This window comes from Cupriavidus necator (assembly GCF_040578825.1).
GTDB lineage: Bacteria > Pseudomonadota > Gammaproteobacteria > Burkholderiales > Burkholderiaceae > Cupriavidus > Cupriavidus necator_E.
On record NZ_JBEFLI010000034.1, the window covers coordinates 1 to 56579 of the forward strand.

A 56579-nucleotide genomic window follows, 5' to 3' on the forward strand; every position below is an offset into this window, starting at 1 on the left:
ACAATCCGAGAGAGCTTACAAGCCCACCCGCTATGTCATTGACCGTAAACGACTTTCTGCGGAGCGCCAGCCACCAGGAGTTGTGTGTAATGAGGTGCCCTGTACCAGGTCGATATATTTCTGATTAAACCCGGGAAAACCACCGCCCGGAACTGGCGGATTAAGATAGTGCTTGGGCTTGTACTCCGATGGCCGCATCCATATCAGCATCCGCGGGCAGGTCGAGTATTTCTGGTTCCATATCAGGGACGCGTGGATAAAATCCTTGTGAACCGGAACCAGACCGCTGTTTTCTCCGCATACCGCAGGACCTGCGGCAGGGCAATCGGCCGCCTGGGCAGAGCCGGCGGGCGCCGTCATCAGCCAGGCAGAACAGGCTCCTGTCACCGCCAGAGACAGGGCTCTTCCATGAAGACTTTTCATACGACCTCCTTTGAGGCCATTCAATCAAGCACATCGATGCTGGAGGTGGGCCACTGACCGGCTCCCCTCCTACCGAAAAAGCTGTTTCAGCCAGGACACAAAACCGCCTCCTCCTCTTTCATTTGATGACGCATGCATTGCCGTGGCCTGGGTGCCTCTGCCTGGCGCACGAGTTACGGGGCATGTGAAACCGTCGCAGAAAGCGAGTAAATCGTCGCCGTCCGCATGTTGGAAACACTGAATCGGGCAATATCCTCCGTTATTTGCAGGTAGTGTTTGCTTGCGCCCGGAATAATTAATTAGCTGATTACTCCGAAGCCCCACCGGATTATTCGCATACCGCGAAATCACTTCGGGCAACCGAGCGAGAACGATGCCAGGCGCGCTATCTACCTGATTCTTCGGGAAAATACTGTGCGGGAGCGCACCAGCGCAAAACCGAAACGGGAGAGGTGGTTACAGAGTTGAAGCAGCACCAGCCCGGCTGGGTCGCGTCGCTGCCCGCGGGACAGGGCCGCGCCCGGCAGGCGCGGCCCGCCACTCGATGGATGGATGGATGGATGGCTGGACAGGAACCGTCACGGCTCCTGCATCGTCACCCCATAGCCCGCAAAGATCCGCTGCAGCTCGCCCTTCTGGCGCAGGGCGTTCAATGCCTCCTCCAGCGATTGCGCCAGGTCCTTTTCGCCAGCCTTGATCGCCATGCCGACGGCCCAGCCGCGCGGCGGCAGCAACGGCGAGCTGATATCGGCGGTGGCAAAGCGGGCGGCGGACTGGCCGGCGGCCTTGAGCGCGCTCTCGTACTGCGCGCGCGTCACCATCGCGGCGGCGATGTCGCCCGAGAACAGCGCGCGCAGCGCGTCGTCGGCCTCGGGGTAGATCTTCACCTTGTCGCGCAGGGCGCCGCCGGCGCCGGCCAGCAGCGCGTTGGCGCCGGCCGAGCCGGCGGCCGCGCCGGTGGGCTGTCCGGCCAGGTCTTCCAGGCTGCGCAGCGCCGGCAGGCGCTCGCGGTCCAGCACCAGCACGAAGGTCTCGCGGTAATAGGGCGCGAAGATCAGGGCCTTGTCGTTCTCGCGCATAAAGGCGCGGTCGACCGGCACGTGCAGCATCACGTCGGCCGGGCCGTAGCCCAGGTAGTGGCCGCGCCAGACCATGGCGCGCAGGTCGTCGGACATGTTTTCATCGGCATCGAAGGGCATCAGCGATACCGCCAACCCGAGCTCCTTGCCCAGCGCCCTGGCCAGCGCCACGTCGATGCCCCCGTACTCGCTGCCCGCGGCCGCCGAGAACGGCGGCAAGCCTTTGTAGACCGCAACCTTGAGCGTGCCGCTCTGGCGGATCCTGGCAAGATCGGCCTGCGCCGGCTGCGTGCCGAGCAGCGCGATGGCGGCCAGCAAGGAAACTATGGAAAGCCTCGGGCCGCGGGCGGGGCTGGCAGGCATGGAATCTCTCCTCGGAACGGGAAGCAAGCCCGGCTACTGGAGCCGGGGCTGGACGATGAAGGGGATGCCGACAGGCCATCCCTTACTCGCGCCGCGACTCCAGGTAGGTCTTGATCGCCCACACCGCTTCCTGGCTCAGCACGCCATCGAAGGGGGGCATGTAGACGCGGCCGTCGCGGGTGCGGCCCTTGCGCACGGTGGTGGTGTAGAACTGCGAGATCTCGCTCATGCAGGCCTGCTTCTTCTTGGCATCGGCCAGCGACACGCAGTCGCTGTCGAGCTTGCGCAGGTCAGGCGCGATCCCGCCCGACACGGCTTCCAGGCCATGGCAGCGCGCGCAGTTCTGGTTGTAGGCCGAGCTGCCGATGCGCATGGCTTCCTTGTGCGCGTCGCCGCTGCGGTAGGGATTGTCGGGGCGCCAGTCGTCGCCCAGTTGCGGCAGTGCCTTGGTATCGACGGCCTGGGGCGTCACGTCGCCGTGGGCGAGCACTGAGCCGGCCGGGACGGCGGCGAGGGTTGCGCAGAGCGAGAGCAAGGCAAGCAGGCGGCGCTGGGTTTTCATCGGATGTCTCCTACAGTGAATGGGTTTTGATGTGTTTGCCGCCATTTCCGCAAGAGCCATACCAGCGGGTTCAGCCGTGCGCGCAAGCGCCTCCAGGCAGGTTTCACGGGGCCATGGCCGGCGTGTGCAGCGCAGCATCGGCTGGCCGGTGTCCCGGAATGCCACACTTGGCAAGTGTTTTGCTTCATGACGCAACAGTGTCGAACCAGCGCCCGGCGATGGCGCCGACAGCGACCCGCGCAAAAGATCGCGGGCGACTTTCCACAGGAGACAGAGAGATGACCTTCCAAGCGGAACCCGTCCGCCGTGACCCGGCACAGCCTGAAAGCGCCGACCTGATTGCCCAGGCTCACCAGCGTTCCGCGTCCTACGGCCTGCGCCCCTATGAGTCCCCGGACTTCTGCCCGGTATTGCAGAGCGAGCTGAAGACGCGGATCGAGCGCAGCCAGTCCTTGTTCACCTATGCGCTGCCGGTGATGGAGACGCTCTACGACCAGATCGTCAACACGCAGAGCATGGTGATCCTGACGGACGCGGATGGCCTGATCCTGCACTCGCTGGGCGACGACGACTTCCTCGCCCGGGCCGACAAGGTCGCGCTGCGCCCCGGCGCGGAATGGTCGGAGGAGCGCCGCGGCACCAACGCCATCGGCACGGCCCTGGCCGAGAACCGCGCCACGCTGGTCCACGGCGCCGACCACTTCCTGGAGGCCAACCAGTTCCTGACCTGCTCGTGCATGACCATCCTCGACCCTTACGGCAAGACCGTCGGCGCGCTGGATGTGACCGGCGACCGGCGCGGCTTCCACAAGCACACCATGGCGCTGGTGCGGATGTCGGCGCAGATGATCGAGAACCAGCTCTTCGGCAACGCCTTCCGCGACATGGTCTGCATCCGCTTCCACTCGCGCGCGGAGTTCCTGGGCACGCTGGTGGAGGGCATCGTCTCGTTCACGCCCGGCGGGCGCTTCCTGTCGGCCAACCGCAGCGGACAATTCCAGCTTGGGCTGTCCATCGGCGCACTGCAGGCGCACACGTTCTCGTCGCTGTTCGGGCTGTCGATGTCCCAGCTCTTCGATGCGGTGCGCGAGGCGCACGCGGGCATCGTCCAGTTGCAGTTGCCGAGCGGGGTCAAGGTCAGCGCCCGCGCGGAGTGGAAGTCCTCGGCCACGTCAGTGCCGGGCGGCGGCGCGGATGCCGTGCGCGCGGGCGCACGCGACACGATGCCCATGGCCCACGCTGCCCCCCCTGCTCTCACGCCGCGCAGCCTCTCAGGCGAGCTGCCCCGGCCCGCGGGGCTGGACGACCTCGACACCGGCGACGCCCAGATCCACGCGGTGATCGGCAAGCTGCGCAAGGTCATCGGCAAGGACATCCCGGTGATGGTGCTGGGCGAGACCGGCACCGGCAAGGAGCTGATGGCGCGCGCCATCCATGCCGACAGCCCGCGCCACTCGGGGCCCTTTATCGCCGTCAACTGCGCTTCGATCCCCGAGAACCTGATCGAGTCGGAGCTGTTCGGCTACGAGGAAGGGGCCTTCACCGGCGCGCGCAAGAAGGGCGGCATCGGCAAGATGCTGCTGGCCAACGGCGGCACGCTGTTCCTGGACGAGATCGGCGACATGCCGCTGCACCTGCAGGGCCGGCTGCTGCGCGCGCTGCAGGAGCGCGCGGTCTCGCCGCTGGGCAGCAGCAAGGTGATCCATATCGATGTTTCGCTGGTCTGCGCCACCAACCGCAACCTGCGCGAACTGGTCGCCAACGGCGAGTTCCGCGAGGACCTGTACTACCGCCTCAACGGCCTGGTGGTGCGGCTGCCGGCCCTGCGCGAGCGCAGCGACCTGGACGTGGTGGCCGGCAAGCTGCTGCGCCAGGGCCAGGCGGAGGGCGCACCGGGTGAGCCGCCCCGCATCAGCGATGCGGTGATGGCGATGTTCCGCAGCTACCACTGGCCCGGCAATATCCGTCAGCTCTGCAACCTGTTGCGTACCGCGCGGCTGATGGCCGAAGGCGAGGCGGAGATCGCCGGGGACCACCTGCCCGACGATTTCCTGGATGACCTGCGCGAGCGGCAAGGGCAAGCGGCGGTGCCGGTGGCCCACTTGCTGCCCGGTGCGCAGCCTGGCGCCCTGTCTGGCGCACAACCTGGCATGCCGCCCACGCGGCTGGCCGACGTCGAGGCGCTGACCATCGTCGCCACGGTCAAGGCGCACCAGGGCAATATCTCGGCGGCAGCCAAGGCGCTGGGCATCTCGCGCAATACGGTCTACCGGAAGATGGAAGAGGCGCGCGCACTGCCCCGGCAGACGAGCTGAAGCGCACCATGCATGGGGCAGCCGCCGCTCAGGCGAGTGGCTCGCCCCGCATCCAGCGGTCTTCCAGCTCGCGCCAGGCGCGCTGCACGTTGAGCGGATGGCGCGTGGCGAAATTCCGCCAGTGCCGGAACGGCTGCGCCGCTACCGCATCCTGGGCGCACGACGCATCGCTGCCTGCCTCCAGCGCGGCGGCGATGCCTCCCGCCAGCGCATCGAAGTAGGCCAGCGTGGGCAGCAGCGTCTGGGCCGGCGTTCCCGGCGCGGTGCCGACCACGGTGCGCGCCGGCAAGGCCGACAGCCGCCGCAGTGCCTGGCGCCAGCCCTGCAGCGATGCCTCCTGCATCTCCGGTACCCGCTCGCGGTAAGCGAGGCCGCCCGCACAAAGCAGGCCGAGGTGCGGTGCGTACAGCGACGTATCCGAGGCGCTGTGCGCGTTCGGGTGGACCATTACCTGCCATGCGGTGGCGCCGGTGTGCAGCCAGCCGTCGGGCTCCAGGGCGGGCCGCGGCAGCACGATGGCGGTGTCGCGCATGGCGGCGCGCCCCAGCAGCGCCTCCATGCGGGCCATGCAGGCGCTGCAGCGTTGTTGCATCAGCCGGGCGTTGGCGGCGGAGGCGAGGAAGACGGGGCGAGGTCGCAGGCGGGCGAAGGCGGCGTTGGCCAGCACGTTCTCCGGGTGCGCGTGGGTGTTGACGACCCAGCGCACGGGCTCGGGCGTCAGCGCGCGGATGGCGGCGAGCAGCGCGCTGCCCCACCCCGGCTGCGGACCCGGATCAACCACGAGCACGCCGGCCCCGGATACGTGGACCAGGCTCGGCACCACTTCGCCGGCATTGGCGCGCGCGGCCTCGGCGTTGGCGGCGCGGGCCACGTAGATGCCGGGCTGCAACCTGTCGAGCGCCACCCTGGACACCCTGGACGCGGCTGCCGCGGCCCGTGCTCCATCCATCGCCAAAGCCAGCGTGGCGCCAAGGAAGCCGCGCCGCGTCAGCGGCGTCACCGCTGCCATGCCGCCGCGCGGATGGCCGCGGCCAGCGCATCGCGCATGGCGCCGGTTGCAAGGTGTCCGCCGGCGACCCAGTTCAGGTGCGCCTGCGGCATCGCGGCCTGCAGCCGCAGCGCATTGGCGGGTCGGCACACCGCATCGGCACGGCCATGCAGCAACCTCACCGGCACGCCATGCGCAGCGATTTCCCGCGCCGCCTTGAGCAGGGCGGGCTTGCCGAGCCCGGCCCGGTTGCGCAGGTAGTGCGCCTGGATGCGGTACTTGTTCATCGTGGCCACCTGCTCGCGCACGGGCTGGCGGCGTGCGCGCAAGCGTGGGGAAAGCCCGAGCAGCGCCTGTTCGCCGGCGCGCCATGCCGCGGCTGTGTCCCGTTTTTGAGCAGTCGTACCACTTTGGAACAGTTGTGACACAGTGTTCAGTCGCGCGCGCGCATCGGGCAGCCGTTCGCCGCGCGGCGTGACGCATTGCAGCATGCGGCGGCCCGCACGACGCGGCGCGAACAGCCCCAGCACATCGTCGCGACCGGTCAGGAACGCGCCGCGCAAGACCAGCGCCGCCACAGCGTCCGGATATCGCGCCGCGTAGGCCAGCGCCAGCGCCGCGCCCCACGATCCGCCCACCACGCCCCAGCGCGCGATGCCCAGCGCCTGGCGCAGTTGTTCGAGATCGGCCAGCAGCGCGCCCACGTTATTGCGGCGCACGGAACCCGCCGGCGTGGACCGGCCGGCGCCGCGCTGGTCCGGCATCACCACGCGATGCCGTTGCGGGTCGAACCAGCCCGCCATCGATGCCGAGCAGCCGCTGCCGGGGCCACCGTGCAGCACCAGCCACGGCTCGCCATCCGGCGGGCCGCTCACCCGCACATGCACGCGGTGAGCGTCCGGCGTACGCAGGTAGAAACACACGGAGGGCGTGGAAACGTCGGGCATGGATGTTGCCTTGAGAGCGATGCGGCAGCCACGCTGCCGTAACACGACGATATTCACTAAACATGCCACCCAAGGAGAGAGACATGACCTGGACCACGCCTGCCTATACCGAGCTGAGGCTTGGCTTTGAAATCACGATGTATATCGCCAACCGCTGAAGGTGCGATCGTGCCTGCGACCGGATGTTGCCGCCGCTTGCGCATGCGCCGGGCACGCCGGCAGATCGCAAGCGCACTGAATGCGCGCGTGCGCAGGGCCCGCTTTGCCTGGCCTTGCGCATGCCGACGCAGCCCGGCTCCATGAAGCCATGACCCATAACAAAGCGCTCGCGCCATGACAACCATCCGGGTACTGGGGTCGGCCGCCGGCGGCGGCTTTCCGCAGTGGAACTGCAACTGCCACAACTGCGATGGCGTGCGCCGGGGCACTGTGCGCGCGACGCCGCGCACGCAGTCGTCGATCGCGCTGCACGGCGAAGGACCGGACGCGATCCTGGTCAACGCCTCGCCCGACATCCTACAGCAACTGCGGCAGGCGCCCGCGCTGCAGCCGGCGCGCGCGCCGCGCGATACCGCGATCGCGGCGGTCGTGTTGATGGACGCCCAGATCGACCACGTCACCGGCCTGCTGATGCTGCGCGAACACCGCCAGGCCCTGCCGCTCTATGCCACGGCAGCCGTGCTCGATGACCTCGGCACAGCCTTCCCGCTGACGCGGATCCTGTCGCATTACTGCGGCCTGCAGACGCACACGTTGCCGTGCGACGGCACGCCATTCTCCGTTCCGCCGCTCGACGGCGTGACGCTCACGGCGGTTCCGCTGGACAGCAAGCCGCCGCCCTATTCGCCCGGCCGCCAGGCGCCACGCCGGGGCGACAATATCGGCCTGCGCATCGAAGACCGCCGCAGCGGCCGCCGGGCGTTCTATGCGCCGGGACTCGGCCACGTCGACGACCATGTCTTCGTCGAGCTGTACAACGCCGACATCGTGCTGGTCGACGGCACCTTCTGGCGCCATGACGAGATGCAGGCGCACGGCTTCTCCGGCAAGAGCGCCGCGGACATGGGGCACCTGCCCTTGTCCGGCCCCGGCGGCATGATCGAAATCCTCGACCGCCTGCCCGCCGGCCGCAAGATCCTTATCCACATCAACAATACCAACCCGGTGCTGGTGGAAGACTCGCCGGAACGCGCCGAGCTGACGCGGCACGGCATCGAGCTGGCGTACGACGGCATGGAAATCACCCTATGACGAATCAGATCGCATGGACCCCGGCGGAGTTCGAGGCGCGCCTGCGCGCCATGGAAAGCGGCTACCACATCCACCATCCGTTCAACCGGCGCATGGCCGCGGGCCAGTGCTCGCCGGCGCAGATCCGCGCGTGGGTGGCCAACCGCTTCTACTACCAGGCCAATATCCCGCTGAAGGATGCCGCCATCCTGTCGAACTGCCCTGACCGCGACACCCGCCGCGAGTGGGTGGTGCGCATTCTTGACCACGATGGCACGCCCGGCGCCACTGAAAGCCAGCCCGGCGGCATCGAGGCCTGGCTGCGGCTGGGCCAGGCGGTGGGGCTGGAACGCGACGCATTGCTGGCTCAGCAGCACGTGCTGCCCGGCGTGCGCTTTGCCGTTGACGCGTATGTCAACTTCGCGCGCCGCGCGCCGTGGCAGGAAGCGGTGTGCTCGTCGCTGACGGAGATGTTCGCGCCAGAGATCCACAAGCAGCGCCTGGCCGGCTGGCCCACGCAATACCCATGGATCGAAGCCGCCGGACTGGACTATTTCCGCTCGCGCATTCCGCTCGCGCAGCGCGACGTGAACCATGGCCTGCGCGTGACACTGGACTACTTCCGTACCGCGGAGCAACAGCAACGCGCCCTCGACATCCTGCAGTTCAAGCTCGACGTGCTCTGGTCGATGCTCGACGCCATCCAGCAAGCCCACCCATGACAGCCAGCCTCCCAGACCTCGCCAGACCGATCCTGCACCGGACCTTCCGCCTGCAATGGGAAGAGGCCCAGCAAAGCTGGGTGCTGCTGTATCCGGAAGGCATGGTCACCCTCAACGACAGTGCCGCCGCGATCCTGCAGCGCTGCGACGGCGACCACACGCTCGACATGCTGATCGATGAAATGCAGGCCGCCTTCGGCGTGCAGGGCATCGCCCCGGAGGTACATGCCTTTGTCAAACATGCAACCGAACGCGGCTGGCTGGTCTGAGCCGGCCAACCCCTCAGCGCTGCCCGGCCCGCCACTGTGGCTGCTGGCCGAGCTGACCTACCGCTGCCCGCTGCACTGTGCCTTCTGCTCCAACCCGGTGGACTATGCCCGGCACACGGCTGAGCTCGATACCGCGCAGTGGTGCGAAGTCTTCAGCCAGGCGCGGGCGCTGGGCGCGGTGCAGCTCGGCCTGTCCGGCGGCGAGCCGTTGCTGCGCAAGGATCTTGAACAGCTGGTGCGGCACGCGCACGGGCTTGGCTTCTACACCAACCTCATCACCTCCGGCGTGGGACTGACGGACGCGCGTCTGGGCGCCCTGCGCGAAGCGGGCCTGGACCATATCCAGCTGTCGTTCCAGGATTCGACCCGCGAGCTCAACGACTTTCTCTCCAGCACCCGCACCTTCGACCTGAAGCAGCGCGTGGCGCGGATGATCAAGGCGCATGGCTATCCGATGGTGATGAACTGCGTGCTGCACCGGCACAACCTGCCGCATGTCGGCACCATGATCGAGATGGCGCTGCAGATGGGCGCGGAATACCTCGAGCTGGCCAATACGCAGTACTACGGCTGGGCGTGGGAGAACCGTCTGGCGCTGATGCCCACGCAGGCACAGTTGCGCGAGGCCGAGGCGGTGGTGCAGCAGTATCGCGCGCGCATCGGCAAGCAATGCCAGATCCTGTTCGTGGTGCCGGATTACTTCGAGGCGCGGCCCAAAAAATGCATGAACGGGTGGGGCACGACGTTCCTTGGCGTCGCGCCGGACGGCACCGCGCTGCCGTGCCATGCGGCGCGCATGCTGCCGGACCTGGTGTTGCCCAACGTGACCACGCAGGGGCTGCGGGAGATCTGGCACGACAGTGAGGCCTTCCGGCGCTTCCGGGGTACGAAGTGGATGCAGGAGCCGTGCCGCTCGTGCGATCACCGTGAGGAAGATTACGGCGGCTGCCGGTGCCAGGCTTTCCTCGTTACCGGCGATGCCGCCGCGACGGATCCGGTCTGCGAGCACTCCGCCGAGCGCGGCAAGATCAGCGAGATCGTGCTGCAGGGCAGGCTGGCCGCGACGCAGGCGCGGGAGGTTCCGATGGTGTTTCGCAGCGATGGGAATTCGCTGCGGCTGAGTGGTGGGCGAGGTTAAGAAACTTCTCGGACCGTTGCCATCGACGCTTGTTTGCTCCCCTCTCCCGCAAGCGGGAGAGGGCGTACACAATCAGCGATTGAACCTGAAGCAGCAAGCGCCAGGACGCGAGCTTACCGCCCCCCCTACCCCACCTTCAACACCCACTCCGCCAGCCGCTTCGCATCGCGCTCGCCAAGATTCCCGTGCGGCGGCATCGGCACCGGTCCCCAGGCGCCCTTGCCGCCTTCGCGGATCTTCTTTGCCAGGCGTTCAGCCGCCTGGTTGTCGCCCTTGTACTTGGCGGCCACCTCCGCAAACCCCGGCCCCACCAGCTTCGACTGCATGCCATGGCAAGCGAAGCAGCCGTTCTTGTCAGCCAGGGCCTGCATGTCCGCAGCGGTGCCGGCCAGTGCCGCGCCCGGCAGCATCACCAAAGCCGCCGCCAGCGCCATCCATTCTTTCTTCATACCTGTTTCCTACAGTTCTTTCATTACATCGGCGTCCCCGCGGCACGCTGAAACCTGTACGCAATACCAGCGTGCCCGGGACCATGTCAGCGATCCCCCGCAGGGGTCAGCTCTTATGCAGCTTGAACACCCACACCGAGCCGCCCTGCTCCAGGAAATTCACCCGCTTGGCCACCTCGCCGCCCCACAGCGGCACCGCGCCGCCCCAGCCGGACACCACGGCTACGTACTGCTCGCCGTTGTCCTCCCAGGTGACCGGCGGCGCTACTACGCCGCTGCCGGTCTGGAACTGCCACAGCTCCTTGCCGGTCTTGGCGTCGGCGGCCTTCAGGTAGCCTTCCGGCGTGCCCCAGAACACCAGTCCGCCGGCCGTGGTCATCGCGCCGCCCCACAGCGGCGCACCGTTCTTGACCTCCCATACGATCTTGCCGGTCTTGGGATTGATGGCGCGCAGCGTGCCGATGTAGTCGTCGTTGAGCGGCTGGATGGTGAAGCCCGCGCCAAGGAAGGCCGCGCCCTTCTTGTAGCTGACCGGCTCGTTCCAGATATCCATGCCCCACTCGTTGGCCGGCACGTAGAACAGACCCGTCTGCGGGCTGTAGGCCATCGGCTGCTGGTTCTTGCCGCCGAGGAAGCCCGGCGCGGCGAAGACAGACTTGCCCTTCTTCGGGTCGGTGCCCGCGGCAGGATCGCCGGGACGGCCTTCGTTGATAAAGTTCGGGCGGCCCGTCTTCAGGTCGATGCCGGTGGCCCAGGTGATCTTCTTGACGAAGGGGAAGGCGTTGACCAGCTTGCCGCTGGCCGCGTCGTTGACGTAGAAGAAGCCGTTGCGGTCGGCCTTGCCGCCCATGCGCTTGCCGTCGAGGTCGAAGGTCACGAACTCATTGACGCCGTCGAAGTCCCAGCCGTCGTTCGGGGTGTTCTGGTAGTGCCACACGATCTTGCCCGTGGCGGGATCCAGCGCCACCGTCGAGGCCGAGTAGAGGTTGTCGCCCTTGCGGATATGGCTGTTCCACGGCCCCGGGTTGCCGGTACCGAAATAGACCAGCCCGGTCGCCGGATCATAGGTGCCGCCCAGCCAGGTGGCCGCGCCGCCGGTCTTCCAGGTCTCGCCCGGCCAGCTCGCGTTCTGCGCGCCGGTCACGCCGTTCTCGGTCTTGTTGCCCTCCTTGTCGTACTTGTAGCCCATATGGCCTTCGACCACGGGCCGCGACCACACCAGATTGCCCGTTTTGGCATCGCGCGCATCGACGCGGCCCACCACGCCGAATTCGCCGCCGGAGATGCCGGTCAGCACCATGCCTTTGACGATCAGCGGCGCCGCCGTGTACGAATAGCCGGCGGCATAGTCCTCCAGCTTCTCCTTCCACACCACCTTGCCGGTCTTCTGGTCCAGCGCCACGAGCTGCGCGTCGAGCGTGCCGAAGATCACCAGGTTGTCGTAGAGCGCCGCGCCGCGGTTGACCACATCGCAGCACGGCATGATGCCTTCGGGCAGGCGATGCTCGTACTTCCACAGCTTGCGCCCCGTCTTCAGGTCGAGCGCGTAGATGCGCGAATACGAGGCCGTCACGAACATCTTGCCGTCGTGGATCACCGGCTGCGACTCCTGCCCGCGCTGCTTTTCGCCGCCGAACGAGAAAGACCACGCCGGCACCAGGTTGCCGACGTTCCTGGTATTGATCCGCGACAGCGTGGAATAACGCTGCCCTTGCGGCCCCATGCCCCACGACAACACGTCGCCGGTCGACTTCGCGTCGTTCTCGATCATGGCGTCGGTCACCGCCGCCTGCGCGGCCATACTCGCCGCGGCGGCCGCGAGCACCATCATCACTCGTAACGTCCTCATTGCCATCTCCTCTGTAGTTTTGAATTCCCCAGGTGCGCCACTGCGCCACACACCGGACATGCACTTGGCAATTCCCATGCCATTCGCATACCCGTGCACCAGCGCCGGTTGCAGCCGTATTCCGCGGTGACGGCCGTGCCACCGCGCAACACTGCGCTGGCAGTTGCTCCAGAATTGAACAGGGGGCCGGCTTGAGGATTCAGCGCTTCAGCGCTGCTTCCTCATGCGCCGGATAGAGATGGGTGATGTTGCGCAGATACTCGGCGGGCATGGCGCCCCATTGCGCGTAGGACGCAGGCACCGGCATCGCCAGCACCTCGGCAAGATCGCGGCCCTGCGTGGCGGCTTCGCGCAGCCGCGCATCGAGCCATTGCAGGTAACCGCGCGTCTGCGCGATGGCCTCCGCGCCGCCCAGTGCCGGCCCATGGCTGGGGATCAGCAAGCGTGCGCCGCTCTCGTCGAGCAACGCCTGGAGGCGGTCGAGGCTGGCGAGCCAGCGGCGGATGTCAGCGTGCGGCGTGGTGGGGATGCGCTGGCGGAACACCAGCCCGCCGGCAAAGACGATGCCCGCGCTGCGGTCCACCACCACCAGGTCGTCGCCGGTATGGCCGTCCAGCCGCACCAGCTCGAGCGTATGGCGGCCGATCGTCAGGCGCCCCGGCGCCAGCGCATGCGCCGGTGGCACGGGCTCGGTGCCGCGCATCCAGTCGCCGCACAGGCGATAGAGGTTGTCGGCATAGGCAGCGCCCTCGCGCCGCGCGCCGTCGATGGTGCCGGCCAGTGCGCTGGCGCCCACGTCGGCATAGGCCTGGTTGCCGAAGAAATAATCCGGGTGCAGGTTCAGGTTCAGCACCAGCCGCACCGGTGCGGCCGTGACCGTTGCAATGGCCTTGCGTTGCTGCTCGCCGTACAGGCGCGAGGGACCGGTGTTGATCACCACCACGCCGTCGCCGGTATCGATGAAGGCGGTGTTGATGATGTTGCAGCCGTTTCCGGGCGCGAAGTCGGCATTGGCGCCTTCGAGCAGCCACACGCCGCTGGCAATCTCGCGCGGCGCGAGGCGGTAGTCCGGTGGCTGCAACACACCCGGCTGCGCAGCGGCGATCGGCACCGGCTGCGCCAGCCACAGCGCGCACAGCAACAGCCATCGCTTCATGGCGACACCCTGGCCGCGATGCGATTGCCGTTGTTGTCGCGGCCGGCCACGGTCATGCCCGGTGCCACGGCATCGCGCAGGTCGAAGGAGAAGATGGGATTCTCCGCGACCGGTTCATGCAACGTCAGGCGCAGCAGCGGCTGCCGCGCGGCGTCGGCAAGGACCAGGGTCTCGATGAAGAACGCGGGTATGCCCGCCGCCAGTCCGGTGTCCATCGGATGCATCACGCGCAGGCGCACCCGCGCCCCCGCACCGTTAAAGCCGGGGAACACGCGCGACTCGACACGGTTGAGCGTGCGGCTCCAGCTGCCATCGCGGCGCGTGGCGCCGGGCATGGTGCAGCCTCCGCCGCCGGCGTCGACCAGCACGCTGCCGACATGCCAGGTGCCGTCGCGCGTGCGCGCCGCCACGCGCACCGGCGAAGCCTGTTCCAGCTTGAAGCGGAACGACAGCGACGGCCGCGCCTGCATCGGCTCGAACACCAGCACTTCGCGGATGGGGTTGCGGTCCACCGCCACCACGATGCGATCGACCTCGCCCAGCGCCGAGGCGTCGAAGGCGATCGGCACGCGCATCGGATCTTCGGCGAACGCCGGCCCGGTCACCTTGACGCGGCTGTCGAACACCACCGGCGCCATCTGCAGCAGCTCCTTGTGGATCCACGCCCACTGGGGCGACTGCAGCGGATCGCCGTGCGCGATGGCGGCGTCAGTGGCCCGGGCATGGCGCAGGCCTGCGCCGGCCATGCCCAGCGCGGCCACCGCCCGCAGCACCATGCGCCTGGTGCGTGCGCTCATGCCTGCTGTCCACGGCGAGCCATGCCGCGCTGCGGGTCGTACCCGTACAGCGCCAGCGCAAAGAACACCACCGTGCAACACGCCACCACCGCCAGGCTCACCGGCGCCAGCTGTCCGTACAGGGCAAAGCGAATCGCCTCGACCGCGTGGGTGAAGGGATTGAAGCGCGCCAGCTGGTACACCACCTCCGCGCCCGACTCCTGCAGCTTCCACAGCGGGTAGAGCGCCGAGCTGACAAAGAACATCGGGAAAATCACGAAGTTCATGGTGCCGGCAAAGTTCTCCAACTGCTTTACATGGACCGACAGCAGCAGCCCCAGCGCACCCAGCATCAGTGCCGACAGTGCCATCGCCCCGCTAGCGGCCAGCAGGTCGAGGGGCTCGAAGCGGATGCCGAAGACCATCGCCACCAGCAGGAAAGCGGCCATCTGCAGCAGCGACAGCACCGTGCCCGCCGCCAGCTTGCAGCCCAGCAGCCAGCCGCGCGGCAGGGGGGCGGTCAGCAGCAGGCGCATCACGCCCATCTCGCGGTCGTACACCATCGCCAGCGACGACTGCATGCCGTTGAACAGCGCGATCATGCCGAGCAGGCCAGGCGCAACGTAGACCTTGTATTCGATATAGGTGTCGTACGGCGGCGCGATCGCAACGCCCAGCGCGTTCTGGAAGCCGGCCGCAAAGACCAGCAGCCACAGCAGCGGCCGCACCAGCGACGACAGCAGCCGTCCCGGTTGGCGGAAATACTTGCGCAGCTCGCGCCCGCAGACCGCGCGCAGCGCGCGCCAGCGATGGATCAGGATGGAGGCCATGGGCGGCAGGTGTTATGAGGACGTGGCCCGGCACGCCGTGTCGGCCTCATCGGCGCCGAGCGTGTCGAGGTTGTTCTTCGGATGCAGCACGCCTTCGACCGGCGCCACGCCGACCACGCCGTCCGGGTGGGCCAGCATCACCGGCTGGCGCAACTGGCGGTCCCAGCGGCGGAACGACAGCGGCGGGCCCTTGAAGCCGTCGACCACCACGTTGCCCGCGGCAAGCGCTTGCGCCTGCGCGGCGAAACCGGCCTTGGGCTGCCGCGCCACGCTTTCGGCAATCGCCTTGACCGCGACCCAGGCGGCCCAGTCGTAGCCGGTCATCGGACGGCCCGCGGCCTTGATAAAGCGCCGGTTGAGCTGCGGCCCGCCATTGCGCTCCCAGGCCCAGTGCCACGCCTGCGCGCCCAGGCCGCTGGCGCCCACCACCGGGCGCGGCAATTGCGTGGCGTAGGGCACGCCGCGCGCGAACTCGCCGTCGGCGTCGGCTACCACCACCACGTCATAATCCACGCCGGTGGTCAGCAGGTTGAGGTTGGCCTGGTCGCGCTCGCGCGGATCGTTGGACAGCTTGAAGGGGCGCTGCGCCGCCCAGGCAATGCCGAAGCGCCGCGCGGATTTCGCCAGCGCCTCGCGCTGCGCCGCATCGGCTGCCGACGGTCCGCTCAGCAGCAGCGCCCGGCGCCATTTGCGCGATGCCAGGTATTGCATCAGCGCATCCGAGCGCATGCGCAGGCTGGGCAGCGTATGCAGCAGCACCGGCGAGCAACCCGCGCCGCGCAGCTCGTCGTCGTCGGCCGAGACGTTGAACAGCAAGGCCTCGCCCGGCTTCACGGATGCCGTAGCCGCCTTGACCGACGCCGACGGCAGGTCGAGCAGGATAAAGCGCGTGCCCTGCCGCGCCAGCGTGGCCACCATCGGCCCGACATCGGCTTCGCTGCGCGCTTCCTGCGCCTCGAGCTTGAGCGACTGGCCGGCGGCCTCGAGCGCAAAGCGCGCTTCCGCCGCCGCCACCTGCGCGCCGTCGAGTGCGCGGCCTTGCGGCTGGCCGGGATAGCGCTGCGCGAGGCGCCGGGCGTCATAGCGCGGATCGCCGGCCAGCGACACCACCGCCACGCGCACCCCGGCAGCCTGCGCGATGGCTGGCAAAAGAATTGGAAGCACTGGCAGGCCCAGCGCTGCGGCGGCCAGCCCCCGAGCGCAGCAGCGCCGACGTTCAGTCATCGATCGCCACCGAATGCGGCACCCGGCCCGCCTTGAGCGTGGCCACCGCCTTGCGGCTGGCGGTGTCCACCACGCTGACATCGTCGGACAGTCCATTGGCGACGTAGAGCCGGGCGTTGTCGCGGCTCAGCGCCAGCCCCCATGCGCGCCGGCCTACCAGCACATAGTCCTGCACCCGGCGCGACGCCGCCTCGACCACCGCGACATGATTGGCGCGGCCCAGCCCGATATAGGCGCGCGTGCCGTCGCTGCTGGCCGCCATGCCCACCGGTGTCACGTCCTCGGCGCGGAAGCCGCGCGGCGCGAACGCAATGGTGTGGACCACCTCGAAGGTATCGGTACGGATCACGCTGACGCTGGCGGACAGTTCGTTCGACACCCACAGCTCCTTGCCGCCCTGCATCAGCAGCAGACGGCGCGGCCGGTTGCCGACCTGGATATTGCGGACCACCTTGCGCGACGCCACGTCGATCACATGGACCAGGTTGGCGACTTCCGAGGTCACGTACACGTGCCGGCCGTCCGCGCTGACCTTGACGCCCTCCGGCTCCTCGCCGACCTTGACCTCGAACACGCGCTTGCCCGATGCGGTGTCATAGGCCGACAGCAGCCCGTCCTCCTCGTTCGAGACATAGAGCGTGCGGCCGTCCTGGCTCAGGTCGAACAGTTCCGGGTCATCGCCGACCGGCAGCGACGCCAGGGTCTTGCGGCTCGCCACGTCCACCACATCCACGCGGTGGTCGTCGCTGCAGGCCACATACAGGCGCGCGCGATCCGGCGAGAGCTGCAGGTGGCGCGGCCGCTTGCACTGGCGCCACACCGCGATGAGCTGGCGGTTGCGCCCATTGAAGACCGCGAGCGCATCGTCCTTCTCGCTCGAGACGAAGACCTGGTCGCTGGGGGTACGTGCCGGGCCCGGCGGCGCCGCGGCTTGCGCGCCTTCAGCCAGCCCGGCCATCACCAGCAGTGTCGTAAGCAGCAGCAGCGTGACCGCAAACCCGCGCGGCGATGGCATTTCGTTCATGCTGGCACTCTCCTGTCGGCAGTATTGGTTGACGGCGGCGTCATGGCGAGGAAAGCGCTCTCCAGGCTGTCGGCCGCGGCGGCTCCGCGCAGCGCCGCCGGCGTGCCGTCAAAGCGTACCGTGCCGCGATCCAGCACGATCACGCGGTCGGCGTGCTCGACTTCCTGCACCAGGTGGGTGGCCCACAGCACGCCGGCCCGCGCCTGTGCCGTGAGCCGCCTGGCATCGGCCACCAGTTGCGCGCGTGACGCCGGGTCGAGCCCCACGGTGGGCTCATCCAGCAGCAGCACATCAGGCTCGTGCAACAACGCGCGCGCCAGCTCCACCTTGCGCCGGTTGCCGCCCGACAGCTCGCGCACGGGGGCGCGCGCACGCGCCGCCAGGCCAAAGTCTTCCAGCAGCCGGGCGATGCGCTGCGTGGCAACATTGCGCGCCAGCCCGTGCAGGTCCGCATGAAAGCGCAGGTTGGCCAGCACCGGCAGGTCAAGGTCGATGGCAGGCTGCTGGAACACGATGCCGAGCCGCGCCAGCGCGCGCACCGGATCGCGGCGCATGTCGCTGCCCATCACCGTGACGCGCCCGGAATCGGCCACGAACAGGCCGCTGAGGATCTGGAACAGCGTGGTCTTGCCCGCGCCATTGGGCCCGAGCAGCGCCACGAATTCGCCGCGCCGCACGTTGAGCGAAACCCCGTCCAGCGCGACGCGGCCGCCGAACGACTTGCGCACGGCGTCGCAGCACAGCGCGAGCGGCACTTGCGCGGCGGCGGTCATAGCTGGCCCCTCGGGCGTGCGGTGCCCACGCGCTCGGCAAAGATCCGCTCGGTCTCCCACGCCTGGCGCAGGAAGGTTTCGTACTGCGCGGTATTCAGGTAGCTCAGCTGCTGGTCGTACTTGGCCAGCTCGGCCAGGTGGCGCGGCTGCTGCATCGCGGCGTGGAAGGCGTCGTGCAGCCGGCTGACGATCGCCGGATCGGTGCCGCGCGGTACGCCGATGCCGTAGGGCGAGTCATGGACCGCATTGGCAAAGCCCAGCTCGCTGACGGTCGGCACGTCGGGCCAGCGCGCCGAGCGCTGCGCACTGAAGACCGCCAGCAGCCGCAGCTTGCCGCTTTCGATATAGGGCGCGAAGCCGGTGGAGTTCACGCCCGCCATCAGCGAGCCGTTGGCCACTGCCAGCATCTGGTCGGCCGTGCCGTGGTAAGGCACATGGATATAGCGCACGCCGCTGCGCCCGAGCACGTCTTCCATCGCGAGATGGGCCGTGGTGCCGATGCCGGTGGAGCCGACCGTCAGCGCGTCGGGATGCGCGCGGCCCCAAGCGATCAGGTCGCGCAGCGAGCGGAACGGGCTGTCGGCTGGCACGACGATGCCGAAGGTATAGCCCGAGATCATCAGCACCGGCTGGATGTCGCGCAGCGGCTGCCAGGCGGTCTTCTGCTGGTGCGGGAAGCGATAGACCGTCAGTGGCAGCTGGCCGATGGTGTAGCCATCGGGCCGCGCGGCGGCCAGCACGCCGCCTACCAGCGTGCCGCCGGCGCCGGGCCGGTTCTCCACCACGATGGGCTGGCCCAGTTCGCGCCCGGCCAGTTCCGCCAGGATGCGCATGGAGATGTCGGTGGCGCCGCCCGCCGGCCACGGCACCACCAGCGTGATCGGCCGCGACGGATACGCCGGCGCGCCCTCGGCCCGGGCACCGCTCCCCTGGGCGAGGCCGAGGCACAGCAACAGCAGGCAGGCGAGTCGACCGAACATGATTGGGGACGAGGCAGAAGGTGGAGGTGGTGGAATACAGCAAGGCCGATACCATGTGCGGTGCAGCATGCGCGCGGCTTCCGTGCCGGCGGTTGTCCGGCTGCGCCTGGCAGCGCTTCCGATCGGCTTTACGACGGCGCGCGTTGTGCACTGCGCTGCGGGGCACTGTCTCGTCATGGAACACATCGGCCCATCGCTGCTCCGTTTTGTGACAGTGCCTCAGCCGAAGCCATGCTCGACCGCGTAGCGGTGCATCTCGACGCGGTTGGCCAGCCCCATCTTCTTGCGGATCAGCGTCTGGTAGTTGGCCACGGTCTTGGTGCTCAGGCAGAACCTGGCCGCCACGTCCTCGATCGCGATGCCGCGCGCGAACTGCCGGAACAGGTCGAACTCACGCGGCGACAGCGCCAGGTGAGGCGGCGGCGCGCCGGTATCGACCAGCCCCGCCACATCGTCGGACAGCACCTGCTGCCCCTGTGCCACCTTGCGCACCGCATCGACCAGCGCCTCCGGCGCGCTGCTCTTGGTCAGGTAGCCGGCGGCGCCGGCGCGCATGGCCTGCAGCACGATCGCCGCGCTGTCGTGCATGCTGAACACCAGCGTGCGCAGCGCGGGAACGCGCGCGCCCAGCCGCAGCAGCATCTCCAGCCCGCCGCGCCCGGGCATCGACAGGTCCAGCACCAGCACATCGGCCGGATGCCCGGTGAGCCAGGCATAGGCCGCGTCGCCGTCCCCAAACTCGGCTACCACCCGCATGCCGTCTTCCAGTTCGAGCAGGCGCCGATAGCCCGTGCGCACCACCGCGTGGTCGTCGGCAATCACAACGTCGATCGTTGTCATGCTGGTTGTCCCCCTTCGACAAGTGCCGTAGCGTCCTGCGCCGGCGTTGACAGCGGAAAGCTCGCGCTCAGCCGGCATCCCGGCGATCCGCCCGCTTCCCGCGCCGGCCCGATGCCGAGCGTCGCGCAGTGCGCCCAGGCGCGCTCCTGCATGCCGCGCAGACCATGGCTGCGCTGCAGCGCGGCATTGATATCGTCGATGCCGCGGCCATCGTCTTCCACGGCCCACCGGACCGTACCGTCGCCCGCCTCGCCGGCGTCGCCAGTGATGGCGATGCGGATGGCGGCGCTGCGCGCGCCGGCGTGGCGCATCACATTGGTCAGTGCCTCCTGTGTCATCCGGTACAGCGCCAGCGTCAGGTCCGGACCGAGCGCGGCGCCGCCGAGGTCGACCTCGCAGTCGAGCCGCACGGACTGCCCCGGCTGTTCGCGCCAGCTCCGCACCAGGTCCTGCAGCAACCGCTCCAGCGAAGCGAGCCGCCCGTCCGGCTGCCCTCCGTGCGGACGCAGGCGGTGCAGCAGGTGGCGGACTTCATCCTGGATTCGCGCGCAATGCCCGGCCAGGTCGTTCGCCACGATCTGCAGCATCGGCGCGTGGGCACTCTTGCGCACCAGGTAGGCGGCGTCCGCGCGCATCGCGGTCAGCACCTGGCCGAACTCATCGTGCAGCTCGCGCGCCAGCCGCGCGCGCTCGCATTCCTGCGCGGTCAGCAAGCGGCGGCTCAGCGCCCGGCGTTCGGCCTGGTGCTGGGCCAGCGCGCCGGCAAGGTGGTTCAGCGCCCGGCGGATCTGGTCCAGCTCACGGATGCGCATGGCAGGCAGGCGCACGCCGTAGTCCTTCTGCTCGTAGTGGCCGATGGCATCGAGGATCTGCTGCAGCGGCGCGAAGGCGCGCCGCGCGGTCCACAGCACACAGCCCAGCAGCAGCGCGCCATAGACGGTGAGCATGGCCAGGTTGGCGGCCATGTCGGCGGCGGCTTCACGGATCTCGCTGGCCGGATCCCAGCGCAGCGCGGCGCGATAGACGGTGCCGTCGTGGGCGCCGATCTGCCAGGTGCTTTCCACGCGCGCGCTGTTGTCCGGACCGGCCCGCAGCAAGGCGAGCAAGCCGCTGGGAGCGGCCGCCTCCCCGGGCTGCGCCGCATCCACCAGCACCCGGCCGGCGCCGTCTTCCACATGCAGCCGCAGGTGCCGCATCTGCCCCGACGCATTGATCGCGCGCAGCGCCGCGAGGTGCGCCGCGCGCTCCGCCGGCGCGGCGGCCTGCAGCGCCGACAGCCGCGGAATCAGCTCGGCCATCGCGGCCGCGCCGCTGCGTTCCTCGCCGATCGCGACTCGCGCCAGCCACAGCGCCGCCAGCAAGGCGCAGCACAGGCAGGCGGCGGACAGCCCGATGGCACGGCTGGCCAGGTAGTGCGACATCGTCATGGCATTGCTCCTCCGGAAGATCGCCGACACCAGATCGGGAGTTTTTCCCGATGGCGGAGGTACGGAAACTGCTCCCGCTCTCCATCAGCCTGATTCCCAGTCAGCGCTGCCCAACGCAGGCAGCGCGCCAGTATTCCGGAGGAGATGCAAGATGCCAGCCAACCCATCCCCTGCACCGCGGCGACCGGTGCCGTGCCGCGCCGCCGCCCGCCGCGGCAGCGCCGGGCGTTGCGCCGCCACCGCGATTGCGGTGGCCGTCGCCGTGCTGATCCAGCGGCCCGCTGTTGCACAAGGTGACACCCCTGTTCAAAAGCAGGACAGTATGGTCCTGCCCGAAGTCATGGTGGTGGCGGCCGCGCCGCTGCCCGGCATCGGCGTCGACAGCGACCTGGTGCCCTACCCCGTGCAGACCGTGCGCGGCGATGCCCTGAACGGCGCAAACGCCGGCAACCTGACCGACTACCTGGCGCGCAACCTGGCCGGCGTCAACGTCAACGACATCCAGGGCAGCCCGTTCCAGACCGACCTCACTTACCGGGGCTTCCGTGCCTCGTCGATTCCGGGCGTGCCGCAAGGGCTGTCGGTCTACCTGGACGGCATCCGCGTCAACGAACCCTTCGGCGATGTGATCAGCTGGGACATGATCCCCGAGGCGGCGCTGGCGAGCGTGTCGATGATCTCCAGCGCCAACCCGGCCTACGGCCTCAATACGCTGGGCGGCGCGCTGGCCATGACCACCCGCTCGGGCCTGGACTCGCCAGGCCTGACCGCCGATGTGTCCTACGGCAGCGGCAGCCGCAAGCGCGCCAATCTGTCGGGCGGCGTGAAAAGCGCCGGCGGCTGGCACGCCTTCGCCGCCGGCACGCTGTTCCAGGAGCATGGCTGGCGCGACCATTCGGACGGGCGCCTGGGCAACATCTTTGCCAAGGCCGGATATGAGGGCGAGACCAACAGCTGGGACGTGTCCGTGCTGCACGGGCGCAGCACGCTGACCGGCAATGGCCTGGTGCCGGCCTACCGCGCCAGCGGCGACACCACCGAGCCGGACCTCTACCAGGCCAATCGCCGCGCCGTATACACCTATCCGGACAAGACCCGCAACCAGGTGACCCAGGTCGCCGTCAACGGCCGCCACTGGTTCGACGACAAGACCAGCGCCGCGGCCCTCGCCTATGTGCGCAACAGCCGCCGCGACACCCTCAACGGCGATGTCAACCCGGACTACGAGTCCTATGCCGAGGACTGCGAGGATGGCTTTGGCGCCGACGGCAGCCCGCTCGGCGAAGACTGCGGCATGACGCGGGCCGAAGGCGCGGCCTTGCATCCCGCCGTGATCAACACCACGCATATGCGGCAGCAGACTGTCGGCATGGCGCTCAGCCTGGCCAAGGAAACCACGCACCATGTGATCAACGCCGGCCTGACCTTCGACCGCAGCCGCCTGACGTATTCGCAGTACGCGCAGCCCGGCACCTTCACCGACGACCGCGGCGCGGTGGCCGACCCGGACGCACCGAACGAACTGTTCTCAGGCGTCAGCGGCACCTCGCGCATGTTCGGCGTGTACCTGTCCGATACGTGGTCGCTGACGCCCAGCACCTTCCTGACCGCGTCCGCACGATGGAATCACGTCATGGTCAGCAATACGCTGCGCAACAGCGACGGCAGCGAGCAGCCGCGCGAGAGCTTTACCTACCGCCGCCTCAACCCCGCGCTGGGCCTGACGCAGAAGCTCGGCGGCGGCGTCACCGTGTTCGGCGGCTACGCCCAGAACAACCGCGTACCCACGGTGCTGGAACTGGGCTGCGCCGACCCCACGCGGCCATGCCGGCTGCCGGCCGGGCTGCAGGCCGACCCGTACCTGAAGCAGGTCGTGTCCCACTCTTACGAGGCCGGCGTGCGCTGGCGCCCCGGCAAGGACACCGACGTCACCGCCGCGGTGTATCGCATCGACAACCACAACGACATCCTGTTCCTGCGCGCGCCAAATACCCAGCTCGGGTATTTCGCCAACTTCGACCGCACCCGCAACCAGGGCCTGGACTTCACCGCGCGCCAGCGCCTGGGCGATATCACGCTGCGGCTCGGCTACAGCTACCTGCAGGCCACTTACCAGGCCGCCGGCCAGCTGGCCGCGGGCGAGCGCACCATCGACATCCGCCCCGGCATGCGCATGGCCGGCCTGCCGCGCCACACGCTCAAGCTCGGCGTCGACTGGCAGGCGCTGGCAGGGCTGTCGCTCGGCGCCGATCTCGTCGCCGTGTCAAGCACCGTCTCCAGCGGTAACGAAGACGGCCTGCGCAGCGACCCGGAACCCGGCACGGCGGGGAGGACCGCCGACTGGCGCGTGCCCGGCTACGCCACCGTGAACCTGCGTGCTTCGTACAAAGTGAACAAGCACTTCGAGGTCTACGGCCGCGTGGGCAACCTGTTCAACCGCCGCTACGAGAGCTATGGGCAGATCGCCAACAATGTCTTTCCCGACGGGAGCCTGGTGCGGCCGCACGTGGCGCCGGGAGATGGCGCGAGCGCGCTGTTCGTGGCGCCGGGGGCGCCGCGGAGTTTCTGGGTGGGTGTGATATATCGGATGTAGGGATGATGCCGGCCCGGCGGTGGCACGGGCCGGCACCGGCTTTGCGTCCTCTGCGCTTTTTCGCGCTGGTCGCGCAGATCGGGCAGTTGAATGGCTTCCACCCGGCGCTGTGCACCTGGGTCGTGACAGGCGCTGTGCGGCGCCACGCCCATGCCCGCCGTCATGCAAAGCGTGAGGAATGCCGCGACGCCCGCGGTCGGCCAGGGACGCAGTGGATTCGCGCTTTTTTCCGTCGCGTGTCTGACCCTCATATCCTGCCAACTACCCGTGCTGCGCTATCGGACCTATCTGCCTCCGATCTCGCGTGGGGCTGGCGACATCCTGGCCAGGTAGCGGGCCACCGCGACGCGACCGGCACCACCCCGGCCGACGCCAGCGGGGCTGGCCACGACGGCCTGCTGCAGGGAGACGCCATATGGACCGGCGGTCGTTCAGACACCGCGGTCTCGCTCAATGGCCGGAATTGGATGAGTTCCGTATCTATCGCGGGGCCATGAGCGCGGCACAGGTAGCGGGGCTTGTTGTCGGCTGATAGGCGGGCAAGCATCCCATCAATACCGCCCATGCCGAACGCCGCGACGATGGCGATACGCTGGTGGTGTGCTTCTGCGCCGATCCCTCGACGCTGGACGGTAATGACCGCGAGGCAGTACAGCGGGCGCTGCGCGACTTTATTCCGGGCATCGAAGTGGTGGACACCGTCTGCCAGGATTGGGCGAACGACCCGTTTTCCAAAGGCGGATGGATGCATCACCGCCCCGGCAATCTGACGCAGGCAGCTCCCTTGATGCGACAGCCCCACCGCCGCATCCATTTCGCGGGAGCGGACATAGCGCCGATCGGGGTGGGCGGCATCGACGGTGCCATCGAGACCGGCACCAGGGCTGCCGCTGACGTCGCCCGCGCCCTGGATGGCGCCCATCATCCCTGATCCGGTGCTACGCGCGCGCCGCCCGCCCGCCAGGCTTCTGCTCGCCTGGCACGGGCGCAACCAGCACCGCCAGGGCATCGATCAGCGCTCGCATTCGTTTTGGCGTGAATCGCTTGGGCTCGATGGGGTACATCATCATCCACCCGTCGCCCATGGCAACGAGCTGGTCGGTGAGGATGTCCGCCGAAATATCGTTGCGGACCGTCCCCCGTTCCTGCGCGTCCTTGACAATGGCGGCGAGCAAGCGGCGATAACGCGCGTAGCGCCTGGCGATGACTTCCGCAAACGCTGGCTCGTGTCGCCCCTGCGCCAGCAACTCCGATGTCGCCGGCCAGAACCTCGTGCTGCGGTCCGTCAGCCTTATCCAGCTTTCGAACGGCGCGAGGACGTCACCGCTTTCCCGGGCGGACTCCAGCATTGCGTCGAAACGGTCGAATGCGCTTTCCATCAGCGCCACGACCAGCTCTTCCTTGTTCGCGAAGTAATAGGTCACCGCACCAGTGGTGTAGCCCGCATGCCTGGCAACCTTGCGCAGCGATGCGTTGGCATATCCCTCCTGGGCAATCACGGTTGATGCCGCGCGCAGCAACTCCTTGCGTTTCGCTTCGCGGTCGCCGACCGGACGACCCCGGGTTGAGACCTGCTCGATATCGTCGTCGCTGTCCATTGTTCTGTTCTGTCTCTTGAGGATTTCGATAACTGGATGCCAACTGGTTAGCCGCCAGAAGCAACGCTGGACTACTACTACTACCAGGCGTTCCGGTCCTCGACCTTGCCAGCGCTAAGGCCTGCCGGCAATCCGAGGCCGCTGATGTTCATCGCCGACTATCGCCTCTCCAAGCGTACGGACCTGTACCTCACCACCGCTTACGCAAAGAATGCCGGCCTGTGCCTGGACACCGCGTCCATTGCGTTCAACAACGGCTATCAGCCTGGTGGTGGCAAGAACAGCATGTTCGGCGCCGCACTGGGTATCCGTCACAACTTCTGAGCGCGACGGATATCGTCAAACCATTGCCGATGCATACCCGATGCGATGTTGCTTCAGCGATCCGCATCGGGACATGGCGCGAGGGCCACCACCGAGGTGGCCCTCAGCGTATGTCATCCCATCCGGTAGACGCCGTCTTCGTTCACCTCAACGCGCCCGTCGGCCAGCAGCTCCGCCAGATGCTGAGAAATCGTACGGGTCTCGGCGTTGACCACCCACAAGCCTTCATAGCCCGGCGGATACAGCAGCCGCAGGTCGACCAGCTGCGCCAGTGTCTTTGGGGATTCGCGCAGCAAGGCCATCAGGCGCTGGTCGCGCTCGTCCAGCTTGGCCGCATAGGCAGCGAGATCACGCAGGAAGTGCTCGCGATCGGTGTAGACGCCCCGGTGATGGGACGTGACCCAAACCTTGGCCGGAATCTCAGGCAGCCGTGCCAGGCTGCGACGGAAGTCCGCGAGGCTCGACCCCGCGTCGCCATAATAAGGCCCGAATCCAGTCAGGTCGATGTCGCCCGTGAAAGCCACGCCCTCCGGTTCGACCAGAAGAACGGTGTGGCCCGCGGTGTGCCCTGGCAGGTGAAAAGCGCGAATGCCGGTCTGCCCCAGATCCCAGCGCGCGCCGTCTACGTAGCCCTGCGCATCGGGCCGCGGCACATAAAAGAATTCGCGCTGGAACTTGAGCAGCGTCTCCGATGCGTGCTCCGCATTGCCGGAAGCGGCCATCATGCCTTCCCAGCTCCTTGCCGCTGGTAAATCCCGTTCGTGGACATATACGGATGCATAAGGAAGACGATGCAACCCCGCCATATGGTCTTCATGCACATGGCCCATCACCACCAGCTCGGTCGCGTCAAACTCGGGGCCGATGTAGTTCGCGACAAGCGGCGTGTCGAACGCCGCGCGAGTCTCGGCGCCTCGTATCAATACCTGATTTCCGTCGGGGTATTTGCCGCTCTTCTCGCCGAAGAAGACCGAAACGCGCCCGAAATCCACGCGCTGGATGTGTCGCTTCCTGTCGGAATGGCTGAAAGCTGTGCTCATGTCGATCATCCTCCCTGGCAGTCCGTTGCGATCGCCCCGCACGCCGAGGCGTTCCGGGAGCGATCAGGTCAGGCTGCGCAGCTCTGTGCTCAGTTCTATTTATAATAACATCAGTCATCAAAATAAAAGATACCTGCAAGCGCAGGCCCTATAGAACTTTGGGATGCCGTTATAGAGCGTCTACCGGTCCTGGTTGTATATCACGAGCGAAATTCCAGGGCCCATCACGGATCGATCGAGGCGCGGTCGGACCAGACAGAGACCACGTTTGAGGTGCGTCTGCCGCGTCGCGCGCAGCGGGCGACTTGAGCTTTGATTTTTCGGAAAACGCAGTCTGACGAATTCCGATTGCTGACAGTTTCCGCGCGGGGACGATGTATCGGATGTTCATGACGCCGGCCCGGCGGCTGCACGGGCCGGCACCGGGCACTAGCCCAGCCAATGCCTGATCGTATCGGCCATCACGTTGGTCGAGATGCCGTAGCGATCATGCAGCGTGGGCAGCGCTCCGGCATCCAGGAACGCGTCCGGCAAGCCGACCTGCCTGAACGGCACCGATACGCCCGCGCCCATCAACGTCGTCGCGACCGCCTCGCCCAACCCGCCGATGACGGTATGGTTCTCCGCCACCACGACCAGGCGCCCGGAGCGCCGCGCTTCGCGCAGGATGGTATCGGTGTCCAGAGGCTTGATGGTCGGCACATGCAGCACGGCCACGCCGATCCGGTCGGCTTCGAGCGCCTTCGCCACTTCCAGCGCGCGCATGGTCATGATGCCGGACGAGATCACCAGCACCTCGGCGCCATCGCGCAACAGCTTCGCCTTGCCAAGCTCGAACTGGTAGTCGTACTCGTCCAGCACCACCGGCACATGGCCGCGCAGCAGGCGCGCATAGACCGGGCCGTTGTGCGCGGCGATGGCCGGCACCATCTGCTCGATGTCGATGGCATCGCACGGATCGATGACAGTCATGTTGGGCATCGCCCGCATCAGTGCCAGATCCTCGGCGGCCTGGTGGCTGGGGCCATACCCGGTGGTCAGCCCGGGCAGCGCGCAGACGATCTTCACGTCGAGGTTGTCCTCGGCGATGGTCTGGTGCATGAAGTCGTAGGCGCGCCGCGTCGCGAAGACCGCGTAGGTGGTGACAAACGGCTGCGCTCCCTCATGCGCGAAGCCCGCCGCCGCGCCCATCAGCAGCTGCTCCGCCATGCCCATCTGGTAGTAACGCTCGGGAAAGGCCTGCGCGAAGATATGCAGGTCGGTGTACTTGCCCAGGTCGGCGGTCATGCCGATGACGTTGGACTTTTGCTGGCCGAGCGCCACCAGCGCGTGGCCGAAGGGCGCCGAACGCGTGGCCTGCCCTTCGCCGGCAATGGAGGCGATCATTGCCGATGTCTTCAGCTTCGGCTTGCTGCTGTGGGTGCTGCTCATGCTGTCCTCCCGGATTCCAGTGCCTGCAGCGCGAGTTGCCATTCGTGGGCATCCACGCGGATAAAGTGGTTCTTTTCGCGCTGCTCGAGGAACGGTACCCCGCAGCCCATGCGCGTATCGCAGACGATCATGCGCGGCTGCGCTCCCGGATGCGCGCGGGCCGCGCGGAAGGCGGCAGCCACGGCATCGATATCATTGCCATCCACCCGCTGCGTGAACCAGCCGAAGGCCTCGAGCTTCGGCACCAGCGGCTCGAACGCCATGATCTGCGTCGAAGGCCCGTCGGCTTGCTGGTTGTTGACGTCGACGATGGCGATCAGGTTGTCGAGCTTCCAATGGCTGGCCGACAGGATGCCCTCCCAGATCGCGCCCTCGTCGAGTTCGCCGTCGGAGAACAGCGTGTAGACGAAGGCATCGGAGCCCTTGCGCTTCAGGCCCAGGCAACGGCCCACGGCGATGGTCAGCCCCTGCCCCAGCGAACCGCCGGACATCTCCATGCCAGGCGTATAGCTGGCCATGCCCGACATCGGCAGCCGGCTGTCGTCGCTGCCATACGTCTCCAGCTCAGCGGCGGGCAGGATGCCGGCTTCGAGCAGCGCCGCGTACAGCGCGATCGCGTAGTGGCCGTTAGACAGCAGGAAGCGGTCGCGCCCTTCCCAGTCCGGATCTTCGGGGCGGTAGCGCATGGCATCGAAGTAGGCGACGGCGAGCACGTCGGCAATGTCGAGCGCCTGCCCGATGTAGCCCTGGCCCTGGACTTCGCCCATCAGCAGGGCGTTGCGGCGGATCCGGTAGGCGCGTTCCTTCAGGGACACGGCCGTGTCGGAGGTGGTTCGTTGCATGATGTCTCCTGCGATCAATCGGAAATTCGGCGTTCGGTACAGCTTGCTCAGCGGTTGACAGTCCTGGGCACCAGCAGGACCAGCATGGCGCCCACGACCACGGTGGCCGAGATAAAGACCAGGCCCGCGGTGGACTTGCCGGTCAGGTCATTGAGCCAGCCCACGATGGCGGGCGAGAAGAAGCCCGCGAGATTGGCCACGCAGTTGACCGCGGCAATCCCCGCGGCCGCCGACATCCCGCCCAGCAGCGCGGTCGGCAAGGCCCAGAACTGCGACGACGACGCCAGGATGCCGGCGGCTGCGACGCACAGGCAGATCAGCGACGCGCTGACGCTGCCCAGCAGCGGGAGCGTGGCAAACCCTGCGGCGGCGACCAGCATCGGCACGATCAGGTGCAGCCGGCGCTCGCGCAGCCGGTCGGCGCTCATGCCGACCAGCGGCAGCGCCACGATGGCGCACAGGTACGGCAGCGCGGTGAAGAGACCCACCCACAACGGGTCCGCGACGCCGGCCTTGCGGATGATGGTGGGCAGCCAGAAGGTTAGCCCGTACTGCCCCAGCACCACGCAGAAATAGATCGCGGCCATCAGCCACAGCCGGCGGTCGGCCATGAACGAGCCGATCGACAGGTGGACCTCCTTGTGCGCGTTATCGCCCTCGATATTGCGCCGTAGCAGGGCCTTCTCCGCATCGGTCAGCCAGTGCGCATCGTCGATGCCGTTGTCCAGGTAGTACAGGATGGCGACGCCCAGGAACAGCGACGGCAGCGCCTCGATCAGGAACAGCCACTTCCATCCGGCCAGGTCGCCCACGCCGTGGAACGCGTGCATGATGTAGCCCGACAGCGGCCCGCCGACGATGCCCGCCAGCGGGATCGCCATGAAGAACATCGACAATGCCTTGGCGCGGCGTTCCGACGGAAACCAGTACGTCATGTACAGGATCACGCCGGGCGCGAAGCCGGCCTCGGCCACGCCCAGCAGGAAGCGCAGCACATAAAACATGGTGGGCGTGCTGACGAAGGCGAAGCTGGCCGAGATCACGGCCCAGGTCAACATGATCCGCGCCAGCCAGCGCTTGGCGCCGACCTTGTGCAGGATCACATTGCTGGGCACTTCAAACAGGAAGTAGCCGAGGAAGAAGATGCCCGCCCCCAGGCCATACACCGTTTCGCTGAAGCGCAGGTCGCTCAGCATCTGCAGCTTGGCAAAGCCGACATTGACCCGGTCTAGGTAAGCGCCCAGGTAGCACAGCATCAGGAACGGGATCAGCCGCTTCACCACCTTGGCGTAGGTGCGGGTCTCGAAGGTGGCCGCGTCGGCGTGCAGCGTCGCTTCGCCGCCCATGGGCGAAGCCGCGTATTTGGTCTTCATTTGTCTGTCTCCTGCCGGGTGCTGCCGCCGTGCGGCGCACCGGTCATGGGTGGGCCGCCTCTTTGGGCGGCTTGGCCTTGTTTTTAGTGGATCAGCATGCCGCCGTTGACGTCCAGCGTGATGCCGGTCAGGTAGGCGGACAGGTCGCTGGCAAGGAATACGCAGGCGTTGGCCACATCGGCGGCATTGCCGAGCCGCCCCAGCGGGATGCCCTTGATGATGTCGGCACGCATCTCGTCAGTCAGCTTGTCGCCGGTGATGTCGGTCTGGATCAGTCCGGGCGTAATCGAATTGACGCGGATGCCGTCCGGGCCGAATTCCCGGGCCATCGCACGTGCCAGCCCAAGCACCCCGGCCTTGGCCGCGCTGTAGTGGGGTCCGCCGAAGATGCCGCCGCCGCGCTGCGCGGACACCGATGACATGCAGACGATGCTGCCGCGTTTCTGCTCGCGCATCTGCGGCAGCACCGCCTGCGACATGTACAGCGTGCCGCGCAGGTTGACGTCCAGCACCGCATCGAAATTCGCCGGCTGGATATCCAGCGTGCGCACCGGCTGCGTGATGCCGGCGTTGTTGACGAGCGCGTCGATGCGGCCATAGCGCTGCAGCACGGCCTGCGCGGCGCGCTCGCAGGCGGCCTTGTCCGTCACATCGCAGGCCAGCCCCAGGTGGCGGTTTCCCAGTTCTCCGGCGGCCGCCTGCGCGTCTTCCAGACGCAGGTCAAGAATGACCACGCTGGCGCCGTGTGCGGCGAATGCCCGGGCCGCGGCCCTGCCGATACCGCGCGGCGACGCGGCCCCTGTAATGATGACGACGTTGTTCTCGACCAGCATCCTTGTCTCCTGACGTTTGCTGTTGTGATGGGTCGAGTTTTGTCGCTGCGGGCCTTTCGATCAACGCGGTATGCCTCAGGTATGGCTGAGAAATTTTCAGCAATGCCGGGCGGCGTGCGATGGGCCATGTGCCGCCATCGGCACAAGGATGGTTATCCGGGTCAGCCGGATGCCGGCAACTGGCGGTCCAGCCATGCCAGGAAGCGCTCCACGCGGGGCAGGTCGGCGTTCTGGGCGGGATAGACCACATGGTGGCTGCCGACCTCGACGGCATGGGTGCTGTCGAACACCGGCACCAGCGCCCCCTTGCGGATCAGCACCGAAGCCAGCAGCGTGCTTTCCAGCGCCACGCCGAGCCCCAGCGCCGCAGTCTCCAGCGACATATACGACCGGTCGAACGTGAAATCAAAGGTCTTGTGGGTGGTGGCGATGCCATAGCGGGCGAACCATTGCTGCCATTGCACCAATGGGGACTCGGAATAAATCAGGCGCTGCGCCAGCAGGTCGGACGGCGACGCGATCGGGTGCTTGTCGAGAAAGCCTGGCGCGGCCAGCGGGGTAATCGTTTCCTTGCGCAGTGTCCTGACTTGCAGGTCGCGCCAGTGGGCATAGCCGTGGCGGATGTCCAGGTCGTAGTAGCCGCTGGTGAACGAGACATCCTCGTACGAGCAGGACAGGTTGAGCTGGATGTCGCCGTTGTCGGCCTGGAACGATTCCAGCCGCGGCAACAGCCACATCAGGCCGAAGCTCGGGCTCGAATGCACCCGCAGGATCTCGACGTTGGCGGGGCTCGACGCGCGCTCGGTGGCCCGGTTCAGTTCGGCCAGCACACCGGTGATGTCGCGCAGGTAGCGCTCGCCCACCGGCGTCAGCACCAGGCCGCGCCCCTGCCGGAAAAAAAGCGGCTGGCCGATCGCCTGCTCCAGGTTGCTGATCTGGTGGCTGACCGCGGACGCCGTCAGGCCCAGTTCCTCCGATGCACGGCTGACGCTCTTGGTTCTGGCAACGCTCTCGAAGGCGATGATCGCCTTCATCGGAGGAATCCGCATGGCAGTGAGGGGCGGCGCGCCGCAGTCAGCGGGCGCGGGCCGGGGTCGGGAAGATGCGGGAATTCTACTTCGACCGCCGGTTGGCGCCGCGGCCGGGCTGTCGCCAGGGTGCGGTCAGAGCATCCGTATCGCCTAGTCTGTAAGAGACCACCAGGCCGCAGGAGCCCCAGATGAACACCCACACATTCCGCGTCGAATCCGACCTGCTGGGCGAGCGCAAGGTGCCCGCCGACGCCTACTACGGCGTGCATACGCTACGCGCCGTCGAGAATTTCCAGATCTCCGGCACGCCGATTTCCGCCTATCCCAACCTGATCCTGGCGCTGGCCGCGGTCAAGCAGGCGGCCGCCGAGGCCAATGCGGAGCTTGGGCTGCTGCCTGCGGACCTCAAGGACGCCATCATCGCCGCCTGCCGCGAAGTGCGCGAAGGCAGGCTCCACGAGCAGTTCGTGGTCGACATCATCCAGGGCGGCGCCGGCACCTCGACCAACATGAACGCCAACGAGGTGATCTGCAACCGCGCGCTGGAAATCCTGGGCCACCAGCGCGGCGAGTACGCTTACCTGCACCCCAACGAACACGTCAACATGGCGCAGAGCACTAACGACGTGTATCCCACCGCGCTGCGCATCGCGACGTTTTTCGCCATCGGGCACCTGCTCGAAGCGATGGAAGTCCTGCGTGCCGCCTTCGCCGACAAGGCGGTGGAGTTCGCTGGCCTGCTCAAGCTCGGCCGCACGCAGCTCCAGGACGCGGTGCCGATGACGCTGGGCCAGGAGTTCTCCACCTACGCGGTGATGCTGGAAGAAGACATGGCGCGGCTGCGTGAAGCGTCCACGCTGATTCGCGAAGTCAATCTCGGCGCCACCGCGATCGGCACCGGCATCACCGCGCATCCTGACTACGCGGCCAAGGCCACCACGGCGCTGAGCCGGATCACCGGCATCGAACTGCTTACCGCGCCCAACCTCGTGGAAGCGACCCAGGACTGCGGCGCTTTCGTCCAGATCTCGGGCGTGCTGAAGCGCATCGCCGTCAAGCTGTCCAAGACGTGCAACGACTTGCGGCTGCTGTCGAGCGGCCCGCGCGCGGGCTTCGGCGAGATCAACCTGCCGCCGATGCAGGCAGGCTCCTCCATCATGCCGGGCAAGGTCAATCCGGTGATCCCGGAAGTGGTGAACCAGATCGCGTTCGAGGTGTTTGGCAATGACACGGCAGTGACCTTCGCCGCCGAAGCCGGGCAGCTGCAGCTCAACGCCTTCGAGCCCGTGATAGCCGCCAGCCTGTTCCGCAGCTTCAAGCATCTGACCAATGGCTGCTTCACGCTGGCGGACAAATGCATCAAGGGCATTACCGCCAACCCCGAGCGACTGCGCGAAACCATCGAACGCTCGATCGCGCTGGTCACGGCGCTCAATCCGATCATCGGCTACAAGAACGCCACCGCGGTGGCAGCCGAGGCCTTCGCCAACAACACCAACATCAGGGATGTCGTGCTGCGGCGCAAGCTGATGACGGAAGCCGAACTCGATGAAGCGCTGCGGCCTGAAGCGTTGACGAGGCCCAGGGTCTATCCGTCCAACCCTGCGCGCCGGTAGCGGCCGATCGTACCGAAGCCGCCATCCCTGGTGATCGCTCCCCTCCTCCGGCGCAGTGGGAGAGGAGAGCAAACCAGCAGCATGCAGACTTAACAATCGCTTACAGCCATCGCCCTCCGTTTGCACTATTCTCCCTCGCCAACCTCACGCGGCGGCGGCATGGCTGCCGCGCGCCCGACAACACGCAGTGCCGGAGAAACCATGAACAAGATCCTGTCGCTTTCGACCCTGGCAATGGCCATGCTGGCCGCCGCGGGAACAGCGCACGCCCAGCATGTTGTCGGCGGGATGGGCGAGGAAGTCCGGATCGGCGCCTTTACCGACCAGGCGCACGGCAGCCGCAACCGCGGCCCGCACGACAGCCGCGGATTCAGCACGGCAAAGCGCGCCAAGGCACCGGCTCGCGCCGCCGACCGGCAGGACGCGCGCCGCACCGGCGTGCGCGCCCCGGCAGCCGCGCTGCCGGGCAGGCACCTGCCCTGATTGGATCGCGCTGGCGACACATTGCCGCACGGGTGGATGCGGTGGTTGTTATGGCGCCGTTACAACGGTGCCGCCCCCCGCCAACTGCAACATGCTGCCCCGCACCTCGATCTTCACTGGATCGGTCTTCTTCCACTGCTTCTTCGGCACGACCAGCTTCCAGACCGTCTGCTTTTCCGCCCCGCGGAAGAACGCCACCACGCCGACATATCCGGCGTTGGCATGCATGGGTTCGCTCAGGCTCACGCTTGCATCGGGGCGCAGTACGACATCCCTGCTCGCCAGCAGATCCGCCTTGAGCGACTCGAGATCGTTCGTCTCCAGTTGCGTATAGCCCAGTTGCTCGAAAGCCTGCGGCGTCTTCAGCTGGTAGACCCGCACCACTGTTGACAGCGATTGCCCGGCGCCGTTTGGATTCAGCGATGACCGGCTGGTAATGTCGAGGTTCATGGTCTTGACCTGGGTGGTAAAAGCCCATTTGGCGGCCTCCACCGTGCCATCTTTCACCGCCTGCCCCACGCCGCATCCCGCGAGCGCAAGGATGGCGGCCATGGCTGCGCCACTGCTCCGAAGCTGCCCTCTCATTGTGTTGATCCTCTTGGTCTGACAAGTTGCTGTGTGGTCCAGCGTGTTGATGCCTGGCATGGCTCGCGCGATGTCGGGTCGTGCCCGTTCCAGATGCCGAGCTGCACGCGCGTCATCCGGTCCGGGGCGCCCGCAGCCCTGGTCTGCCTTAGTTGCGTGGTATAGCCCAGGCTTGCCTGGTCCGAATTCAGGACCGGCGACGGCATCAACGCCGGCTTTACATGCATCTCCAGATGCGCGTTGGCTTCATAGCCGAGGTAGAAGCGCAGCAGCGCCATCACTTCGCGGTGCATGGGCTGTCCTGGCAGCAGGGCTAATACCGACTCGCGCGTCTGAGGCGTGATGGCAACACGCACGGTGTTGGCGCGGTCGTAGAAGCCGCGTCCCAACACACAGTTCTCCCCGAGCGGCCTCCGTTCGGTGGCATCGAGACGCACCCACACCGGGTAGAACTCCCCGACGGTGATGTGCGCGTCCGGCGCCGCATGCTGCAGCACACCGGCAAGGCCTTCGGCGGTGCGCGTACGCTGGCTCGCGAGGCCCAGCATCGACAACAACTTGCGCGTGCCGACCGTGCCTTCGACCGGAAGCTGCACGGGACCTGGCTGCGCGAAGCCCAGCCCGAGCAGGCTCAGCAGGTAGCGCGACACTTCATCCTGTCCGTCCGGCCGGAAACCTGCGGGGTAGCGATACTTGCGCGAGACCCTGTAGAACTGCGTGACGATCCGGTGGTGGAACAGGTCGAGGAAAGCCGCCAGCGGCTCGGCCCCATCGCGGCGCTGGGCAATCTCGTCCACGAAGTAGGACGGCATGCGTGCGTCGACGCCATACAGGCCAAGGAAGGTCGTGCGGACTGCGGGCGGCAGATCGGGATGGTCGCTGTCGTACTCGACCGCAGCGATTTCACGCGCCGGAAATCCAGAACACCCCTGCGAGCGAAAGCGCACCGGCTCGTCCGCCGGGGAATCGGTGGTGCCCAGCGGCGCCCGCTGCGGCGCGGACAGCTCGATCAGCTCGCATAGCCGCAAGAAATTCATCCGCGGCGCATTGGCGAGCAAGGCCGGCAGCAAGGTGCCGGTCATGGAAGCTGTGGCCGGCTGGTCTGGCATGCTCAAAACGGCGCTCCTTCTCCCTTGCTGTCCGGCCATGCGAGGCGGCGGCCAGTGGGCTGCGACACGATCACCAGCCGGGTATACAGGTTGACGGTCGCATACAGGGACAGGAACCGGTTGAGCATCTCACCGAACAGTTCAACGTCGCCGTCGCCGGCAAACTGGGTACTGTCCAGCATCACTTCAATCTCCACACCGCGCAGCAGGCCGCCCTTGACGAGCTTCCGCAGCGGCCGGTGCCGTACTTCCGTGATCGCATTGATGCGCCTGCGGTTCAGTTCTCCTTCCGACCAGTCGTACAGCGCGAGGCTGCCGCGCAGGACTTCGGCATCGAGCAACGACAGGTAATTCGGCGCGAGGTGCGACAGCACGCGCCAGTGAAAGCGGTCGCCGGTTGGGGGATACACGGGCAGCGTCGGCGCGGTCAGGTTGCGCACCGTGCCGATATTGGTGAAGCCACCGCGCATGCGCGTGATGCCCGCCGCGCGCAGGCCCTTGCGCGGCAACATGCCGTTGGTGCCGGTGACGGACAGCGAGAGGGTTTCCTGCGGGAGGGCGTCCTGCTGTTCCCAGGCATGGCCGCCCAGCACCACCCAGGTATCGAACCTGCCCGACGGGCCACGTCGCACACGCGTGTGGAAGTAGCGCTCCGGCATTTCATGGCGCAGCATTCCGCCCCGATGGCGGAAGGCTGCGAACGGCGCGTACTCAAAGCGCTCGCCGCTCGCTGCCTCGAAGCCCCGTACAGTATCGACCGAGTACGCTTCGACATGGTGCCCGTGGTGCTCCATCGCCCGCACCCGGTATTCAGTCTGGAAATGGGTAACCGTAATCGGATCGGCCTCCAGCTCGAACAGGTTGATGACAGGCGTGCAGAAGAGCCGCACGTTCTCGGCCGAGAAGCGCATGTCGTCCGGGAACGGGCGGGCCAGCACCACCTCCACATCAAAATGCTCCGCATCCGGCGGGATGGCATCCATGTCCAGCCCCACCAGGTCCACGAACATGAACTTCTCCGGGAAGGTGAAGTACTCCAGCAGCAGCTGGTAGCCGCCAAAGGCGTTGTCGGGCTTCGGCCACAGCCGCTCCGCGGCGGCAAAACCCGCAGGCTCCAGGTGCAGGTCCGCCATTGTCCGGGGTGCGCCCGGGCGGTCCGCAGGATAGCCCGGCACCCGGACCTGCACGGCCAGCGGCTCGGCAGTCAGCGCCGCGTACAGCGCCAGCGCCAGCGGACGGTCGGCATGGAGGTATAGCCGCAGCCTTGGCACCGCCAGCTGTTCGCGGCGCCCTTGCATCTGCAGCGCAAGCCGCATCCGTATCACCGAGCGGCCATCTTCGCGCGCGTAGGCATTGGCTTCGGTCAGCCGCAGGGGATACAGGTCGACCGGCTGCGTGGTCCGGTAGATGCACTCGACGCTGTCTTTGCCGTTGGCCCTCTCGCTGCCCAGCGCAATCGGGTCGGACATGACTTCCAGCCCCGCCGGCAAGGTTTCGTGGCGTTGCAGCGCGCCGGTGGTTGGCGACAGTTCGAGGATCGACAACGACGGGATCATGCGCAGGTAGTGCGGCCACAGCATGCTGACCAGTCCTTCGGTCAGTTCCGGCAGTTCATCGTCGAGCTTATGGCGCAGGCGCCCCATCAGGAAGGCAAAGCCCTCGAACAGCCGTTCGACGTGCGGATCGCGCTCGCCGATGCGGTCGATGTTGAGCATGCGCGCGCGGTCGGGAAACGCCTGCGCGAACTCCTTGCCGGCCTCGCGCAGATAGCGCATTTCCGCCTCGTAATAGCGCAGGATCTCGTTGTCTTGAGTGGGATGGTGCATGGGACAGGTAGTTGGCTCGCCCACTAGGAAAGGGCCACGGCGCGTGCCGGGTCAATGGCGGTCAGGTCGCCAACGAGCGCTTCGATACGCTCGCCGAGCGCCGCCTTGTCGGCATCCTTGCGGGACAGGCGGGTTTTGAGCAACCGCAAAAGCTGAAGCTTCGCCTCAAATGCCAGCGAGGGCTCCCAGCTTGCCAACTGGAAGCGCTGAGCGGACTGGTCGAGCGCGGACAGCAGGCGCAAAGCCGTATCAGTGCGATCGGCACGCTCGGCGACGCGCGCCATCACCAGTTGCCGGACAAATCGATCGCGCTCGCCATCGGGCACGGGCAGGCCCTGCAGCCACGCAAAGGCGGTATCGAGGCTTTGCTGGGCGGCGAGGTCCGAGGCCTGGGCTTCCGTCTCCGCCCAGTCGGTACTGGCCGACGCCACCGATACCGGGGCCATGGGCTCACCGCGCTCGACATCGCGCACCGTGGCATGGCGCGCAATCCATTCCAGCGTGGTGTCGTCCGCGAACGGCGTGCCATCCGTAAAGGTCAGCTGGGGCAGCCCGGGCAGGCGTTCGAGCATCAGCGCGCAGTCAGTGGCGAGCAGGTCGCGCGCGCGGGCGTACCCGCCGCCCGCCTGGTCCTGGGCGGTGAAGGCGTAGTACTGCAAATCCAGCCAGAAGTGGTTTGCGCCTTCGGCAAATGCCTGTTCGACACGGTCCAGCAGCTCGGGCCACTGCTTTTGCAGCACCAGGCGCTTGAGCTGGGCGCGCAGTTCGGCGCGGGGCGCTACCAGCCGGGTCCGGCCGCTCGGCTCGTGGGGCGGGACCTCGGTGAGCGTGTCCCAGCGCACGCAGCGCATCAGCCGATAGGCGGCCAGATAGCCCTGGGGCTGGTCACGCAGGAACAACGCCATCTGGCGCGCACGGTCGAGCAGGTCGCGGGTGGAAGCTACCTCGCCGGCGGCGGGCAACGCCGTGGTGGACTCGGTGTGGGCTCGTCTTGCCGGTTCGGGCAGGCTCACACTCGCCTCAGCCGAAGGAGGCTCCACCCGGGCTTCGAAGCGGCGAAACAGCCCGTCGAGCGCCGGGCGCGTTGCCTCCGGCCATTGCGCGGTGCGCTCCAGGATCAGCGCGAGCGCCGACAAGGTGCGCTCCAGCGACGCACCGGTGAGTCCCTGCACGCGGTCGAGCCGGTCCGTGAACGTGGCACCGGCCAGCCATTCGAGCGCGGCCTGGCGGCTCTCGGCCCGCGCTGGCAACAACTGGGCACCATAGCGGTCGATCAGCGCCGACAGCAATTCGAAGCCTGCGGCGATGCCTTCGGCGCCATCGCGCCGCATGCGGCCGTAGACGTAGTACGCCGCCAGGCGCACGTCTTTCGCCGTTGTCTTGAGCAGGCGTTCGGCGGACTCAATAATCAACGTATCGTTGAGGTCGGACAGCTTCGCGACTTCCTCCTTGATGGCGAGAAAGTCGTCGTCGTAGCCCGGATCGTCGCCGACCGAAGCCTCGGCGCGGATGGGTTGCAGCCATGGCTCCCAGCCGGGCTGGGTGGAACGGGCGAGGTCCGCGGGTGCGCGCGTGCCAAACAGGGCGCTGAGGAGATTGCTGAACATGTTGATTCCTCTCGTGCTCTATTTGCGTGAGCCGGGAATGACGCCAGCCACGGCCTGCGGCTCCCGTCCCACGAAGATGCGCGACGGCAGTACAAAGCCTCGCAGCGACAGCATCTCGAGCGGCCCCTGGCCGACCTCGGTCCGCATCTGGTAGCTGAGTGGATAGGCAACTTCCGCTGGCGGCGGCAGCGTCGGGGCGCGGGTGGTCAGGCTGTCGGGGTCCGGCATGCTGGCCTGTTCGGGCCCCTCGGCATCGGGCACGCCCTGCCAGGTCAGTTGATAGGTGGCGCTGTCCAGCGGCTCGACCCGCGCGCGCTCGAGCATCCGCACGAATCCCCAGAGGCCGCCGAACTCATAGCGCTTGTTGGTGCCGGCTTTCTCGGTCTGCCATTGCAGCCGCGTTCCCAGGTCCTGCAGGTTGTTGGCCGGCCAGGTCATCGCCTGCCAGGACTCGCGCTGGTTGTAGTAATGCAGCTTCTGGCCATCGAGCGTCAGCACCGTATCGGTCAGCCCAGGCGTGGGGATCGGCTTGACCTCGAAGCGGTACTGCGGCTCGCCTTGCGCCAGCATGTGCGCGGCGATGCGCTGCAGGGTATTGATCGCTTTGAGGAAGGTAGGGTCGAAGGCCAACGCCTGGCCGCCGGTGGCCGCGGGTACCCATTGATCGCCCTGCAACTCGAGCACGCCGGCCAGCTGCGTACCCAGGAACGCCCCGATCAGTCCGCTTTGCGGGCGCAGAAAGCGCGCCAGTTCGGGCAGCGAGGCATCATTGGCGGTGTCCGCAAACGGATAGCGTCCAGCGAATGCGCGTCCCCACGCCATCGCGATGCTCTGCCGCCACGCGTCATTCAGGCTCGCCTGCGCGGGTTGCAGCACGGTCTGCGTGGCCTGCGCAATCGGCCGGACGAACAGCGTCTCGCCCATGCCAGCCCATTGGCTGCCGAGGCTTGCGGCGATCAACTGCGCATAGGCCTGGGTATCGGCGAGCTCCGAGCCTTTGCCCTGGAACAGCGCCTGCGCCATCTGGCGAGCCTGTGCGTCGGCATCGGCGCTGTTGCTGACCTGCTGCAGCCGCAAGCGCAGAGCCGTGGCGCGGTCCAGGAAGCGTTGCAGGCTCAGGTCACCGTTGGCGCCCTGCCCTGTCCCCGTCGAAACCTGGCTCACCAGCCGCAGCACCGGGCCGAAGGCGGGCCCCAGCGGCCCAGCCGCGTCCGGCTTGATCGCTTCCGCCCCCGCCGCCTTCTTGCCGAGCAGATCCTGCGCCTTGGCCACCAGCGTATCTGACAGGGAGTCTTTGCGCGCGCCCGCGCCCCCTTGGTATTCCAGCGCCCTCATCAGCGCGATCACCGGCGACTGGCGCGCATCGGCCATCAGCTTGAGCTGCTCGATTGCGGCCGGCAGCGTAGACGCGGGCTCCCATTGCAGGCTGTTCATGAAGCCCTGCCAGTGCTCTGCGTAGTCGGCAAAGTATTGTTCGGTCAGAGCGACCTGCAAGGCTTCGGCGGAGCGCGTCGCAGCCGGGGATTGCGCCGGTTGCGGGGTGCCGTCGGTCAGTACCCAATCGCTGGCGATTTCCGTACGCCTGGCGGCCTGCTCGATCGCCGGGGCCACGTATCCCTCATAGGCCTGTCGGGTGAAGACGCCAGGCACGATGGCTGCACTGCGCACCAGCCCGCGGGGATCGGTGCCTGCCGTGAGCGATGCCAGGGTCTGGTCCGGGTACTTGCTGCTGCTGTCACCAAAGGCGTTGATGATGCCCTGGTAGACGGTGTCCTCGGCATTACGCTGGCCGATTACCGCCAGCAGCGTCTGGCGCGCGCCGGCTACCAGTTCGGGGCGGGGTTCGATGCGCCATGACGGGTTGGATGGCAGGTGCTGGGCGTAGAATTTGAGCAGGCGCTCGGAAAGGTCCTGCCTTTCACCCGGCGTGATGCGTGCGTCAGTGGACCAATGCTGCAACAGCTGCGGCGTCAGGAAGGCCGCCTCGGCCCGCTCCGGGTGGGCGAGCATCAGGTACGCCTTGAGACCCTGGTGGCCACCCAGTGCCCACTTGCTGGTCTGGTCATCCAGGGTGGTGATTTGCATTTGCGCGAGATCGACCAGGGTGGCCTCCAGGTCGTGCTGGACTGGTGTCGTCAGCAATTGACGGCTGGCTTGCGTATAGGGTTTCCACAACGCGTCCAGGACGGCGGGATCACGATTGAGGCCGAAGCGGGTGGTGAGTGGCGCGTGATGCTGGGTGCGGTACTCGTAGTGCTCGATCTGTTGTTGCAGGGCGAGGAGTGCGCGCAAGCGGGCAGCGGAGTTGGTGGCTGACTGGATATCGTGGACGGTCTGCTGGGCGGCGTGCACGTCGCGGGTGTTAAGTAGTCCGGATAGCAGCATGCCGGCAGTCCAGACGCCTACGGTTGTCAGTGTCAGAGTAGAAATGACGGTGACCGGGTGCCAGCCGATGCGCCGGCCCGGCTGTCGGCGGGCGGCATTCCCCAGATAGTGCCAGACAGGCAGGTCGGCGCTGGTAGCTTGTTCCGCAGTGTCGCCGGTAGCGCCGCGGGTTGCCCACGGATACGGCACAAAGAACACGCCGCCCAGAACCGGCTCGCGCCGCTGTCGGGTAGCCAGGCCTGCTAACCATTCGGCCAGCGGCGCGCTGCGGGCATCGAGCCGCTTTGACAGCCCGGCGGCGTAGCGGTCGCGTTGGTTCCGGATCAGCTGCTCGATACCACGCTCAGCCAGGCGGTCACGTACGCTCCGCAGTGCGGCTTCGATCGTGGCAGCGTCCGCACCGTGTGGCAAGTCGCAGCCGATCACCGGGGTGTTACCGGGTGTCGCCGCGTCAGCTTCCGCCGCGTCGAGCAGGTAAACCGGAGCGGACCAGTGCAAGACGTCGGCGATGCGGGCCAGACCGAGGCCGTAGGGGTGGAGGCCACGGCTTTGCGACGGCAGGTCGGCTTCGCCATTGGTCACGAGAACAACGGCATCCACCGGCTGGCGCCGGCGCAACTTGTAGAGTTGCCTGAGCCAGGCCGTGTCCGGCTGGCCGTCCTTGCCGGCCGTGCTCCACAACAGCACCGTGTCGGAGGTGGCGAGCCAATCCGCTTCGGTCAGTTCTGGCAGTAGCCGTCTAATAGCGGCAGCATCGCCAGTCACCAGCAGGCGGGGCAGGCGGCGGCAGCGCCGTTCCCGCAACGCGAACTTGAGGTTCGCGTACCGCAACGCCGCCAGATCCACGTTGGTGGCTGGGCTGTTGCCCATGCGCGCAGCGGGATCGCGCAGATGCCGCTTCCGGTCCCCCGAGCGGCGAGCCACAGCGCTCCACGCAGATGCAACAGGGCCGCGCAGCAAGAGCGCCGCTGCGCCAATTAGGGCCGCGATTTTCGCCTGCCTGAGGGCCGCCTCGGTTCCCGCGCCCAGGAAATACACCGTGGCACCCGCAGCCACAGTGATGGCAACCACCGCGATCGTGTATCCCCAGCTCTTTCGATTTTCCATCAAGTCGTTTCCGGTTCGCTCTGTTGCTCCACGGGACGCACCACCGCCAGCCGCAGTGCACCCTCCCGGCAGGCGATCAATTGCGGCGTATGACTCTGCTGCGCATGCTCGATGGCGAGCGCGGCGGCGAACCAAGGGCCCGCGACGCCCGGGTTGCCGAGCGCGACGTCAATGTCATGCACACCAGGCAAACCATCGGCCTGGGCCGCGCCCAGGCGCACATCGGATGCGTGCTTGAGCAGCGCAGCCTTGTCCGCCTTCGAGAGGCCGGATTGCCACAGGTGATGCAGTTCTTCTGGCGTTGCACGTGCGCACAATGCGGCGGTCGTCATGGCGTCGACGAGCCCATCGGTCTCGCACGCCACCGGGCGATGCATCATCGCGATAGGCACTAGATCTTGCCGCTCCTCCAATGGCGCCCAGCAGAGCAGCAAGGCGACGGCAGCCTCGGCACTGTTTTCTGATGGCGTGTCGTGCAGTTGGACGGCGACGAACAAGGTGAACTTCTCCAGGGCGGGACCACCGTACACATCCAGCCACGTATCGAGCGTCATCAATCCTTCCCTGACGGGCACCGGCATGGCCTCCACTGAGCGAAGGCCGCAACCGTCCCAGGCCGTGTTCCAGGCCGTGAGAAGTTGCTCGAGGTTCGCGTCATGTGGCAACTGCAATTGCACTTCGAACGGCGCCCTGGATGGCACGGCGCGTAGCCGCCCTTCGATTTCCTTCAGCAGTGTCTGGAAAACCTGCCGAAAACGATCGGTGCCTTCGCCGTCCTCGGGCGACGCCAGCCGCGTATGACGAATCGCCGGCATACGCCGCTTCGGCGTGCGAGCCACGAGAACCGATTCCTTTTGCGAAATCCGCCCGGCCACACCCTTTGACGCCATGGCACACAGATACGTGGCGCCGAGCACGGCCAGTGGCTCGGTGCCAAAGACAATGGCTTCCTCGCGGTCCGCCTGCCGGACTTCGTCCTTTGCGGCCAGGTAATTCGCTTCTTCTTCATGGAAGTGCAGGCGAAGGCCGAACAAGGCGGCCCATGCCAGGAACGGATACCCAAGCAACCTCATCCAGAACCACAGGCTGTCTGCAGGATTTCCCCTCGGCCAGGTTAGCAATGTCCATGCGACGCCAACTGCGAGAATCACCACCAGCAGCGTCAGCCAGACGATCGGATTCGGCGGCATGGGCCGAACCTCATCGGAGGACGGGTCTGGCAATTCAATGGGCATCGGACGCGCTCAAAGGAGACTCGAGATCAGCTTGCAACCGCACGTGGCGCGATAGCCATGGCGCGCGATGGGCACGCCTCCATCCTTCGTGGATTCATCGCCGTCAATAATGAGATTGGGATGCACATTGGGATGCCTGGGGCATGACACCTGGTCGCCCTTGCGAGCCATAGCTCGGCCGTCGTACCGCATCGTTGACGAGGCACTGATGACCTTGCCATCGTGGTCGGTTGCATCACCCAGGCGAATGAGATCGATCAATTTGTATTCCTCAAAGAAATTCAAGCGACACGGGTCAAGCCTGATTGCTGTAGGCAACCAGTTCCCATGTCACCTCCACGGAACGCTGACGGACACCCAGCAAGTCATCCATCCATGCAAAGAGTCGCGGATCGTATCCAGTCAGTGGCGGCATGATCTCTCCCTTCCCAAAGCTCCGCCTGGCGCCGGCGATCATGCCAACGGCAGCCTGCACGGACCAGATGCCGCCTTGTGGGCAGCGCTGGCCCGAGTCCGCTGTCGTGCCCAATGGCAACTGCACCGGGTCGGGCACCGATGGTTCCGTCTGCGCGGTCTTCGCCAAGGCGGTCAGCGGCAGGCCGGTTGCCGGGTCGAGGTTCTTAGCCTTGCTCAGGCGATTGATGAGTTCGTCGGAGGGCTTCTGCGGCGGTACCGCTGCATCCTGCTCCTTCTGCCACTGGAAGGTGCCGTCCCAGGGCGGCAGCGTGGCAGGGGGCAATGGCGCGATTCGGTCAATGTCCGGGACCTTCGGATTGCGACCGTCGTTGTTGGTCAGAAACTGCCAGATCGATTCGTAGCGCCGCGAGCGCTCGGGGTCGTTCGGAAGCGCCAGATAATTTAGCTCCTCAGACGGCGGAGGCCCCTTGAAAGCATCTTCCAGAAAGGAGGCCGACGTTGTGTCCCCCGCCATGACTCCCTTTTGAAAGGCCGCGATGGCCTCCCCATAGAGGCGATCTCCCTTCAAGCTGATTCCAAGTATCTCGGCCGCCTTGCCAAAACCTTGGTCGGCGGCGCACCTGTACAGTTGCCTGGCAATGTCGGGGGCCTTGTCCCACGGTTCGAGCAAGTCACCTACGTAGAACTGCGCTTCTGGACTGCCCAAATCGGCGGCCTTGCGGAAATAGCGCAGCGCCATCTCCGGATCCTGCTTTAGTCCGTAGCCAAGCTCGAGATAGTGGCCAATGTCATAGTAGCCGCCAGGAATGCCTTGCTCGATCAACTGAGCCGCGAGATCGATGACTTCCCTCGGCGCGTCGGGCGACGTGGCCTGGCCATATGAGAGCAGTGATTGCAGGTTGCGGTTGGCCTTGTAGTGGCCGTGCGCGGCCGCGATGCGGTAGTACCGAGCCATCTGGTTGTAGTCCTTCGGCCCGTCGGCCTTTTGCAGATGGCGGGCATAGCGGAAGAGGCTGTCCGCCTCGGGATCCAGCGGGGGCAGGGCAGCCGCCTCGCGGACGCAGGTGAAGGCGAGATTGGCGCGCACGGCGCTCATGTCAGGCAGGGACGCCATGGGATTCTCCTTGTTCGAGCAGGCGCAGAGCAGAAGGGTGAGGGGCAAAATCACGCGAGTTGCGTTCATCGGTCAGTCCAGGTTGCTGCGTTTTTCAGACTCACGCAGGAAGCCGACGAGCGAGGCATAGGGCGTTTCTTTCCCCGTCTTTTGGCGCCTCGCATTCTCGTCAATGATCTTTTGCCACGCTTCGAACGCTTTCGCGATATCCCCCTGCGCCCCCATGTCCTTCGTGTGCACATGCCACAACCGTTGCCGCAACGGTCGCGTCACGCTCCCATTCTCATGACAAATGTTCAGTTCACTGTCCCCCATCATGCTGCGCGTATTGATATTGGCCGACCCGAGCGTCATGAACACATCGTCCACGATCATCAACTTGGAGTGCACATACACATAGCCCCAATTGCCAGGCGGTGAATTGGGAGCGACCAGCGTGCATATGTGCACCTTCAGTCCCGGAATCTCCGGCGAGGGCCCGACATCCTGGGCTGACTTCTTCATCTCTGTTTCCAGCTCGGCCTGCTTCGCCCGCGCCTGCTTGAGCCGCTCCTGCGCTTGGGCCAGACTCTTCTGGACATACTCTTTGCCCAGATGACTGTACTGGTACGCTCCCGCAATCGACTGTTCGGCCTGCTTGGCCCGCGCAGCCGCTTCGTCGTACTGGCGATGCAGGTCGGCTTGGCGCGCGTTCTCACGCTCCAGCTTGGCGACGGCGGGCATCGCATCGGCCTTTCCCAGTGCCTCAAGCATGCGGTAGGTCTTGACCGTCCCCGGGCCAATACCCTCGTCGTTGGAATTGGTCACCACGAACAGATGGATTGGGCCATGCTTGCCCGGATCGCGCCCCCGGGCGTACTGCGCCTGGACCGCTGCCTTGATCTTTTCGGCCAGCGCCGGCAAACGGAAGTACTGGTTCTCGATATAGATGAACCGCGTGGCGTTATTGACCGCCTGCATGTACATCTCCTCGATCTCGAACCTGGCATGCTTTGGCTGGGTCCGGAGCAACTGCCCCATCACCGGCGTGTCGCCGTTGTGGCACAACTGTAGCTGGGCTGCGACGGCGGCGCGCGAGCGCCCCAGCTCCTGTCCCGTTGCCTCATCCCAGGCTTCGCAGAAGTTCTGGTTCAGGTATTGCAGCAGCGGCCCAGTGACTCGGCTCGAAATATCCTGCCGGGGATGCAGGCCGTTGCGCCCGTTTCGGGGATGCATTCGTTCGCAGCTGTGATCGTCGCGATCCCAATAGGTGTCGAGCATGTTGTGCCCCATGACGAAGCCGACTGCCTGCTCGGGCAACTCGTAATCGATCAGCACCATCTTCTGATGGTGTGTTGGGGTTGCCGCCATGACGGCCCCGTTCATGGCCTTCGTGCGCGCGCTGCTTTCCTTGTCCTTTCCCTGCAACCAGGTCCGGAAGGCGGTTTCCGCCCGGTCCCACTCGGAGAAGCCGCGCGTGGCGAGCTCAATGCCAGGAAACTGCACGCCCAGCGCATGCCCGAGCTTACGTGCGGCGAAGCGCTGCGCAATCTGGCGGATGCTGGTCCCCTTGGTCACGTTGTTAAGGTTCGCGCGCAGGTACCAGACGAGATCGAATTCGCGCTGGAAATCCCTCTGATAATCGCGCTGGATCATGTCGACCCTGGCGAGAAGCCAGTCAGGCAGGTATGGCTTGACCATGGTTGCCCAATTGTTGCCAGGCATATTGTTCTCGCTCCATTCGGCCAGGCTGTAATCGTCCTGCCAGCACAGCAGACGCACGCGAACCTTGTCCGAGCTCGCGCCTTTGCGGGCCAGCAGTTGGCCAATTGATACGGCATCGGAACCATCACGCTTGAAGTACATCGAGGGCTGGAATCCCCAGCAGACGATGTCCACTGAGCGCTGGGCGTTCTTGATGGCGTCGTAGACTTCCCCGAATGCCTCCTCGCCGTTGACCAGCGGCTTGAAGGTGCACGGCGCAGGGTAGTACTCCGCAGGCTGCACGAACCACGGGAAGGTAATCGTGGCACGGTTCGTGCACGACAAGGCAAAAGGTGTGGTAATCGATTGTTTTGTCATGCTTCCGACCCTGGATTAAGAATGTCCCGATAGGTCTGCCGGTGCACAGCCCGATCCATGGGTTCGGCGTCACCGCCCTGGATTGCCTCATGAAAGTGAAAACCCTGATTCGCCAGTTCGCCGTTTGATGAGTCGCCCCGGTATTCTTCCGCGACCGGCAGCGTGTAAGAGACACCGTTCGCAAGCTCCAGTTGATAGGTTTGCGTGGACACTTGGTGTTCGATCGGAATCAAGCCGCTGGCGTCGATGACGCCTTGCTTGAGCGGCACCCCGTCGGCCAACAGGGTGTACGGCATTCCGACCGGCAAGGCATTCCTGCTTGCCGGTGACGCCGCGGCATTGAGCATCAAGAGCTGCGTCGGCAAGCCGCTTTCGAGCCGGGATGCCATGCGCATCGAGGCCGGGCCCGGCTTGTCCCAGAACGCGCACTTCTCCAGAATGTCGCCGGGCGTGCCGTTCTCGATCCGTTCGGGTGTGATCCGGATGTAGGATCCACCCGCACCGAGCCAGACTTCCTTCTCCGCCGAGAGAATCAGCTTGCCATCGACGCTGACGATCTTCAGGTCCTTCAACGCAGTCAGGTGCATCTCGTCGTTCTGCGCCTGGATCTCGACTTTGCCCTTGCCGGCGAAGAGCTTGATCCCGAACTGCTGGGCGAATAGGGAGATTCCCTTTCCGGCTGCCACCATAAGCTGTCTGAGCACGCTGATGTCGGCATTACCGCCTGCCGTCGCGATCAGGTTGTTGTTGGCACTCAACTGCAGGTCCGCACCCGATACCAGCGCCATGCCGGCCGGCGCGCTGGCAACCAGGCCAGCCGCCTTCAACTGCTTGAGGGTGTCATTCAGCAGCGCCTTCTGGCGCTCGCAATCGGCCACTAATGCCTGAGCTGCCTTGGCGGCTTGGGCTAACGCTTCAGCTTGCCGTTGGGCCTGCCCGAGCAGCCCGAGGGCCGCCTGCATGTCGAGCTGCTGCCCACTGGGTCCTGGCTGGTCGTCGGCCGACAGGAAGAGCCCCTTGCCACCCCGGATCGCTCCCCAACCCGAGGTACGTAACTCGAAGCCATCGCCGCGCTTATTCTTCTTGTGGTCAACGAGGTAACCCAGGTTGAGTTGCGTCTTCCCCGCGTACTCGGTAGAGAGCTTGATACTCTCCTGTCCCTCCCAATCCTCCATGCGCAACTTGTTGTTGCTCTGCGTACGGATGACATTACGGGACAGCCAACGATCCTGATTGGTAATCAGGTCCACATGCTGGCTGTGGTGATGAAAGTGCGCGATGTACGGCTTGTTCGGATTGCCGTCAAGGAACGCAATCCCCGCCTCGGTCCCATCGAGCGCAGGGAAGTGGAAGCCCGTCTGGTTCGCGCCGGCAAACGGTTTGGCCAGCCGCAGCGGCACGCTCTCGCCGCCGTTTGGCCATTCGTCGAAGTCCAGGTCGAAGCGGACTGTGTAATAGCCCTCTTGAGTCAGGTAGGCATACTTGTACTTGCCCGGAGAGGTGACGCGGGCGCTAAGGGTCCCGTGAATCTTTGGCCAGTTGTCTTCATTGAGCGGAAGCCGGAAGCGCCGGTCAGACGGGATGGCTTTGAAGGTGTTCCGGTAGGCCGCATCGCGTGCCCCGCTGTGGCTGACTTCGGTGATGACTTGGCCGTTGGGCGCATCGGGCAGTGCACTATCCATGCGCAGGATGCGCGCGGGGCGCAATTCCAGCACGTTGCTCTCGCCCGCAAAGAGCAGCTGCGCGGCAAGCGCGGCTTCGTGGCGTAACTGGGCCTCCCACCTGGCGCTGTCCTGATCCAGGTGATGAGTCCCATAGACGTAAGGCTGGCCGTAGGTGGTCTTGTCCTTTCGGGCGACGTTTGCCTCGGCCTTGAAGCGCTCATAGGACCGATCGGGGTTGTAGTCGGCAACCACGAACGACTGCGGTACCGTCTGCGCGTGTGTAGTCAGATCAAAGACGGCCTCCGCGCCAGACTCCAGCCCTGCCGTTTCGCGGTACGGCACCCGCAGTTCCGGCTTGTAGATGTAGTGGTCGATATCGTCACCAAACACCACCATCTCGCCGAACTTGCCGGGCACAAAATAGCTATAGAGGCCCTCCTGTTCCATCAGCAGCCGGATGTATGCCCAGTCAGACATCTGGTACTGGAAGCGAAACTTGTGCTGCGGATACTTGCGGCGTGTCTTGAAGGCGAACTGGTGGCCTTTCAGGCCATGCCGGCGCAGGATCGCCTCGATAATCTGCGGGGCGGTCTGGTGTTGGTAGATGCGGCTAGCGCGCGTGAGCTGGAGTCGCGCAACCAGCGGCTCGACAACGATTTCGTAGCCGCAGAAATCATGAGTCTGCATTGTCTTGCTGAAGCGCGTGATGCAGCCGGCAAACTTGCGCGGCTCTGTGCCGTCGGCGGGATCGATCAGGAAGATGGCTTCCTTACTCAGGTAATCGGCTCGGTCGAGTTCGAGCGGGTGCGTCAGTTGGATGAGGACGGTATAGGGCTCGCCCAGGCGCTCCACCGCTTCGAATGAAACCACTGACAGCGCGGCAGCGCTCGCTGTACCCGGGACCTCGAGGAAGTATGACTGCCGCCCGGTCATCCCTTTAAGCAGCGCGCCACCGTAAGTCTTCAGTCCTTCCAGTTCCACCATGAGCGGGACTCCGTTTTCAGCGTGATCAAACCTGCTGCAGAGCGGGATGCCTCGCTATAACCAACGCCCTGCGTGGCGCACGGTAAACGCTTTCTCTTAAGGCCGGAATGCCCTTTTTAAAATATTGCAGTTATTTTCAATGGAAAGAAAATTGACTGAAGTAAATCAGAATATTCCTACCCCAACACCTGGTGTCGAATGTTAGAAATCCCGTCGTGCCGGCGCTGGATCGCACCCGCACCGTGGTCGCAGGAACTCATGAACATTGAAGTCATAGATAAAAGAGGAATGGCGAATGGCCGAAAGCTTCCAGAACGAAGTGCCCAAGGCACGCGTCAATATCAAGCTTGACCTGCATACCGGCGGGGCGCAGAAGAAGGTGGAGCTGCCGCTCAAGCTGCTGGTGATGGGTGACTACAGCAATGGGCAGGACACCCGATCCCTCGCCGAGCGCGAGAAGGTTTCCATCAACAAGAACAACTTCGATTCGGTCCTCGCCGACTTCAATCCGAAGGCAAAGATCGCGGTCGAGAACACGCTCGTCGGAGATGGCACCGAGCTCCCGGTCGATCTCGATTTCAGGTCGATGGACGATTTCAAACCAGAAGTGGTGGCCGGCAAGGTACCGGAGCTGCGTGCGCTGATGGCGGCTCGCAATCTGCTGCGCGATTTGAAGTCGAATCTGCTTGACAACGCGATGTTCCGCCGTGAGCTGGAAAAGATCCTCAGGGATCCGGCGCTGTCCGAGCGTCTGCGCGCCGATCTGCAGAAGATCGGCAACGCTGCCCCGGCTATCCCGTCCGTCCAGTAATTGCCTTCCTTGAGGAGCGAACCCCATGGCCAATCATGAAATCTCCGCGCGCGGCAATGACGATACCGGCACGGTCGTGCTGGACGCGCCGGGCAAGAGCGTCTACGAGTCCCTGTGCGAGAAGATCAACCTGACGCCGGTCACAACCACGCGGCCGGTGGAATCGTTCCAGAGCGCCGATGCGCTCTCGGAATCGTCGCTGGACGAACGTGTCGCTCAGGCGATGAACGTCTTCTTGAAGATGATCCAGGAGTCCTCGCAGCAGGTGGACCGTCTGGACAAGAGCCTGCTCGATTTCCATATCGCGCATCTGGACCAGCAGATCAGCCGCCAGCTCGACGCGATCATGCATCACGAGACGTTCCAGCAGATTGAATCGGCGTGGCGTGGCCTCAAGTTCCTGGTCGATCGCACCGACTATCGCAAGAACGTCAAGGTCGAGGTCCTGGATGTCTCGAAGGATGCGCTGCGCCAGGATTTCGAGGACACCCCCGAAGTCATCCAGAGCGGCCTGTACCTGCACACCTACATTCGCGAATACGATACGCCGGGCGGCGAGCCGATCGGCTCCATCATCTCGAACTATGCGTTCGATCGCAGCCCGCAGGACATTGCGCTGCTGCGTAATATCTCCAAGGTATCCGCGGCCGCCCATATGCCGTTCATCGGCTCGGTCTCGCCGGCCTTCTTCGGCAAGGAATCGATGGAAGAGGTGGCCAGCATCCGCGACATCGGCAACTATTTCGATCGTGCCGAGTACCTGAAATGGAAAAGCTTTCGCGATTCCGACGACGCGCGCTATATCGGGCTCACGCTGCCGAATTTCCTCGCGCGCCTGCCCTATGGACCGGAAACCGTCCCGGTACGGGCCTTCAATTACACGGAAGCCGTCAAGGGCCCGGACCACAAGCGCTACCTGTGGGCCAATGCCTCGTTCGCCTTTGCCGCGAACATGGTGCGGAGCTTTATCAGGAACGGCTGGTGCGTGCAGATCCGCGGCCCGCAGGCGGGCGGGCTGGTAGAGGACTTGCCGATCCACCTGTATGACCTGGGCACCGGCAACCAGGCCAAGATCCCGACCGAGGTGCTGATTCCGGAGACGCGTGAGTTCGAGTTCGCCAATCTCGGCTTCATCCCGCTGTCGTATTACAAGAACCACGATTTTGCGTGCTTCTTTTCCGCGCATTCCGCTCAGAAGCCGGCCCTTTACGACACCAAAGAAGCGACCGCAAATAGCCGCGTTAACGCGCGCCTGCCCTACATCTTCCTGCTATCGCGGATCGCTCACTACCTGAAGCCGATCCAGCGCGAGAACATCGGTACCACCAAGGACCGCCGCCTGCTGGAACTGGAACTCAACACCTGGATCAAGACGCTGGTGACTGAGATGACCGATCCGGGCGACGAATTGCAGGCGTCCCACCCGCTGCGCGAAGCCAAGGTCATCGTCGAGGATATCGAAGACAACCCCGGCTTCTTCCGCGTCAAGCTGTTTATCGTGCCGCATTTCCAGATCGAGGGGATGGATATCAATCTGTCGCTCGTTTCGCAAATGCCCAAGGCGAAGAACTGATCCACTGCTGGGAAAACACAGAGATGACATCATCCCGCCGCACATTGGCTGAACGGCCGACTTGCGGCGTATCCCGTGCGGAGCAAGCTGTTTCCGCGTACCGGCCATCACGATGAAAATAACAAGACCGCTGTGGGCGCAGGGAATTTTCATGACCCCGCAGCATTTCCAGCAGCAGGCGCTTTGGGATCGATATACCGACGATCACATTGCGCACATTGCCAGCCCCGAACCCTGGGGGGTGATCCATGCCGGGCTTGACCAGCAGGCGCTGTCGATCCATCGGCTCGCGGTGAGTTCACTGGCCCTGCGTCTGCCCGACGGGACGCTGGTCGATACCGAGACGGCCGACCGCACCCCGGCGGCACGCGACCTCACCGACGTGCCTGCGGATACCGACGCCGTTACCGTGCTGATTGGCCTGCCGCTGGTGGATGCGCAGGGCGGCAACTGCATCGAGACCAACGAACGGCCCGCGCGCCCACGGCGCTTCGTGCGTGAATATCTGGAAGTGGCCGACCTGCATGGTCAAGGCAAGGAAGAGATCAGCGTCGAGCGGCACGCACTGGCGCTCCTCTTTGATTTCGAGGCGCACGGCGATTATGTCACCTGCCCCATTGCCAGGCTGGTGCGCGGCGCACAGGGCCGCTTCGAACTGGATCCGGCTTTTGTGCCGCCCTGCCTGTTCCTGTCTGCCAACGACCGGCTCACCGAGCGAATGAACCGGCTGTCGGAAATCCTCAGTGCCAAGAGCGCAAGCCTGGCCGTACGCCGGCGCGAGCGATCCGACCAGATCGCCGATTACGCGGTGGCCGATGTGGCGCTCTTCTGGCTGCTGCACAGCGTGAACAGCAGTTGGCCCGAGCTGGCGCGCCTGTGCGCGGCACCGCGCCAGCATCCCGAGCGGCTCTATGCCGTGCTGGCGCGCCTGGCCGGCTCGTTGCTGACGTTTTCCACCAAAGAAGCCCTGCAGGCCATCCCGCCCTATGACCACCTCGCCCCCGAACCGGTGTTCGCAGAGCTGGAATCGCTGATTCGCACCCTGCTCGACGCCGTGATCCCGTCGCGGGTGGTCCCCGTTGCACTGGAACGCACCCGTCCCACGGTGTGGGTCGGCAAGTTCCTCGACGAGCGCCTGGTGGAAGGGGCCGAGTATTACCTGTCGGTCCAGGCGGGGCTGCCCGCCCACGCACTGCTCGAACAGCTGCCGCGTCTGTGCAAGGCAGGCGCACCTGATGAAGTGGAGCAGATTGTCAACTCGGCGCTGTCCGGCATCCCGCTGCGTCCGATGTCGCGGCTGCCCGCCGCCATTCCGGTGCGCATCGAGAACCAGTACTTTGCGCTCGACAGCGCTCATCCGGCCTTCAAGCGGATGCTCGCGGCGCGGGCCTGCCAGTTCTACGTTCCGGCTTCGATGCCTGACGTTTCACTGGAACTCTTCGCGGTATTGCCGGCATGAGGACTCCCGATATGATGTTTCCGCTCGCCTTGCGCGACACGGCCCTGACCGTCACCGCGCTCGCTGACGCAGCGCAGCCCATGGAAGGCTTCGCTACGTTCCGGGCGAAGTGCGTGGAGCAGGTGGCGCGGTTGCGCGAGGAATTTCACGCGAACGGTCAGCCCGCCGACGTAGTCGAGGACGCTGCTTACGCGCAGTGCGCCTTGCTGGACGAGGTGGCACTGCGCCGGTTGCAAGGCGCCGACCGCGACGCCTGGGAACGTGAGCCCTTGCAGGTACAGCAGTTCAAGAGCCATGACGCCGGCGAAGCGCTGATTACCCGCATCGAGCGGCGCCTGGCCGAGCCACAGCCTGTACTGCCGCTGCTTACTGTCTTCCACACCGTTCTAGGTTTGGGGTTCCAGGGCCGGTACGCGCTGGAGGGCGCAAGCGCACGCACCGCCCTGATACGCGCCATCGACGAGCGTCTGGAACGCGCTGGCATGGGTAAGGCGTCGGGCCCGGTGCTGGTCACCGTCGGCACGCCACGTCGATGGCTCAGCCAGATGTCGCCGCTGGGCTGGGTCGTGGTTGCCTGCATTGGCGCGGGCCTTGTCTACCTTGGCCTGGACCGGTGGCTGGCCGCGGCAATCGCCCGGCTGGCGGGCTGAAAGGGACTTCGTGGCCGGCTATCCCTACCGCATGCAAGCCAGCTGGATCGCAGCGCTCGCGCTCGCCTGGCTGGCATTCAGTTCGCCGTGGTCGGCGGCCTGGAACCTCTTGCTCGCTGCGCTCACCATCGGATTGGCGCTGCTGGTTTTGGTTATCGCTACGCGGCGGCTACGGGCGCGGCAGCGGGCCTCGCAGCCGATACTGCAGGCTGTCAAGGCGTCGCTGGACACAATGCCTGGGGAACTCCGGCGTAATTCGCCGCTGGTACTTGCGGTGGGCGACCCGAGCGGCGCACCCCTGCGGGCATTCGGCGAAGAACTGGTCCGGATCACAGATGCTATCTGGATCCGCGTCGATGACCCGACCCGGTTAGCCCATGTTGCGGACGCCCTCAAGCGCTGGCGCGAAGGGCAAGGGCCGGATGCCGTGGTTTACCTCCTTGGCGCCGACCTGCCCCGCGACGCGGCAGCCATGGATGCCGGCCTCAGGCGCTGGCGTTCCGCCATCGGCGAGGCGAGCCGTGCGGTCGGCTACGCGTTGCCGGTGGGCCTTGCCGTCTACCTTGAAGAAGCCAATGGTGCGCTGGATGACTCTCCCTGGTTCGGCGTCTCCGGCACCCATACCCTGCATGGCGACGCGCTGCCTGCGCTGGTCGCCACGCGACTCCGGCAGTACGCGCAGGCCGCCCCGCCCGCGGACCGTGTCGCGCGCATGCATCGTACCGCCCGCCTCGACGCGCTGGCGCGCTGGGCCCCCGGCACGGTGCTGCCGTCGCTTGTCGATAGCCAGCCCAATGGCTTCCGGCATGGCCGTCCGGTGCATCTCACCGCGTTCGGCGTGAGCGCCGTCGCGGGTATTCCCGCCGCGGATTCGCTTTATGCCCGTTTCGTCTCGCAGGCAACCGGACTGGCATTTGCTTCAAGCGAAGGTCGGCGCGTTCCGTATCCTCTGCCGGGGCCGCTGATCCGTGGCATCGCGCTGCAACCCGTGCGCCGAACCGTACCGCTGGCGCTGGCGCACGCCTTCGCCTGGCTGGCGCTGGCCTTCTGTGCCGCCGCCGCGGCCTCAGCCTGGCAGAACCGCGCCCTGATGGCGCGCGTCATGGACGACATGGCCAGGTATCGTGCCATCGAACCAGAGCATGATGCCGCCCGCGTCGATGCGCTGCAGGCGATCAAGCGCGATCGGAATGAGCTGGAACAATATGCCCGCGCCGGCGTACCGCCGCGGCTGGGGCTGGGCTTTTATCGCGGCACTCAACTGGTGGCGCCGCTCAATGCGCTGATCGCGGCATATCAGCCCCCGGCGCCGCCGCCCTCCACCATCGAACTGGACAGCCTGTCCCTGTTCCGAAGCGGCAGCGCGGCCCTGAATCCCGGCTCGAACCGGGTCCTGATCGGCGCGCTCGAGATGGTCAAAGCGCATCCGGACAAACGCGTGCTGGTAGCCGGGCACACCGACAC

General features: G+C 66.1%; 49 protein-coding genes (1 of these 49 running past the window's edge). 16 read left to right on the top strand and 33 right to left on the bottom strand.

Features of this window, described 5'->3' with window-relative positions; genetic code table 11:
• Positions 1-30: 30 nt before the first annotated feature.
• The 3 genes from AB1I47_RS17740 to pedF form a co-directional block, all read right to left on the bottom strand.
• A complete protein-coding gene (locus AB1I47_RS17740) occupies positions 31-423 on the bottom strand; it encodes a hypothetical protein (RefSeq protein WP_354685052.1) in 393 nt (130 codons plus the stop codon).
• 578 nt (positions 424-1001) lie between these two features.
• Complete coding sequence (locus tag AB1I47_RS17745) at positions 1002-1865, bottom strand: substrate-binding periplasmic protein (RefSeq protein ID WP_354685053.1); 864 nt, start codon at positions 1863-1865, stop codon at positions 1002-1004.
• Positions 1866-1947: 82 nt separating this feature from the next.
• Positions 1948-2427 carry a cytochrome c-550 PedF gene (pedF, locus tag AB1I47_RS17750; RefSeq protein ID WP_354685054.1) on the bottom strand — a complete coding sequence of 160 codons (480 nt, stop codon included), beginning with the start codon at positions 2425-2427 and terminating at the stop codon, positions 1948-1950.
• A gap of 278 nt (positions 2428-2705) precedes the next feature.
• Between pedF and AB1I47_RS17755 the strand changes: the two genes are divergently transcribed.
• Positions 2706-4742 carry a sigma-54-dependent Fis family transcriptional regulator gene (locus AB1I47_RS17755; protein WP_354685055.1) on the top strand — a complete coding sequence of 679 codons (2037 nt, stop codon included), beginning with the start codon at positions 2706-2708 and terminating at the stop codon, positions 4740-4742.
• A gap of 28 nt (positions 4743-4770) precedes the next feature.
• Here AB1I47_RS17755 and AB1I47_RS17760 read toward each other — a convergent pair whose 3' ends face one another.
• Both AB1I47_RS17760 and AB1I47_RS17765 read right to left on the bottom strand, forming a co-directional pair.
• The gene (locus AB1I47_RS17760; RefSeq protein WP_354685056.1) at positions 4771-5751 is read right to left on the bottom strand and encodes an MBL fold metallo-hydrolase; all 981 of its coding nucleotides are present in this window, start codon (positions 5749-5751) and stop codon (positions 4771-4773) included.
• Complete coding sequence (locus tag AB1I47_RS17765) at positions 5739-6677, bottom strand: alpha/beta fold hydrolase (protein ID WP_354685057.1); 939 nt, start codon at positions 6675-6677, stop codon at positions 5739-5741. The genes AB1I47_RS17760 and AB1I47_RS17765 overlap by 13 nt, the downstream gene beginning before the upstream one ends.
• Before the next feature lie 83 nt (positions 6678-6760).
• Here AB1I47_RS17765 and pqqA point away from each other — a divergent pair, with 83 nt between their 5' ends.
• The 5 genes from pqqA (at position 6761) to pqqE (ending at position 10036) form a co-directional block, all read left to right on the top strand.
• Positions 6761-6835, top strand: a complete 75-nt coding sequence (pqqA, locus tag AB1I47_RS17770; RefSeq protein WP_012355514.1) for a pyrroloquinoline quinone precursor peptide PqqA — start codon at positions 6761-6763, stop codon at positions 6833-6835.
• A 175-nt stretch (positions 6836-7010) separates the two neighbouring features.
• Positions 7011-7928: a pyrroloquinoline quinone biosynthesis protein PqqB gene (pqqB, locus tag AB1I47_RS17775; protein ID WP_354685058.1), complete on the top strand. Its 918-nt coding sequence runs from the start codon at positions 7011-7013 to the stop codon at positions 7926-7928.
• Positions 7925-8629, top strand: coding sequence for a pyrroloquinoline-quinone synthase PqqC (gene pqqC / locus AB1I47_RS17780; protein ID WP_354685059.1), 705 nt, complete (start codon positions 7925-7927; stop codon positions 8627-8629). The genes pqqB and pqqC overlap by 4 nt, the downstream gene beginning before the upstream one ends.
• On the top strand, positions 8626-8898 hold the full coding sequence (gene pqqD / locus AB1I47_RS17785; RefSeq protein WP_354685060.1) for a pyrroloquinoline quinone biosynthesis peptide chaperone PqqD: 273 nt from the start codon (positions 8626-8628) through the stop codon (positions 8896-8898). The genes pqqC and pqqD overlap by 4 nt, the downstream gene beginning before the upstream one ends.
• Positions 8870-10036, top strand: coding sequence for a pyrroloquinoline quinone biosynthesis protein PqqE (gene pqqE, locus AB1I47_RS17790; protein WP_354685061.1), 1167 nt, complete (start codon positions 8870-8872; stop codon positions 10034-10036). The genes pqqD and pqqE overlap by 29 nt, the downstream gene beginning before the upstream one ends.
• A 125-nt stretch (positions 10037-10161) precedes the next feature.
• On the opposite strand, the gene AB1I47_RS17795 is transcribed toward pqqE, so the two are convergent.
• From AB1I47_RS17795 to AB1I47_RS17845, 11 genes are all read right to left on the bottom strand, one after another.
• On the bottom strand, positions 10162-10485 hold the full coding sequence (locus tag AB1I47_RS17795; protein ID WP_354685062.1) for a c-type cytochrome: 324 nt from the start codon (positions 10483-10485) through the stop codon (positions 10162-10164).
• A 106-nt stretch (positions 10486-10591) separates the two neighbouring features.
• A complete protein-coding gene (locus AB1I47_RS17800; RefSeq protein ID WP_354685063.1) occupies positions 10592-12334 on the bottom strand; it encodes a PQQ-dependent methanol/ethanol family dehydrogenase in 1743 nt (580 codons plus the stop codon).
• A gap of 199 nt (positions 12335-12533) precedes the next feature.
• Positions 12534-13490 carry a quinoprotein relay system zinc metallohydrolase 1 gene (locus AB1I47_RS17805; protein WP_354685064.1) on the bottom strand — a complete coding sequence of 319 codons (957 nt, stop codon included), beginning with the start codon at positions 13488-13490 and terminating at the stop codon, positions 12534-12536.
• Positions 13487-14287: a quinoprotein dehydrogenase-associated SoxYZ-like carrier gene (locus AB1I47_RS17810; protein WP_354685065.1), complete on the bottom strand. Its 801-nt coding sequence runs from the start codon at positions 14285-14287 to the stop codon at positions 13487-13489. Before AB1I47_RS17810 ends, AB1I47_RS17805 begins: the two co-directional genes overlap by 4 nt.
• Positions 14284-15096 (bottom strand): ABC transporter permease, encoded by an 813-nt coding sequence (locus AB1I47_RS17815; protein WP_354685066.1) that lies wholly within the window; start codon positions 15094-15096, stop codon positions 14284-14286. The genes AB1I47_RS17810 and AB1I47_RS17815 overlap by 4 nt, the downstream gene beginning before the upstream one ends.
• 12 nt (positions 15097-15108) lie before the next feature.
• On the bottom strand, positions 15109-16320 hold the full coding sequence (locus AB1I47_RS17820) for an ABC transporter substrate-binding protein (RefSeq protein ID WP_354685067.1): 1212 nt from the start codon (positions 16318-16320) through the stop codon (positions 15109-15111).
• Positions 16313-17344 (bottom strand): PQQ-dependent catabolism-associated beta-propeller protein, encoded by a 1032-nt coding sequence (locus tag AB1I47_RS17825; protein ID WP_354685068.1) that lies wholly within the window; start codon positions 17342-17344, stop codon positions 16313-16315. Before AB1I47_RS17825 ends, AB1I47_RS17820 begins: the two co-directional genes overlap by 8 nt.
• Entirely contained in the window at positions 17341-18117 is a 777-nt protein-coding gene (locus AB1I47_RS17830) for an ABC transporter ATP-binding protein (protein WP_354685069.1), read from the bottom strand. Before AB1I47_RS17830 ends, AB1I47_RS17825 begins: the two co-directional genes overlap by 4 nt.
• Complete coding sequence (locus AB1I47_RS17835; protein WP_354685070.1) at positions 18114-19097, bottom strand: tripartite tricarboxylate transporter substrate binding protein; 984 nt, start codon at positions 19095-19097, stop codon at positions 18114-18116. Before AB1I47_RS17835 ends, AB1I47_RS17830 begins: the two co-directional genes overlap by 4 nt.
• A 219-nt stretch (positions 19098-19316) precedes the next feature.
• Complete coding sequence (locus AB1I47_RS17840) at positions 19317-19937, bottom strand: response regulator transcription factor (RefSeq protein WP_354685071.1); 621 nt, start codon at positions 19935-19937, stop codon at positions 19317-19319.
• Positions 19934-21364 carry a histidine kinase gene (locus AB1I47_RS17845; RefSeq protein WP_354685072.1) on the bottom strand — a complete coding sequence of 477 codons (1431 nt, stop codon included), beginning with the start codon at positions 21362-21364 and terminating at the stop codon, positions 19934-19936. The genes AB1I47_RS17840 and AB1I47_RS17845 overlap by 4 nt, the downstream gene beginning before the upstream one ends.
• A gap of 151 nt (positions 21365-21515) precedes the next feature.
• Between AB1I47_RS17845 and AB1I47_RS17850 the strand changes: the two genes are divergently transcribed.
• Complete coding sequence (locus AB1I47_RS17850) at positions 21516-23957, top strand: TonB-dependent receptor (protein WP_354685073.1); 2442 nt, start codon at positions 21516-21518, stop codon at positions 23955-23957.
• Positions 23958-24552: 595 nt separating this feature from the next.
• A complete protein-coding gene (locus AB1I47_RS17855) occupies positions 24553-24888 on the top strand; it encodes an FAD-dependent oxidoreductase (protein ID WP_354685074.1) in 336 nt (111 codons plus the stop codon).
• A 7-nt stretch (positions 24889-24895) separates the two neighbouring features.
• Here AB1I47_RS17855 and AB1I47_RS17860 read toward each other — a convergent pair whose 3' ends face one another.
• The gene (locus AB1I47_RS17860; RefSeq protein ID WP_354685075.1) at positions 24896-25555 is read right to left on the bottom strand and encodes a TetR/AcrR family transcriptional regulator; all 660 of its coding nucleotides are present in this window, start codon (positions 25553-25555) and stop codon (positions 24896-24898) included.
• Between the two features lie 144 nt (positions 25556-25699).
• On the opposite strand from AB1I47_RS17860, the gene AB1I47_RS17865 reads away from it, so the two are divergent.
• Positions 25700-25879 carry a hypothetical protein gene (locus AB1I47_RS17865; RefSeq protein ID WP_407935854.1) on the top strand — a complete coding sequence of 60 codons (180 nt, stop codon included), beginning with the start codon at positions 25700-25702 and terminating at the stop codon, positions 25877-25879.
• A 113-nt stretch (positions 25880-25992) separates the two neighbouring features.
• Here AB1I47_RS17865 and AB1I47_RS17870 read toward each other — a convergent pair whose 3' ends face one another.
• The 6 genes from AB1I47_RS17870 to AB1I47_RS17895 form a co-directional block, all read right to left on the bottom strand.
• Positions 25993-26919: an MBL fold metallo-hydrolase gene (locus AB1I47_RS17870; protein ID WP_354685076.1), complete on the bottom strand. Its 927-nt coding sequence runs from the start codon at positions 26917-26919 to the stop codon at positions 25993-25995.
• A 429-nt stretch (positions 26920-27348) separates the two neighbouring features.
• Positions 27349-28350: a transketolase family protein gene (locus tag AB1I47_RS17875; protein WP_354685077.1), complete on the bottom strand. Its 1002-nt coding sequence runs from the start codon at positions 28348-28350 to the stop codon at positions 27349-27351.
• Positions 28347-29192 (bottom strand): transketolase, encoded by an 846-nt coding sequence (locus AB1I47_RS17880; RefSeq protein ID WP_354685078.1) that lies wholly within the window; start codon positions 29190-29192, stop codon positions 28347-28349. The genes AB1I47_RS17875 and AB1I47_RS17880 overlap by 4 nt, the downstream gene beginning before the upstream one ends.
• 47 nt (positions 29193-29239) lie before the next feature.
• Positions 29240-30565: an MFS transporter gene (locus AB1I47_RS17885; RefSeq protein WP_354685079.1), complete on the bottom strand. Its 1326-nt coding sequence runs from the start codon at positions 30563-30565 to the stop codon at positions 29240-29242.
• 83 nt (positions 30566-30648) lie between these two features.
• Complete coding sequence (locus AB1I47_RS17890; RefSeq protein ID WP_354685080.1) at positions 30649-31398, bottom strand: SDR family NAD(P)-dependent oxidoreductase; 750 nt, start codon at positions 31396-31398, stop codon at positions 30649-30651.
• A gap of 161 nt (positions 31399-31559) precedes the next feature.
• The gene (locus tag AB1I47_RS17895; protein ID WP_354685081.1) at positions 31560-32447 is read right to left on the bottom strand and encodes a LysR substrate-binding domain-containing protein; all 888 of its coding nucleotides are present in this window, start codon (positions 32445-32447) and stop codon (positions 31560-31562) included.
• Positions 32448-32617: 170 nt separating this feature from the next.
• On the opposite strand from AB1I47_RS17895, the gene aspA reads away from it, so the two are divergent.
• On the top strand, positions 32618-34045 hold the full coding sequence (gene aspA, locus AB1I47_RS17900) for an aspartate ammonia-lyase (protein ID WP_354685082.1): 1428 nt from the start codon (positions 32618-32620) through the stop codon (positions 34043-34045).
• Between the two features lie 201 nt (positions 34046-34246).
• Positions 34247-34528: a hypothetical protein gene (locus tag AB1I47_RS17905; RefSeq protein WP_354685083.1), complete on the top strand. Its 282-nt coding sequence runs from the start codon at positions 34247-34249 to the stop codon at positions 34526-34528.
• A gap of 48 nt (positions 34529-34576) precedes the next feature.
• On the opposite strand, the gene tssJ is transcribed toward AB1I47_RS17905, so the two are convergent.
• Genes tssJ through AB1I47_RS17955 form a run of 10 tightly spaced genes read right to left on the bottom strand, consistent with a single transcriptional unit; the run spans position 34577 to position 50622 of the window.
• Positions 34577-35113 carry a type VI secretion system lipoprotein TssJ gene (gene tssJ / locus AB1I47_RS17910; protein WP_407935855.1) on the bottom strand — a complete coding sequence of 179 codons (537 nt, stop codon included), beginning with the start codon at positions 35111-35113 and terminating at the stop codon, positions 34577-34579.
• Positions 35110-36222 (bottom strand): type VI secretion system baseplate subunit TssG, encoded by a 1113-nt coding sequence (gene tssG / locus AB1I47_RS17915; RefSeq protein WP_407935857.1) that lies wholly within the window; start codon positions 36220-36222, stop codon positions 35110-35112. The genes tssJ and tssG overlap by 4 nt, the downstream gene beginning before the upstream one ends.
• Positions 36223-36224: 2 nt before the next feature.
• On the bottom strand, positions 36225-38048 hold the full coding sequence (gene tssF, locus AB1I47_RS17920; protein WP_354685085.1) for a type VI secretion system baseplate subunit TssF: 1824 nt from the start codon (positions 38046-38048) through the stop codon (positions 36225-36227).
• A 23-nt stretch (positions 38049-38071) separates the two neighbouring features.
• The gene (gene tssA / locus AB1I47_RS17925) at positions 38072-39655 is read right to left on the bottom strand and encodes a type VI secretion system protein TssA (protein WP_354685086.1); all 1584 of its coding nucleotides are present in this window, start codon (positions 39653-39655) and stop codon (positions 38072-38074) included.
• Positions 39656-39673: 18 nt separating this feature from the next.
• The gene (locus AB1I47_RS17930) at positions 39674-43147 is read right to left on the bottom strand and encodes an ImcF-related family protein (RefSeq protein WP_354685087.1); all 3474 of its coding nucleotides are present in this window, start codon (positions 43145-43147) and stop codon (positions 39674-39676) included.
• The gene (locus AB1I47_RS17935) at positions 43147-44337 is read right to left on the bottom strand and encodes a hypothetical protein (RefSeq protein WP_354685088.1); all 1191 of its coding nucleotides are present in this window, start codon (positions 44335-44337) and stop codon (positions 43147-43149) included. The genes AB1I47_RS17930 and AB1I47_RS17935 overlap by 1 nt, the downstream gene beginning before the upstream one ends.
• Before the next feature lie 54 nt (positions 44338-44391).
• Positions 44392-44643, bottom strand: a complete 252-nt coding sequence (locus AB1I47_RS17940) for a PAAR domain-containing protein (RefSeq protein ID WP_354685089.1) — start codon at positions 44641-44643, stop codon at positions 44392-44394.
• A 34-nt stretch (positions 44644-44677) separates the two neighbouring features.
• Positions 44678-45982 (bottom strand): SEL1-like repeat protein, encoded by a 1305-nt coding sequence (locus tag AB1I47_RS17945; protein ID WP_354685090.1) that lies wholly within the window; start codon positions 45980-45982, stop codon positions 44678-44680.
• 3 nt (positions 45983-45985) lie between these two features.
• Positions 45986-47974, bottom strand: coding sequence for a phospholipase D-like domain-containing protein (locus tag AB1I47_RS17950; protein ID WP_354685091.1), 1989 nt, complete (start codon positions 47972-47974; stop codon positions 45986-45988).
• Positions 47971-50622, bottom strand: coding sequence for a type VI secretion system Vgr family protein (locus tag AB1I47_RS17955; protein ID WP_354685092.1), 2652 nt, complete (start codon positions 50620-50622; stop codon positions 47971-47973). Before AB1I47_RS17955 ends, AB1I47_RS17950 begins: the two co-directional genes overlap by 4 nt.
• 295 nt (positions 50623-50917) lie before the next feature.
• Here AB1I47_RS17955 and tssB point away from each other — a divergent pair, with 295 nt between their 5' ends.
• The 5 genes from tssB to AB1I47_RS17980 form a co-directional block, all read left to right on the top strand.
• Positions 50918-51433 (top strand): type VI secretion system contractile sheath small subunit, encoded by a 516-nt coding sequence (gene tssB / locus AB1I47_RS17960; protein ID WP_354685093.1) that lies wholly within the window; start codon positions 50918-50920, stop codon positions 51431-51433.
• 25 nt (positions 51434-51458) lie between these two features.
• Positions 51459-53006 (top strand): type VI secretion system contractile sheath large subunit, encoded by a 1548-nt coding sequence (gene tssC / locus AB1I47_RS17965; protein WP_354685094.1) that lies wholly within the window; start codon positions 51459-51461, stop codon positions 53004-53006.
• 112 nt (positions 53007-53118) lie between these two features.
• Entirely contained in the window at positions 53119-54465 is a 1347-nt protein-coding gene (tssK, locus tag AB1I47_RS17970; protein ID WP_354685115.1) for a type VI secretion system baseplate subunit TssK, read from the top strand.
• An 11-nt stretch (positions 54466-54476) separates the two neighbouring features.
• Positions 54477-55115 carry a DotU family type IV/VI secretion system protein gene (locus AB1I47_RS17975; protein WP_354685095.1) on the top strand — a complete coding sequence of 213 codons (639 nt, stop codon included), beginning with the start codon at positions 54477-54479 and terminating at the stop codon, positions 55113-55115.
• A 10-nt stretch (positions 55116-55125) separates the two neighbouring features.
• A protein-coding gene (locus AB1I47_RS17980; RefSeq protein WP_354685096.1) for an OmpA family protein crosses the window boundary here: on the top strand, positions 55126-56579 show its 5' portion. Its footprint extends 262 nt past the window's final position; the window shows 1454 of its 1716 coding nt (coding positions 1-1454); it begins with the start codon at positions 55126-55128; its stop codon lies beyond the right edge, outside the window.

What these genes read in the sequence shown, in the direction of transcription:
- AB1I47_RS17740 (WP_354685052.1), bottom strand. Translation starts at nt 423, where the DNA reads ATGAAAAGTCTTCATGGAAGAGCCCTGTCTCTGGCGGTGACAGGAGCC.
- AB1I47_RS17745 (WP_354685053.1), bottom strand. Translation starts at nt 1,865, where the DNA reads ATGCCTGCCAGCCCCGCCCGCGGCCCGAGGCTTTCCATAGTTTCCTTG.
- pedF (WP_354685054.1), bottom strand. Translation starts at nt 2,427, where the DNA reads ATGAAAACCCAGCGCCGCCTGCTTGCCTTGCTCTCGCTCTGCGCAACC.
- AB1I47_RS17755 (WP_354685055.1), top strand. Translation starts at nt 2,706, where the DNA reads ATGACCTTCCAAGCGGAACCCGTCCGCCGTGACCCGGCACAGCCTGAA.
- AB1I47_RS17760 (WP_354685056.1), bottom strand. Translation starts at nt 5,751, where the DNA reads ATGGCAGCGGTGACGCCGCTGACGCGGCGCGGCTTCCTTGGCGCCACG.
- AB1I47_RS17765 (WP_354685057.1), bottom strand. Translation starts at nt 6,677, where the DNA reads ATGCCCGACGTTTCCACGCCCTCCGTGTGTTTCTACCTGCGTACGCCG.
- pqqB (WP_354685058.1), top strand. Translation starts at nt 7,011, where the DNA reads ATGACAACCATCCGGGTACTGGGGTCGGCCGCCGGCGGCGGCTTTCCG.
- pqqC (WP_354685059.1), top strand. Translation starts at nt 7,925, where the DNA reads ATGACGAATCAGATCGCATGGACCCCGGCGGAGTTCGAGGCGCGCCTG.
- pqqD (WP_354685060.1), top strand. Translation starts at nt 8,626, where the DNA reads ATGACAGCCAGCCTCCCAGACCTCGCCAGACCGATCCTGCACCGGACC.
- pqqE (WP_354685061.1), top strand. Translation starts at nt 8,870, where the DNA reads ATGCAACCGAACGCGGCTGGCTGGTCTGAGCCGGCCAACCCCTCAGCG.
- AB1I47_RS17795 (WP_354685062.1), bottom strand. Translation starts at nt 10,485, where the DNA reads ATGAAGAAAGAATGGATGGCGCTGGCGGCGGCTTTGGTGATGCTGCCG.
- AB1I47_RS17800 (WP_354685063.1), bottom strand. Translation starts at nt 12,334, where the DNA reads ATGAGGACGTTACGAGTGATGATGGTGCTCGCGGCCGCCGCGGCGAGT.
- AB1I47_RS17805 (WP_354685064.1), bottom strand. Translation starts at nt 13,490, where the DNA reads ATGAAGCGATGGCTGTTGCTGTGCGCGCTGTGGCTGGCGCAGCCGGTG.
- AB1I47_RS17810 (WP_354685065.1), bottom strand. Translation starts at nt 14,287, where the DNA reads ATGAGCGCACGCACCAGGCGCATGGTGCTGCGGGCGGTGGCCGCGCTG.
- AB1I47_RS17815 (WP_354685066.1), bottom strand. Translation starts at nt 15,096, where the DNA reads ATGGCCTCCATCCTGATCCATCGCTGGCGCGCGCTGCGCGCGGTCTGC.
- AB1I47_RS17820 (WP_354685067.1), bottom strand. Translation starts at nt 16,320, where the DNA reads ATGACTGAACGTCGGCGCTGCTGCGCTCGGGGGCTGGCCGCCGCAGCG.
- AB1I47_RS17825 (WP_354685068.1), bottom strand. Translation starts at nt 17,344, where the DNA reads ATGAACGAAATGCCATCGCCGCGCGGGTTTGCGGTCACGCTGCTGCTG.
- AB1I47_RS17830 (WP_354685069.1), bottom strand. Translation starts at nt 18,117, where the DNA reads ATGACCGCCGCCGCGCAAGTGCCGCTCGCGCTGTGCTGCGACGCCGTG.
- AB1I47_RS17835 (WP_354685070.1), bottom strand. Translation starts at nt 19,097, where the DNA reads ATGTTCGGTCGACTCGCCTGCCTGCTGTTGCTGTGCCTCGGCCTCGCC.
- AB1I47_RS17840 (WP_354685071.1), bottom strand. Translation starts at nt 19,937, where the DNA reads ATGACAACGATCGACGTTGTGATTGCCGACGACCACGCGGTGGTGCGC.
- AB1I47_RS17845 (WP_354685072.1), bottom strand. Translation starts at nt 21,364, where the DNA reads ATGACGATGTCGCACTACCTGGCCAGCCGTGCCATCGGGCTGTCCGCC.
- AB1I47_RS17850 (WP_354685073.1), top strand. Translation starts at nt 21,516, where the DNA reads ATGCCAGCCAACCCATCCCCTGCACCGCGGCGACCGGTGCCGTGCCGC.
- AB1I47_RS17860 (WP_354685075.1), bottom strand. Translation starts at nt 25,555, where the DNA reads ATGGACAGCGACGACGATATCGAGCAGGTCTCAACCCGGGGTCGTCCG.
- AB1I47_RS17865 (WP_407935854.1), top strand. Translation starts at nt 25,700, where the DNA reads ATGTTCATCGCCGACTATCGCCTCTCCAAGCGTACGGACCTGTACCTC.
- AB1I47_RS17870 (WP_354685076.1), bottom strand. Translation starts at nt 26,919, where the DNA reads ATGAGCACAGCTTTCAGCCATTCCGACAGGAAGCGACACATCCAGCGC.
- AB1I47_RS17875 (WP_354685077.1), bottom strand. Translation starts at nt 28,350, where the DNA reads ATGAGCAGCACCCACAGCAGCAAGCCGAAGCTGAAGACATCGGCAATG.
- AB1I47_RS17880 (WP_354685078.1), bottom strand. Translation starts at nt 29,192, where the DNA reads ATGCAACGAACCACCTCCGACACGGCCGTGTCCCTGAAGGAACGCGCC.
- AB1I47_RS17885 (WP_354685079.1), bottom strand. Translation starts at nt 30,565, where the DNA reads ATGAAGACCAAATACGCGGCTTCGCCCATGGGCGGCGAAGCGACGCTG.
- AB1I47_RS17890 (WP_354685080.1), bottom strand. Translation starts at nt 31,398, where the DNA reads ATGCTGGTCGAGAACAACGTCGTCATCATTACAGGGGCCGCGTCGCCG.
- AB1I47_RS17895 (WP_354685081.1), bottom strand. Translation starts at nt 32,447, where the DNA reads ATGCGGATTCCTCCGATGAAGGCGATCATCGCCTTCGAGAGCGTTGCC.
- aspA (WP_354685082.1), top strand. Translation starts at nt 32,618, where the DNA reads ATGAACACCCACACATTCCGCGTCGAATCCGACCTGCTGGGCGAGCGC.
- AB1I47_RS17905 (WP_354685083.1), top strand. Translation starts at nt 34,247, where the DNA reads ATGAACAAGATCCTGTCGCTTTCGACCCTGGCAATGGCCATGCTGGCC.
- tssJ (WP_407935855.1), bottom strand. Translation starts at nt 35,113, where the DNA reads ATGAGAGGGCAGCTTCGGAGCAGTGGCGCAGCCATGGCCGCCATCCTT.
- tssG (WP_407935857.1), bottom strand. Translation starts at nt 36,222, where the DNA reads ATGCCAGACCAGCCGGCCACAGCTTCCATGACCGGCACCTTGCTGCCG.
- tssF (WP_354685085.1), bottom strand. Translation starts at nt 38,048, where the DNA reads ATGCACCATCCCACTCAAGACAACGAGATCCTGCGCTATTACGAGGCG.
- tssA (WP_354685086.1), bottom strand. Translation starts at nt 39,655, where the DNA reads ATGTTCAGCAATCTCCTCAGCGCCCTGTTTGGCACGCGCGCACCCGCG.
- AB1I47_RS17930 (WP_354685087.1), bottom strand. Translation starts at nt 43,147, where the DNA reads ATGGAAAATCGAAAGAGCTGGGGATACACGATCGCGGTGGTTGCCATC.
- AB1I47_RS17935 (WP_354685088.1), bottom strand. Translation starts at nt 44,337, where the DNA reads ATGCCGCCGAATCCGATCGTCTGGCTGACGCTGCTGGTGGTGATTCTC.
- AB1I47_RS17945 (WP_354685090.1), bottom strand. Translation starts at nt 45,982, where the DNA reads ATGAACGCAACTCGCGTGATTTTGCCCCTCACCCTTCTGCTCTGCGCC.
- AB1I47_RS17950 (WP_354685091.1), bottom strand. Translation starts at nt 47,974, where the DNA reads ATGACAAAACAATCGATTACCACACCTTTTGCCTTGTCGTGCACGAAC.
- AB1I47_RS17955 (WP_354685092.1), bottom strand. Translation starts at nt 50,622, where the DNA reads ATGGTGGAACTGGAAGGACTGAAGACTTACGGTGGCGCGCTGCTTAAA.
- tssB (WP_354685093.1), top strand. Translation starts at nt 50,918, where the DNA reads ATGGCCGAAAGCTTCCAGAACGAAGTGCCCAAGGCACGCGTCAATATC.
- tssC (WP_354685094.1), top strand. Translation starts at nt 51,459, where the DNA reads ATGGCCAATCATGAAATCTCCGCGCGCGGCAATGACGATACCGGCACG.
- tssK (WP_354685115.1), top strand. Translation starts at nt 53,119, where the DNA reads ATGAAAATAACAAGACCGCTGTGGGCGCAGGGAATTTTCATGACCCCG.
- AB1I47_RS17975 (WP_354685095.1), top strand. Translation starts at nt 54,477, where the DNA reads ATGATGTTTCCGCTCGCCTTGCGCGACACGGCCCTGACCGTCACCGCG.